The organism is Mesorhizobium sp. LSJC285A00 (genome assembly GCF_000503155.1).
In the GTDB taxonomy this organism is placed as follows: domain Bacteria; phylum Pseudomonadota; class Alphaproteobacteria; order Rhizobiales; family Rhizobiaceae; genus Mesorhizobium.
Window position 1 is genome coordinate 1 of sequence record NZ_AYVK01000052.1, and the last position, 56,839, is coordinate 56,839.

The following is a 56,839-nucleotide window of genomic DNA, read 5'->3' on the forward strand; positions in this document are numbered from 1 at the left end:
ATGGTCGGCGGGCAGACGCTCGATCTCGAAGCCGAGCGCAACAGGCCGGACGAGGCCGGCATCGTCCGGCTGCAGGCGATGAAAACCGGCGCGCTGATCCGCTACGCCTGCGAAGCCGGCGCGATCATTGCCGGCGCTGCACCGCAGGACCGCGACCGGCTGGCCGAATTCGGCTCGGCGGTCGGGCTTGCCTTCCAGCTTGCCGACGACCTGCTCGACCTGACCGCCGATGCCAGCCAGATGGGCAAGGCGACCGGCAAGGACGCAGCCGCCGGCAAGGCGACGCTGGTCGCGCTGCATGGCGCGAACTGGGCGCGCAGCCAGCTCCATGGGCTGGTCAAGCAGGCCCATGAATTGCTTGAGCCTTACGGTGAACAGGCAGCCTTGCTGAAGGCAGCGGCAAGCTTCGTGGCAATCCGCAACAACTGAGGTTTGGGCAATCGGATGCCGAACCGTTTTCGGAATTTGTCGGCCTTGCGCTGCCTTGCTTGGTGTCTCTCAAATGCCCCAAAGCAACTGGGCGCGCTATCTGACCTTGACGACGACCTTGCCCTTGGCGCGTCCTGTTTCGACGTAAGCCAGCGCCTCATTGGTCGCTTCAAAAGGAAAGACCCTGTCGACGACCGGGCGAATCGCCCCATCTTCGATGAGGGACGTGATTTTGCTCAGTTGCTCACCTTGCGCCGACATGAACAGGAACGAAAATCCCACGCCCCGGCGCTTGGCTTTGGTCCTGATACCACGGCTCAGCAGCCGCAGCAGCAGCCTTAGCACCACGTTCAGTCCCTGTTTCCAGGCAAATTCGGGATCCGGAGGACCGGAAATCGAGATGAGCTTCCCACCCGGTTTCAGCACAGTCAGGGATTTCTCAAGCGTCTTGGCGTCCTGGCTGTTCAGGACGACGTCGTAGCCCGACAGGATTTTCTCGAAGTCGTCCTTCCTGTAGTCGACGACGACATCGGCGCCGAGATCCCTGACCAGATCGTTGCTTGCCGCGCCCGCTGTTGTCGCAACGATCGCGCCGAGGTGCTTTGCCAACTGGATGGCGAATGTCCCCACGCCGCCGGAGCCAGCCTGGATGAAGATCTTCTGGCCTGTCTTCAGACCCGCCCTCTCGATGAGAGCCTGCCAGGCGGTCAGACCGACCAGCGGGACCGAGGCCGCCTCTTCCATGCTGAGGTTCGCCGGCTTCAGCGCCACGTCGGCTTCATCGATTGCGATGAATTCGGCGAATGTCCCGATCCGGCCGTCGCGCGGCCGCGCATAGACGGCGTCGCCGGGTTTGAATTTGCGGACTTTCGAGCCCACCCTGACAACCCTCCCGGCAACGTCGTGACCGAGGATGAAGGGCCGGCGATAGGGAAGGACGAGTTTGAATTCGCCGGTTCTGATTTTGGAATCCAGCAGGTTCACCCCGGCGGCATGGACCTCGACCAGGACGTCATTGTCCAGCAGCTCCGGCTCCGGCATCTCGGCCAGCCGCAAAATGCCTTTCTTGCTATATTTATCGACAACGAATGCCTTCATGGCAGTGACTTTCTGAAAGTGTCTGTTGGCCTGCTGTCTGTGCGTGAAATTCTCCGTCCCGCCGTTGTTCAGACCGGCAAGCGGAACTGCTTGCGCAAGGTCTTGTCGAACATCTCCGCGGGGGCGAAGCGGCGCAGCAGGCTGACCTGGCGCGCTGCCTTCCCTGCGGTATAGCGCCGTCGCGGACGGGCGTCGGTCGCTGCCTTGACGACCACATCCGCCACCACTTCCGGCCGATCGGCTTTGGGCATCACATCGGCAAGCAGCGCCTTGAGACCGGCGCGCGCCTGATCGTAGTCCTTCAACAGGGAATCCGGCTCGATGCCGTTCTGGTCGAAGACGGTGCGCACGAATGCCGGCTCGATGACCGAGACGCGAATGTTGAAGGCGCGAACCTCATGATCGAGCGATTCCGAATAGCCCTCCAGCGCGTGCTTGACCGCCGAGTAGTGCGCTGAGTATGGCGCGGGCACCAATCCTAGAATCGAGCCGATGTTGACGATGCGCCCTTGGCCGCGGCGCCGCATCGACGGCAACACCGCATTGGTCATGCGCATGACGCCGAACAGATTGACGTCGAACAGAGCCTGCACCTGTGCGACCGAAGATTCCTCGGCGCCGCCAAGCAGGCCGACACCGGCATTGTTCACCAGCAGATCGATACGACCGGTCTGGGCCAGCACGGTTGCAACGAGGGCGCTGACGGACTCCCCGTCGGTCACGTCGCAGGTCAGCATGGACACCTTAGCCGGGCCGTTGCCGGCCTTGCTGCGGCTTGTCCCGAAGACGGTATACCCCGCCCGCGCCAAGGCCTCGGCACTGGCGCGGCCGATGCCCGAAGAGGCTCCGGTCACGACTGCGGTTCTTTCTGAAAGGGTACTCATTTGATACTCCACAGACATGAGGGCTAGCTTTTTGCCGTTGATTGAATTATGATCGTAATATCACATTACACCCATAATGCAATAGCAGAAAGGAAGAGCGCCATGCGCTACGAAAAGGGCCGAAAGGACGCCTCCCGCGATCGCATCGTCGAGGTCGCAGCCCAGCGTTTTCGCGGTGACGGCATCGCCGCGTCCGGCCTGGCAGCCATCATGGGCGACGCCGGGCTGACGAACGGAGCCTTCTATCCGCATTTCCAATCCAAGGCGGAGCTTGTGCGTGAAAGCCTTGTAGCGGCACTGGAGAGCCAGTCGCAGCAACTGCAGGAGGTATTGGCAGCCGGTGGTCCGGAGATGGGCATAGCGGCGTATCTGTCAGCTGAGCACCGGGACAATCCGGGAGCCGGCTGCGCGTCGGCCGCCCTGTTGCCGGAACTCGCGCGTCAGCCGCCCGAAACGCGCCAAGTCTATACCGAACGCTTGCTGGTTCTGGTGCGCCAGTTGTCTGCAGCGCTTCCGCAGGCCAGGGATCCGGAAGGCGTTGCCATGGGCGTCTTTGCGACCCTCATCGGCGCGCTTCAACTGGCCCGCGCGGTGGCAGGGACCGAATTGTCGGATCGCTTCCTTGCGGCAGGAGCAGATGCCGCGCGCAGGCTGATCCAGACATCTGAGGGTGAGAAGGCATCCTAGGTTGGGGGCGGCAACCGCAAAAGGCCCCCTGACATCGTCATGCGGGTCGCACACAGGAAAGGCCGGCCTTTGGAGGCAGGCCGAACCGCTATTTCGCCCGATTCAATCTCAGGTCTAGTGCAGATGCCTGAGCTTGTCGGGATTGCGCATGACATAGACGGCCGCGATCTTGCCGTCCTCGATGTCAAGCGCGGTGGTCTGCAATTCGCCATCGGCCTCCCGCGTGACGAACCCCGGCAGTCCATTGACGAAGCCGATGCGCACCAGCGTCGAGCGATTGTCGCGCAGCCAGGCCGCGACTTGCGCGTATTGCTTCATGACGGCGTCGAAGCCCAGCACCGGCGCCAAAGCCGCCGGACGCTTGCCGCCGCCATCGGCATGAGCGCTGACATCTTCCGTCAGCAGCGCGCCGAGCGCCTGCATGTCGCCGCTGCGCGATGCCGCGAAAAAGGCTTCGGCGATCTCCAGGCCACGCTGCTTCTCCACCTTGAAGCGGGGCCGCGCCTCGCGGACATGGCCCCGTGCGCGAGCGGCAAGCTGGCGGCAGGCGGCTGAATCGCGCTCGATGGCGGTCGCGACCTCCTCGAATTCCAGCCCGAACACATCGTGCAGCAGAAAGGCCGCCCGCTCGAGCGGCGAAAGCCGCTCCAGCGCCAACATCAGCGGCAAGGTGACATCTTCAAGATCGTCCTCTTCGACGATGGGCTCGGGCAGCCAAGGGCCGATATAGGTCTCGCGCTGGCGCCGCGTGGATTTGAGCTGGTCAAGGCAAAGCCGCGTCACCGTGCGGCGCAGGAACGCTTCTGGCTCGCGAACCTGCGAGCGGTCGGTCCCCATCCAGCGGATGAAGGCATCCTGCACGACATCCTCGGCGTCGCTCACCGAGCCCAGCATGCGATAGGCGACCCGCATCAGCTTCGGACGCAGCGGGCCGAAGCCCGCTGCCGCGTCGTCGGGTGCCGTCGCCGTCATCAGGCCGCCTTGGCGCTGGCGCGTATCGTTGCTGCGTCGGTGTAGAGCCCGAAGCCAACGGCGATGCGGTTCCAGCCATTGATGATGTTGATCAAAACGGTGAGCTTCACCTGCTCCTCCTCGGTGAAATGCGCCTTAAGATCATCATAGGCGCTTTCGCGGTCCTGTCCTTCCGAGAGGCGCGTCAGCGCATCGGTCCAGCCGAGCGCGGCACGCTCGCGGTCGCTGTAGCAGGGCGCTTCGCGCCAGGCCGGCAGCAGATAGATGCGCTGCTCGGTCTCGCCATTCTCGCGCGCTTCGGTGGCATGCAGATTGATGCAGTTGGCGCAGCCATTGATCTGCGACGCCCGAAGCTTCACCAGCTCGTTGAGGCTGTGCTCGAGCCCGGCGGCGACAGAGAGTTCGGTCGATGCGCGCTGCCACTGCTTGATCAGCGCAGGGGCGGCGGCGAAGAGGTCGATTTTGGCGGTCATGATTGCAGTCCTTGTGTTGGGTACGCCATCATGACGAGACAAGACCGGCCGGTGTGACATTCAGGCTGGATTTTTTCGAAGGTGCTTTCCCGGCGCGTTCAATCGTCTTTGATCAGCACGATCTTCGCCGGATCGAAATCGATCCCGACCATCGTCCCTTCCGCCACGGCGGGTGTGACATCAGGCGATGTCGCGAACAGTTCGACCGCCGGATCGCTGATCGCGATGCGGTATTCCATGTGGTCGCCGAGATACGAGCTCTTGACCACCCGGCCCTTCATGGTGCCCGCTGGCTGGCCGGGCAAGATGCGCACGGCATTCGGGCGCACAGCGAGCATCGCCGGCCCCGGAGCGTTACCGCGACCCGACATGTCGAGCAGCAAGGGTCCGACCTTGACCCTTGCACTGGTCGCATTGCTGGAAAGCACCTCGACGTCGAGCAGATTGGCGTCGCCCATGAAGTCGGCGATGAAGCGGTTGGTCGGCTCGTTGTAGAGGTCGCGCGGCGTGCCGTCCTGGGCGACGCGAGCGGCGTTCATGACGATGATGCGGTCGGAGACGGCGAGCGCCTCTTCCTGGTCATGCGTGACATAGACCATGGTCAGCGCCAGATCTTGCTGGAGACCCCGGATTTCGTCGCGCACGCGCCGGCGCAGCTTGGCGTCGAGATTGGACAGCGGCTCGTCGAACAGCAGCACCTTCGGCTCCAGTACGATGGCGCGCGCCACCGCGACGCGCTGCTGCTGGCCGCCGGACAATTCGCTCGGCTGGCGCTTCTCGTAGCCGGACAGGCCGACAAGCGACAGCTTTTCGGCGGCGCGCTCGGCTGCCTGCGCCTTGCCAAGCCCCGTAGCCCGCAAGCCGTAGCTGACATTCTCCATCACGTTCATGTGCGGGAACAGCGCATAGGACTGGAACACCATGGAGACATCTCGCTCGGCGGCGGACAGCAAGGTGACGTCCTTGTCGTCGATCAGGATGCGCCCGGTGCTGGTCTGTTCCAGTCCGGCGATCAGCCTGAGCGTCGTCGTCTTGCCGCAACCCGAGGGCCCGAGCAGCGTCACCAGGCTGGCCGGCGCGATGTCGAAGCTGACATTGTCGACGGCGATCACCGCGCCGTATTTCTTGGTGACGCCCTCGAACCGCACCGCCGGCCTGTCCGTGACAACCGGGGCAGCATTCTTCGCCGTCTGATCCACGCCGCTTCTCCCCATCAGATTGCCGCCACGACGGCTTCCGGACCCGCACGGCGCCGGCCGAGCCGGCGTTCGCCGACCAGCAGCTGGATGCCGATGAGGATGACCATCATGACGACGATCATCACCGCCGAATAGACAATCGCGATGCCGTACTCGCCGACATCTGCGCGCCCGACAATGTAGACCGTGGCAAGGTTGAACCGGCCGCTCGCCAGGAAGATGACGGCGCTGACCGCCGTCACCGCGCGCACGAAACTGTAGATCATCGCGGTCACGATCGCCGGCTTCAGGATCGGCAGGATCACCCGCCGCAAGGTGGCGAAGGATCGCGCCCCAAGCGTCAGCGATGCCTCGTCCAGGCTCTTGTCGATCTGTCCGAGATTGGCGAGCCCGGCACGGATCGCCACCGGCATGTTGCGGAAGATGAAGGAGATCACGATGATCAGCCCGGTGCCGGTCAACTGCACCGGCGGCACGTTGAAGGCAAGGATATAGCTGACGCCGATCACCGTGCCGGGAATCGCAAAGCTCATCATGGCCAGGAACTCGAACATGGTGCGCCCGGCGAAACGCTGCCGGTCGAGCAGATAGGCCGTCAGGATGCCGAGCGCCGCGGTGAACGGCATCGCCACCAGCGCCAGGCCGATGGTCATCAGCAGCGACGGCCAGGCCGAGCCGCTGAAAAACCAGCCATTGACGCCTTTCTCGATCGAAAAGGCGGTGAGGAAATATTCGAGCGTCGGCGTGTTGTCGCGCCCGATCGATTGCACGAAACCGCCGCCCAGGATGATGCCGTAGACCACGATGGTCAGAACCAGCCACGGAACGACGGCGGCGTAGCAGCCGATCCGCAAGGCCTTGGGCAGCGTCGCCGGTACACCGCCATCGCCCTTGCCTGCGACGGTGACGTAGCTGCGGCTGCCGATCCAGCGGCGCTGGATGACGAAGGCTGCCAGCGTGAACATCAACAGCACGATCGCCAGCACCGCCGCGCGGCCCTGGTCGTGCGCCGCGCCAACCACCGCGAAGAATATATCGGTCGACAGCACGTTGAAATTGCCTCCCAGCACCAGCGGATTGGCGAAATCGGCCATGCTCTCGATGAACGAAATCAGGAAGGCGCTGGCCAGCCCCGGCCGGATCAACGGCCAGGTGACGGTGCGAAACGTGCGCCAGCGGCTGGCGCGCAGGGTTTGTGATGCTTCCTCCATGCTTGGGCTGACCCCTTGCAGCACGCCGACCAGAACCAGGAAGGCGATCGGCGTGAAGGCCAGCACCTGCGCGATGGTGATGCCGGCCATGCCGTAGATCCAGCGGCTGCGCGGAATGCCGAGATGCACCGACATGAGGTTGGTGACGATGCCGGCGCGGCCGAACAGCAGGATCAGCGCCAGGCCGATGACGAAGGGCGGCGTGATGATCGGCAGGATGGACAGGCCGCGCAGCAGCCATTTGGCCGGCAGCTTGGTGCGAAGCGCAATCAGCGCCAGAGCCAGCCCAAGCGCCGTGCAGAAAAAGCCGACGAGGACTGCGATCGCCACCGTGTTCCACGCCACGCCGCAGGAGCCCTCGCCATAGAGGCAGCGCAGGCTCCATATGTTGGCGCTGAAGATCTTTTCGACGAACAGCGCCGGCACGACATTGCCGTCATTGTCCTTGATGGCCGAGGTGAGGATCGACAGCAGCGGATAGGCGACGAACAGGATCAGCGAAGCAATCACGATTGAGAGCGAGCCGACGACGAAGCGGTCGCCCTTGCACCAGCCGCGCGCGGCGAGCGCCTCGGCGATGAACATCAGCATCGCCACGGCATAGAGCGCCGCACCCCAGCCGAGCCCCGGCTGTATCGGTCCCGGCGTGCCGGCGATCTGGGTAAGTAAGCCAAATCCCCAGCCCGAATGGATGATGGAAAAGCCTTCGATGGCCAGCCACAGCAGGCCCGCCGCGCCTGCAACCGCCAGTCTCTTGGGGTTATTGCGCGCCACCAGCCAGCTCGCCAGCAGAAGCGGCAGGATAAGCGGCAACAGCCAGGGCCGGCCACCGAGCGCCAGCAAGATGGCCGGCGTCGCATCCGCCGGCTGTGCCAGCCAGTCGAACGACAAGAAGCCGCCTTCGACCTTGTACCAAGGCAAGAGCACGAAGCTCGCCCACGCGGCCATCACCCAGGCGAGCGCGCTGCGTCCAGGAGCGGAACTGACCATGGAACCGACCGCGGCCATTCAATGTCTTTCTGTTGCCAAAGGATGGTGCGCCAGCTGCCGCGAAGGGCAGCCGGCGATCAGATGCTAGAGTGAGCGCGAAAGAACGCGCTCAACCGCCATTGCGGACCTCGTCGGTGAACTTCTTCAACAGCCGCTTGCGTTCGGCCGACGAGCCGTATTTGGCGAAGTCGTAGTCGATCAGCTTGATCTTCGAGAGGTCCGGCGCCTCGGGCGGCACCGGCGTGGCGGTGTTCGACGGGATCTGGAAGCTGCCGTTCGGCGCCGCGAGCTTCTGCGCGTCCGGGCTCAGCGCCCAGTCGTAGAATTTCTGCGCCTCTTCGGCATGCTTGGCGCCCGTCACGATGCTCATCGAACCGATCTCGAAGCCGGTGCCTTCGCAAGGCGACACCACCTTCACGGCAGGGTTCTGTTTCGCGGCATTGATCACGTCGTGCTGGAAGGAGATGCCGATCAGCGTCTCGCCCTTGCCGACGGCGAGCGCCGGCGCGGCCCCTGCCTTGGTGTATTCGGCGATGTTCTTGTTGAGCTGCTTGAGATAGTCGAATGCCTTGTCCTCGCCCATCAGCTGGACGATGGTGGCAAGCATAGTCCAGGCCGTGCCCGATGAATTCGGGTCGGCCATCTCGATCTCGCCCTGGAATTCCGGCTTGACCAGATCGGCCCAGCACGCCGGAGCGGTCAGCCCGCGCTGCTTCAGATCTTCCTCATTATAGCCGTAGCCGAGCGCACCGAGATAAATGCCGACCGTGCGGTTCTTCGACCTGTCGGCCTGCTTAAGCGCCCAGTCGCGCAAGTTTGCCAGTTGCGGCGACTTGTATTCCTGGGTGAGGCCCTCTTCCGCCGCCTGCAGATGCGGGTCGCCGGTGCCGCCCCACCAGATATCGGCTTGCGGATTGTCCTTCTCGGCCCGGAGGCGGGCGTAGATTTCGCCAGCGCTCATGCGGGTCATGTCGACGCTGACGCCCGTCTCCTTCTGGTAGGTGGTCGCCATCGCCCGGCACCAGGCCTCGTCGACGGCGCAATACATTGTGAGGCTGCGGTCGGCCGCCTGGGCGGCACTCGCCAATCCGAACATGGCCAGCGCCGCGCCAAGGCCAAGCCAGGCGGCGCGCAAGCCTTGCTTACTGTCAAATGTCTTCATCGATATTCCTCCCTGTCTTCTCACTGGAAACGATCTACCCGTCGTCGAGCGGCACTCCGATCACCTGGGACAATGTCGCCGCGACACCGGGTGCTGCCGCAAGCACGGGATTGCCCTTCGCCATGCCGTCGCCGTCGAGGAACCGGTTCACCCGGCCGCCGGCCTCCTCCACCAGCAGCAATCCGGCCAGGCAGTCCCACGAATTGATGTGCAGCTCGGCATAGGCATCCGAGCGGCCGTCGGCCACATAGGCCAGCCCAAGCGCTCCGGAGCCGGAGCGCCGCACATTGGCGCCGAGTGCCCAGACAAGGCTCACCTTGTCCAGATAGTCGCGATTGGGAATCCTCGGCGACCAGCCGAACTCGACAAAGGCGCGGTCGAACGCTTGCGTCGGCGACACATGGATCGGCGCGCCATTGCGCGTCGCGCCTTGCCCGCGACGGGCAAAGTACGTTTCGCCGACGGCCGGATTGGCAATGCCGCCGATCTCGCTGCGGCCGTCCTCGACGAAAGCTATCGAAATGCAGAAATGCGGAATACCGCGCATGAAATTGGCGGTGCCGTCGATCGGGTCGACGACCCACATGCGGGCAGAGCCGATGCCGCCGCCTTCCTCGCCCAAAAACCCGTCCTGCGGAAAAGCCTCTGCCAGCGTGGCGCGGATGTGCTCCTCGACCTTACCGTCGGTTTCAGTGAGAAAATCCTGCGGGCCTTTCATCGCCACCGGCTGGACGGCGCCCTGCCGGGCATAGCCTTCCATCGCCAGTTGCCCGGCCGTGACAAGCAGTTTCCGGCAGACCTCGGCACGCCTGTCCATCTCGGCCTTGGACAGCCGGTCCGCCTTCGGATGCGCCGCCGCCCTGCTCATGCAGCCGGTCCGGACAATCGCGCCCTCAATGCCGTCTTCGGCGAAATGGACAGGGTATTCCTCCGATGCCACTCTTGAGCCGGCTTGTATTGCACGGCTGTGCAAAGCTGTTGCATTCGGCCATGCCTGTCAAGTGCGGTGGGTGGCAATGGCAGAAGAGTTGCATTACATTGCACGGGCGTGCAAAGAATCACGAAAACAGCAGCGAGAGCGTTGGCTTGACGGTTCCGAGAATCCGCACCGGTTTTTCCAGCGCCCAGCAGGTTGCCGACCTCGCCGGGGTTTCACGTTCGGCGGTGTCACGTACCTTCACGCCCGGCGCTTCCGTTTCCGGGGAAACCCGCGAGCGAGTGATGCTGGCGGCCGAGCAACTCGGCTATCACGTCAACCATCTGGCTCGCGGCCTGGTGCGGGCCTCGACCGGCATTGTCTGCCTCATCGTTGCCGATGGCGACACGCCCTATCATGCCCGCCTGCAGAAGGCGCTGACCCAACATCTGCGGGACGCCGGCAAAATGGCCATGGTGTTCAACACCTCCGGCCCCAGCCACCATGTCGACCAGGCGCTGCGCAACACGCTGAACTATCGCGCCGATGCGAGCATCGTTCTGTCCGGCTCGCCGCCGCAGTTGCTGATCCGCACCTGTCTTGAGAACGGCCAGCGGCTGGTGCTGATCAATCGCGATGACCGCTTCGACGGCCCGCACAATATCGGTGTCGACAACGCTGCAGCCGCAGAGGCAGCGCTGCATGCCTTCATCCGGGCCGGCTGTACCCGCCCCGCTTTGGTGACCTCGGCTGCCGGCACGCCCAGCCTGCTCTCCCGCGAAACCGCCTTCCTTACCGCGGCGCAGGAGGAAGGGCTGGAGGTGACCGTGTGGCGCGAGGGCCGCACCGGCTATGCCACCGGAGCCGATGGCGCCAGGCGGCTCTTTTCCGGCCGGCAGCGGCCGGATGCGGCGTTCTGCGTGACCGACCTGATTGCGTGCGGCTTTCTCGATGCGGCCCGCCACGAGTTCGGCATCAACGTACCCCGCGATCTCTGCGTCATCGGCTTTGACGACATTGAACAGGCCGACTGGGCCTCTTACCGGCTGACGACGTTCTCGCCGCCGATCGAGGAGATCGCCAGGCGCGCCGTGCGGCTCGCGACCGGCGCGCGGGAGGAGGCTGGCAGCCGCCTGATCTGCCATGCGCCCATGGTCTGGCGCAGCACGGTGAGACCGGGCCAGGGCTGATGCGAAACATGTGTCGGTCAAGACGGGAAACGAACTGATGTCCAAGAAAAAGGCCAGGAAGACCCGCCAGGCGGCAAGACCGGTGGAGATAGCTGTAGGCCCCGAAATCCGGAGCATGATGCGCAAGTTTGGCCTGACCGAGGAAGAAGCACTGCGCATGATGCGCGAATGCGATGCCACCCTCTATGGCGCCAACTCCGGGCACGTGCAGCGAGGATCTTGACGGCCCGCCAGGCGCGAACGGAATTTTAATGTAAATCAAGCGTAATCCCGACCGTTAAAATGATGCGTATGTGTTGGGGTTGCGCATGCCGGAATATTCTTTCTTCATCCGCTCGATCCGGATTCGCTACATCTCGGGATTGCTCATCTTTGCGCTGGCTTCCACCGCGGTGATGTTTGCGCTCAATCGCGTCAATTCCTTCCGCCACGACATCGACGCGCTGAGCAGCAATCTCGTCGTCTTCACCCGCGACCTGCGCAACGCCTCCAGCTTTGCCGAAACCGCCAGCACGACCTGGCGCACCGAAACCCGTGACGGCCTTGCCGCCGCCGCGCGCGGCCATTCGCAACGCCTGACCAGCGAGATCGAAACACTGTCCGCGGAGTTGGCCGCGATCAAGCCGAGCCTATCGGCCAAAACGCTGGACGAACTCTCGTCGGCCGCCGTTAACGGCGACCTGTTCTGGTCGTCGCGCGACATCGTGCGCAACTTCAACCTGATGTCGGCGGCGCAACAGACCGACGAATGGAGCTCGCGCGAAATCCTCAACCAGAACGACCTGTTCGTCCAGCCGATGCTGATGCGTGTGCGGACCGCCATGGATGGCGAACGCCATCTGGCCGACGCCTCCAGCGACAGGCTGCTGTTGTGGGCAAGCGGCCTTCTGTTCGCGGTTCTTGCCATCGTTGCCCTCTGGATCTTCCGGCCGATGGAAAAGGCGATCCGCCGCGCCTTCACCGAATCCGCCGTATCCTTGTTCAAGGCCGAAGCGGCCGACCGCGCCAAATCGGAATTCCTGGCCAATATGAGCCATGAGATCCGCACGCCGATGAATGGCGTGCTGGGCATGGCCGAACTGCTCGCCAAGACCGAGCTTAACGCGCGGCAGAAGACCTTCACCGATGTTATCGTCAAATCGGGCAATGCGCTGCTCACCATCATCAACGACATCCTTGATTTCTCCAAGATCAATGCCGGTCAGCTGACGCTCGATCCTGCACCCTTCCGGCTTGCCGAAGCGGTCGAGGACGTGGCCACACTGGTGTCGGCGCGCGTCGCCGAAAAGAACCTCGAGCTGATCGTGCGCGTCGACCCGCGCCTGCCTGCCCATGTCGTCGGCGATGCCGGACGGTTCCGTCAGATCGTCACCAATCTGCTCGGCAATGCGGTGAAGTTCACCGAGAAGGGCCATGTGCTGATCGATGTCGGCGGCGAGGTGGTCGACGGCATGGTCCAGCTCAAGGTCCGCGTCGAGGACACAGGCATCGGCATTCCTGCCGAGAAGCTCGAGAACGTGTTCGAGAAATTCGCGCAGGTCGACGGCTCGTCGACGCGCCGCCATGAAGGCACCGGCCTCGGCCTTGCCATCGCCGCCCGCCTCATCGACCTGATGGGCGGCAAGATCGGCGTCGAAAGCGAGATCGGCCGCGGCTCGGTGTTCTGGTTCGCCGTGCCGCTGCCGGCGCATCAGCAGGACACGCGCAACGAGATCGTGCCGGTCGACGTCACCGGCGCCCGCGTGCTGGTCATCGACGACAACCCGGTCAACCGCGAGATCTTGCTGGAGCAGCTCAGAAGCTGGAGCTTCGACTGCGCGGCCGCCGAAAGCGGCGCCGTCGGCCTCGCCTTCCTAGACCGGGCCAGCCAACTCGCTGCTGCGGTCGACTGCATCATCCTCGACTACCAAATGCCCGGCATGAACGGCGCCGATGTCGCCAAGGCGATTTCCGCCGACAGCCGTCTCTCCGCCATCCCGGTGGTGCTGCTGACCTCGGTCGATCAGGTCGATTTCGGCAAGATGGTCATCGATTTCGGCATCGCCGCGCATCTGACCAAGCCGGCGCGCTCGGCCATCCTGCTCGGCACCGTCATCTCGGCCATCCAGAAAGCGCGGGCCCAGATCGGCAAGGCCCAGTTCGTTCGCGAGCCTGTCGTTCCGCAGGCGGCACCCGTGACGCCACCCGCCTTCACCGTCATTCGCGGCCCGGCAATTCCGGCGGCCACAGTGCCTGAATCGATCGCCACGCCAAACGGCCCGATCGATATTCTGATCGCCGAGGACAATGACGTGAACCAGCTGGTGTTCGGCCAGATCCTCAATGGGCTTGGCCTCAGCTACCGCATCGCCAGCAATGGCCGCACGGCCGTCGAGATGTACCGGGCGCTGCGGCCGAAGCTGATCCTCATGGACGTCTCCATGCCGGAGATGAACGGCTACGAGGCGACCCGCGCCATCCGGGCGGCGGAGGCAGCGAGTGGCAATCACACACCAATCATCGGCGTCACCGCGCACGCACTGAAGGGCGACCGCGACAAATGTATCGAGTCCGGAATGGATGACTATCTGCCCAAGCCGGTGTCGCCCGACCGCCTCGGCAGCAAGATCGGCACATGGCTCAGCGAAACGGTCGCGGTAAAGAGGGCTTGATCAAATCGCCGCGTCCAGACGATAGCGGCGCATCCAGTCCAGACTAATCTCGTCCGAGAGCTTGGCGACGCCCGGCTTTACGTCGGCGGCATTCGGCGCCGGAACGCCCAGGGCCTTGCAGATGGATGCCAATGCCGCTGCCGGATCGCCTGACAGGCGCTCATAGCCGATGCGCAGCGGGACGATCCCCTGCTCCGCGAACCAGACGTTCCAGCCCGCGTCATAGGCTTCGAGTTCGGCAAGCTCGCGCTGGATCCGCTTGAAATCGTAGCGGGGTTCCTGCGGCGGTGCGACTCGTTCGATCTCGGTTCCGTCGGGCGCGATGTGCCAAAGCCCGGTCTGCTCGGCCTTGATCAGCGACACCGCCTGCGCCAGCTTGTTTTCGCGCGAAAGATGGATGTAGAGGACCCGCCCGAAGGCCTTTTCAAAGCGTGCTTTGTCCGATGGCAGGTCTGGGTAGATCCGGTCGAGGATGGCCGAGAGTTCACCCAGGTTCTCCCGCATCAGGCGCAAGCCGAAGACGGCTGTTCCGCCCTTTCCCGCGCTGATTGCCGCCTTGAGGTAGGCGACATCGAAGTCATGCGCGCTCATCGTATCGGGATGCGGCAATTTCCACTCTTCTGCCCATTCCGCCTTGTCCTGCCGCCGGTAGAACGAGTGCGGATCGCCGGCTGTTTTCATCGATGCCAGCAGACCGCACAGCAATGTGCTTCCGGTTCTCGGCGTGCCGCAGATTATGTAGCCGTCACGCATCTGGGGGCTCTGTCGCTTGTCATGGATTGGGCTACCTCGCCAGGCGCGGTGACACGCGCGCTTCGCTAATGGATCCAGTCTAGCCGCGCCGGAAGGGATAGAGGAATTGCTGCCAGTATCCGTTCGGAACGGGATGTCCGTGAATGCCGTAGCCGTTCGGCCAGCGTCCTTCAGGCATATGGTGGGTACCGAACAGCCGGTCGAGCAGCGGGAAATGGATGGCGAAGTTTACGTCGATCGCTTCTTTCTCGAGGCCGTGATGCCAGTGGTGGTAACGCGGCGACACCAGCACCTTTTCGACTGGACCGAAACTGGTTCCGATGTTGGAATGGATGAAAGACGAATAGACGTAGACGATCAATATATACGTCTGGATAGCCGATTCATCGAACCCCAGCACGAACATCGGGGTGGCCGTCAGGCTGCGCAGCACGATGATTTCCAGGAAATGCATGCGCGCACCGGCAATCCAGTCCATCGACTTGGCGGAATGGTGCACGGCATGGAACTTCCACAGCCAGGGAATGCGATGGAAGGCCCGATGCACCCAATACTGGGCAAGGTCGGTCAGGAACATCACCGCCAGCAACTGCACCAGCCACGGCAAGTCGTGGACCCAGGCGCGCACCGAACCAAGGGCGCCCTGTGCATTGACGAAGTTGGACGGCGCCAAGGTCAGGTAGGTCAAAATCTGCACCAGCAGCGATGAGACCAGATAGTAGAACAGGTCCTCGCGCCATTCGTCGCGGAACACGGTCTGATCCTTGTTGCGCGCGAAAAGACGTTCGAGCGGTACGAACAGCACACCCATGAACAGAGCGTTCAGGATGAAGAAATCAAGCCCGAAGAACACCCCTTCGATGTGCAGTTGATGGCGCACCGGAAGCATGCCGACCAGCGACGCCAGCAGCACAGTGAACATCGCTGCCGCGCCGAGCGTCTTTTGCCTGCGCAGCGTCATGCTGAGGATCGCCAGGATATAGCCGGAGATGAGGACGAAATAGAGCACCGGCTTGAAGAACAGCATCTGGTGGATGGGGGCCAGATCCGGCATCGATGTAAGCGACGGGTAGCGCAGCACGATGACCATCAGCAGGGCGGTGACCCCGGCAAGCAAGCCAATCGAGCCGGACAGCCAGCCAGAACCGAACGGCCGTTTGGCGCGCGGCGTTTCAAGTTCGCCGACAACGCGTCTAAGGAAATTTGCCACTGCCATGATGCTCCCCCGTTAACGGCCCCCAAAAGGTCTCGCCAGAAATTTCGACCGGTCTTACTATAGCAGGGCTCATAAATATTTAATCGACACGACTTTGCAGGCCAGAGACGGCTATCGGCTTTTTGGGCAATTGGTAAAAACTGCAATCGTGTCAAAGACACCGGCCACTATAGTCGGAATCTTTCCTGGATGCGACGGGCGCATTCAAGCGGCGTCAGCCGGCTGGTGTCGACTTCGAGGTCGTAGTCCATGCCGTTGTGGACGCGTCCATATTGCCAGCGCGCCAGGCCAGGCAGCCTGTCGGCGCGCGGCCTCGCGCGCTTCCAGCACCTCCAGCGGCGCCATGACGCCGACCAGATGCAGATCGAAACCCGACAGCAGCATGCGGTACTCCGCTATCTCGTCATTGAAGACGTCGTCGACAATGAGATTGTTGCCTTGCCCGGCCATGGCGGCGATGGCATGGCGCATGCCGCGCATGGCTCGCGCGCCGACCGGCCCGCTCCTGATCACCACCGACGGCTTGCCGTCTTCCAGCACGGTCTCAAAGGAAAACCCGTCGGCATGATCCTGCAGCGCCGGCGGCAGCATGTCGATGAAAGCATCCATCTGGACATGCAGGAAGGGCTCGGTGGCGATCGTTTGCAGCGCCCTGGCGATCGAGCTTTTGCCGGCGCTGCCGACGCCATTAAGCAGGACGATTTTGGCCGTCATGTCGCCCCCTCGGCCTATCGGTTGCGCACGACGATACAGGCGCCCCCGACGCTTTGCAGTTTCTGGCAGATGACGTTGGCGGCGGCACGGTCGTCGACGCCGATCCTGACGGCGTAGATGCCGCGTCGGCCGATCGGCGTGCGCACCCGGCTGACCACCGGGTCACGACCGGAAAGCAGCGCCGGAAACCGGCTCCTGACCCGCAGCCACTGATTGATCGCAGCTCCCCTGCGGAAATTGCCGGCCACCTGGACGCCCCATGGCTTCACAGTGATCGAGGCCATCGCCACGGTTCTGGACATGATCACCGGCAGCTTGCGGCAGGCGACGGCAAAGCTGGTTTTCGCGTCGAGCGGCTCGACCGTCCCGGCGTAAGCGCTGTCGGAAAACTTGTCGGCCGGTTCGCCCATGATGTCGAAGACGTAGCTCTCGGTCTCCATCGGCAGGAAACCGCCGGAATCCAGCCAGCGCGAAACGCGGCTCTCGCCGGCATTGTAGGCAGCCGCCGCCAGGCCGAGATTGCCGAAGCCGGTCTTCATTTCGGCGAGATATTTCGCCGAAGCCGGGATCGCCTGGTCGATGTCGAAAGGATCGGCCAGCCCGCGCATCTTGGCGGTGCCCGGCATGAACTGGGCGATGCCTTCGGCACCGACCGGGCTCACCGCATTGGGGTCGAAGCGGCTTTCCTTCCAGATCAGCCGGGCGAAGTAATCCTTCGGCAGGCCGTTCCGCTCGGCATGCGTCTCGATCAGGTCACAGACACGGCCGATCAATCGTTTCGCCGCCGAGCGCGATTGCGGTGGATCGGCAAGTGCCTGTCCGGCACTCAGCCCGCAGAGCAGGATCACACCGGCTTTGAGCAGCCCCCGCATGGCTCATTCGGCCGCGGCTTTGCCGTGCTGGCCAAACCGCCGCTCGATATAGTCGGCAACCATTTTTTCGAAATCGGCGGCGATCGACGGACCGCGCAGCGTCGCCGACTTCTTGCCGTCGACGAAGACGGGTGCGGTCGGCGTCTCGCCGGTGCCGGGCAGCGATATGCCGATATCGGCGTGCTTGGATTCGCCGGGGCCGTTGACGATGCAGCCCATCACCGCGACCTTGAGGTTCTCGACGCCGGGATATTTCTCCCGCCAGACCGGCATGTTCTTGCGCAAATCGGCCTGGATGTTCTGGGCGAGCTCCTGGAACACGGTGGATGTCGTGCGGCCGCAGCCGGGGCAAGCGGCGACGATCGGCACGAACTGACGGAAGCCCATGGTCTGCAGCAGTTCCTGCGAGACCTGCACCTCGCGTGTGCGATCGCCATTCGGCTCCGGCGTCAGCGAGATGCGGATGGTGTCGCCAATGCCTTGCTGCAAGAGGATGCCCATGGCAGCCGACGAGGCGACGATGCCCTTGGATCCCATGCCGGCTTCGGTGAGGCCAAGATGCAGCGCATGGTTGGAACGCGTGGCAAGCTCGGCATAGACGGCGATCAAATCCTGCACGCCGCTGACCTTGGCCGACAGGATGATCTTTTCGCGGGCGAGGCCTATCTCTTCGGCCATTTCGGCCGACAGGATGGCCGACTGCACGATCGCCTCGCGGGTTACTTCCTGCGCCGTCAGCGGGAAGCCTTGGCTCTGGTTCTCGTCCATCAGCCGGGTGAGCAGCTCCTGATCGAGCGACCCCCAATTGACGCCGATGCGCACCGGCTTGTCATGCCTGATCGCCATTTCGACGATCGCGGCGAACTGGCGGTCCTTCTTGTCCTTGAAGCCGACATTGCCAGGATTGATGCGGTATTTGGCCAGTGCCTCGGCACAGGCCGGATGATCGGCCAGCAGCTTGTGGCCGATATAGTGGAAGTCGCCGACCAGCGGCACATTGATGCCGAGCCGCTCGAGCCGTTCGCGGATGCGCGGCACGGCGGCGGCGCTCTCGTCACGATCGACGGTGATGCGCACGATCTCGGAGCCAGCGCGATGCAAAGCCGCAACCTGCGCGACGGTCTGGTCGATATCGGCCGTGTCGGTGTTGGTCATCGACTGCACGACGACCGGCGCGCCGCCGCCGACGACCACGCCGCCGACATCGACGCCGACCGATGTCCGGCGCGCAAAGGGGGAGGAAAAATACCCGGTCATGCCGGCAGCCTCTTGATCACCCGAGCGACATACGTCCACGTCGACGCACGCTCGATCAGCTATCAGCGCAGAGCGCTGAGGTTCGGGCATGAGGTGGAGGAGCAAAGATGGCTTGTCAATGGCGACAGACAAGCAGAGCCGCCAAATCGCAATAGCGCGGCGACCCCACAGACGGGTTTCGCCGGCCAACAGTATCGGAATCACTAGCAAAAACAGGCCTCCGGCGGCATGTCGCCACCGGAGCGATAGTCACGCGCCAAGGCGGCGCGTCTAATCCTGGAAGGGCGTCAGTGTCTCGTCGGTTTCGCCTTCAGTTTTTCAATCTCGTCCTTGAGTGCCAGCTTGCGTCGCTTCAGATTCACGATTTCGAGGTCGTCGACCGATGGATGGTTCATCGCATCGTCGATCTCGCGTTCGATATCACCGTGTTTCCGCTGCAACTCATCAAGATGGGATGCAAGAGACATGATTGGTTCTCCCTTTCATGGTTTCCTCGATTGCAGCCGTCAAAGGCACGTCCACCGCAGGTCGCATCTGTGACGGCACCATGACAGTCTGCCACCATCCGGCTGCGATGTCGAATGCTGCGTGGTAGCATTCCACGACAATGTGATATGTGATATTGGCTGCGCGCCGGCGGCAATTGATGCCGCCCCCGCCCAATCATGCCCATTGCCGGGCGCCGCAGACATGCAGACGGTAGAGAATGTCCGACCAGGAAAAGGCCGATGTCCGCCTCGAATTTTCCCGCCTGAAGCAGGAGCATGCCGATTTCGACGCGGCCATCAATGCGATGATCGCCATGGGCTGCGACCCCTTGCAGATCCAGCGCATGAAGAAGAAGAAGCTTTTCCTCAAGGACCGGCTGATGGCGCTGGAAGACAAGATCATTCCGGACATCATCGCTTAGCCGACGGCCTCGGGGCCTAACTGCTCACCCCGCTATCGACAGCCGCGCCGCGCGATGGCGCAGCAACGTCAGCAATTCGTCGGTCTTCTCCGCTGAAGTGTCGATCGGCACCACCAGGCACATCGTCGCCTCGACCTTGCCGGCGGCCGCGAAGACAGGGGCGGCCAGGCATTTGGTGTAGGCGTCGACCAGCCCCGAAGTGATGCAATAGCCGGTCGTTCTGGCCGTCGCGATATCGGCAATGAAGTCGTCGAACTGCAGCCTGCGGCCGTCGGGCAGCAAAAGGTCGTCTTCCGAGACCATGTCCTGGATGGCGGCCCTTTCCAATCCGGCCAGAAGCAGCCGCCCCGATGCCGTCCATGGCAGCGGGATCTGCAGGCCAGTGGCCGAGCTGATGCGGAACGGCCTGGTGCCGGGGCTGGAATGGACGATGGTATAGCGCCCGCTTTGCAGCATGCACAATTCGGAGGTCTCGCCGGTCTCGCGCGACAGATTGTCGACCTCCTGCCGGCCCCGCCTAAGCAGGTCGTTGCCCCTGACATAGTCCATCCCATAGAGGTAGAGCTTCTTGCCGAAATAGACCCGGTTGCCGTCGCCCTCCATCTCCAGGAGACCCGCATCGACCAGCGAACGCACCAGCGTATAGGTGGTGGAGCGCGGCGCATTCACCCCCTTGGCGAGATCGCCAATGCCGATGGCGCGCTGCGTGACATGCAGGAATTCCAGGATCTCCAGCACCCGGTTGAGGCCCTTCTCGCGCGAGCCGGAGGTCTTGTCGGGCGTCGGGCTCTCGGCTGGACCAAGCTCCGCCCGATCCGTGAGTCCATTGCTGTCTTGCATAACTGATTCCTGATGTTAGTATCTGTCTTGTATAGGATACATGTGTCTATTGTAAGAGACAATTCAGGTCGGCGACACGTGTGTCTGTAAGGGGAACTCAAACAACAGGAGGTCGCAGTGAACGACGCATCCAAGCGAGATTTTCTGAAACTGGGCATGGCCGGGCTTGCAACGGCGGGCGTGATGACCGCTGTCAGCGCCGAAAAGGCGGCGGCACAAGCCGCATCCGACAGCGTTCTGCGCACCGCGCTTGACCGCGGCAAGCTGATCGTCGGCACCGGCAGCACCAACGCGCCATGGCATTTCGAAAACGATGCCGGCGAGCTGGTCGGCATGGACATCACCATGGGCCGCATCCTGGCCAAGGGTCTGTTCGACGATCCGAGCAAGGTCGAGTTCGTCATGCAAGATCCGGCGCAGCGCATCCCCAATGTCACCACCAACAAGGTCGACATTACCATCCAGTTCATGACCATGACCGCGCAGCGCTCGCAGCTGATCCACTTCTCCAGGCCATACTATGTCGAGGGCGTCGCCCTGCTGACGCTGCCGACGGCGGAAAACAAGACCTTCGACAAGCTGCTCGCCGGCGGTTCGGCGACGCGCATCTCGATCCTGCAGAATGTCGACGCCGAAAGCTCGGTCCATTACGCCCTGCCGGAGGCGCAGGTGCTGCAGATCGACACCCAGGCCAATGTGCTGCAGGCACTGGAATCGAAACGCGCCGATGCCGCCGCTGTCGATCTTTCAACCGTGCGCTGGCTGGCCTCGCGCAACCCCGACAAATATTTCGATGCCGGCAAGAGCTGGTACTCGATGCTCTACGGCGCGGCGGTCAGGCAGGGCGACCTGGACTGGCTGACCTTCGTCAACCAGACCTTCACCATCGCCATGTTCGGCCATGAGACCGCACTCTACGACGCCGCCTTCAAGGACTATTTCGGCCAAGAGCCGCCGGCCCGCCATCCGGGTTTCCCGGTTGTCTGACAAGCGCTGGCGGAAGGGTTAGCCCTTCCGCCTTCTAGTTCGCATCCCCTTGGTTATTGCGGGAGACGCATGGGCTATACGCTCAACTTCAACCTGATCTGGCGGCATTTCGACAAGCTGTGGGGCGGCCTTCTGCTCAGCCTCGAGCTTGCCGTGATTTCGATTGCCATCGGCGTCGTCATCGGCCTGATGCTGGCGGTCTGGTATGTCTCGGCCGGACGCGTGGTGCGCGCCATCATTGCGGCTTACGTCGAATTCATCCGCAACGTGCCGCTGATCCTGCTCGTCTATCTCGTCTTCTACGGCCTGCCGACGGTGATCGACGTCGCCTACGACGCGCCGACCTCGTTCGTGCTGACGCTGTCGGTCTATAGCGGCGCCTATCTGGTCGAGGTGTTCCGCTCCGGCCTGGAAGCCGTGCCGCGCGGCCAGCTCGATGCCGGCAAAGCCATCGGCCTGACGCCCTGGCAGCGGCTGGTTCATGTGCGCCTGCCGACCATGCTGCGCATCACGCTGCCGGCGCTGTCCAACACCTTCATCTCGCTGTTCAAGGACACGTCGATCGCCTCGGTGATCTCGGTGCCCGAGCTCACCTTCGGCGCCCAGTGGATCAACTTCAACACCTTCCGCATCGTCGAGGTCTATCTGGTGACGACGGCGATGTATCTGGTGACCGGTTACACCCTGCTGTTCGGACTGCGGCTGGTCGAACGCCGGTTCAGGGCTGCGCGCTGACATGCTGAGCCAGATCCTCTACGCCGTACCGTTCCTCGCCCAGGGCTTCGCCATCACTTTGTGGGTGTCGCTGCTGGTCGTGGTGCTGTCGCTGATTGCCGGCGTCGCGCTCGGCGTCAGCCTGGTCTACGGCCCGGCGCCGCTGCGCTGGGCCGTGCGCATCTTCTCCGACACCATCCGCGGCATCCCGATCCTGGTGCTGATGTTCTTCGTCTATTACGGCCTGCCGGCCATCGGCCTGCATCTGCAATCCTTCTCGGCGGCGGTGCTGGCGCTGACCTTGTTCAAGACGGCGCAGGTCATTGAGTATCTCCGGGGCGCCGTCGGCTCTATTCCCAAGGGCCAGTCAGAAGCGGCGATGGCCATTGGGCTGACTTTTCGCCAGCGGCTCACCTACGTCATCTTTCCGCAGGCCTTCCGGCGCTTCCTGCCGCCCTGGATCAACGGCGTCACCGATGCGGTCAAGGGCAGCGCCCTGGTCTCGCTGCTCGGCATCACCGACCTGATGCAGGCGATCAACCAGGTCATCGGCCGCACCTATGAGGCGATGCCGCTCTACATCCTCGGCGCCTTGATCTATTTCGCCGTCAACTATGCGCTTTCCTACGCCAGCCGGCGGCTGGAACGGCGCTTTGCCTTCATCCGGGACTAGCACGATGGCCACAAGCTCGAACGACAATGCTGCCCTTCTCGACATTGCCGGGGTCTCGAAAGCCTTTGGTTCGGTCGAGGTGCTTCGCTCGGTCAGCCTCAAGGTGGACAGGGGCGAGGTGGTCACCGTCATCGGCCCTTCCGGCAGTGGCAAGACCACCCTGCTGCGCTGCGTCAACTTTCTCGAAAGCTACGACTCAGGCTCGATCCGCATCGACGGCAAGGAGGTCGGTTTTCGTGAGGCCGGCGCGCGCCAGCGGCGCAGCGAGCGCGACCTTGCCAATATGCGCGCCGAAACCGGCATGGTGTTCCAGAGCTTCAACCTGTTTCCGCACCTCACCGCCGCCGGCAACATCATGCTCGGCCTCACCAAGGTGCGCGGCAAGAGCAAGGCCGAGGCGCGCCAGATCGCCGAGCATTGGCTGAGCCGCGTCGGCCTCGCCCACAAGGCCGACAGCCTGCCGGCGGAACTCTCCGGGGGCCAGCAGCAGCGCGTCGGCATAGCGCGGGCAGTCGCCATGGAGCCGAAGATCCTGCTGCTCGACGAGATCACCTCCGCGCTCGATCCCGAATTGGTCGGCGAGGTGCTGGCCGTTGTGCGCAGTCTGGCCGAAGACGGCATGACAATGGTGATGGTCACGCACGAGATGGCCTTTGCCCGCGACGCTTCGAGCCGCATTGTCTTCATGGCCGATGGCGGTGTCAGCGCTGTTGGCCCGCCGAAGGAGATCCTTGCCGAAGAGACCACCAATGAGCGCCTGCGCTCTTTCCTGGCGCGGTTCCGCGCCTCGCATTTCTGACATGGGCGGCCCAAAGCAATTCCAGGAAAAGTGTAAGCGGTTTTCCCGGGAAAAGCGCGAAGCGCTTTCCCTTGGGAATTGCGTAAAACAACAGGCCGGCCCAAGGAGAATTCTTCCATGACGCCTTACATCCGGCTCGCCGAGCTCGGCCTGACGCTGCCCGAGCCGCCGACGCCGATCGCCAATTTCGTCACCCATGCGGAAAGCGGCCGGCTGATCTTTCTTTCGGGTCAAGGGCCGCTGCGCGCCGACGGCACGCTGTGCACCGGCAAGGTCGGCGAGGACGTCACCGTCGAGCAGGCCTATGAGCATGCCCGCCTCACCGGCCTCAACCTGCTCGCCGTCATGCACGCCGCCGCCGGCGATCTCGGCCGCATCGTGCGCGTCGTCAAATTGCTCGGCTTCGTCAATGCGACGCCGACCTTCAGCGACCACCCGAAAGTGGTCAATGGCTGCTCGGACCTGTTCGCCAGCGTCTTCGACAAGATCGGCGGCCATGCCCGCTCGGCGATCGGGGTCGGCTCGCTGCCTGGAAACATCACCGTCGAAATCGAAGCGGTCGTCGAGATCGCCGCCTGACCGTCAAGGGATTGCTGAACATGAAAACCTATTCCGACACCGGCTCCAACACCACGATCCGTGAACGGCTGGGACTGCGGCCGATCATCAACGTCTCCGGCACGATGACGACGCTCGGCGCCTCGATCATCGTTCCCGAGGCGATCAGCGCCATGGCCGAGATCGCCTCGCAATGGGTGGAGATGGACGATCTGCAGCGCGCCGCAAGCGTGATCACCGCCCGCCTCACCGGCGGCGAGGCCGGCTTCATCACCGCCTGCTGCGCCTCAGGCATCACAATGGCGATCGCCGGGGCGATGACCGGCACCAATTTGCTGGCGATCGAACGGCTGCCCGACGATACCGAAGGGCTGAAGTCCGAAGTCGTCATCCAGCTCGGCCATATCGTCAATTACGGCGCACCGATCGACCAGTCGATCCGCGTCGCCGGCGCCAAGGTCATTCCGGCCGGCACGGTCAGCGTCACGCAGGATTATCATGTGCGCGAGGCTATCAACGAGCGCACGGCGGCGGCGCTCTACGTCGTGGCGCACCACACCGTGCAATACGGCATGCTTTCCCTCGAGGAATTCTGCGATATCTGCCACGCCAGGGGCGTGCCGGTGATCGTCGATGCGGCTTCCGAATATGACCTGCGCAGCTTCCTGGCGCGCGGCGCCGACATCGTCGTCTACAGCGGCCACAAATTCCTTTCGGGGCCGACCAGCGGCATCGTCGCCGGCCGCAAGGATCTCGTCCGCGCCGCCTATCTGCAAAACCGTGGCGTCGCCCGCGCCATGAAGGTCGGCAAGGAAAGCATCGCCGGCACGATGGCGGCGCTCGAAGCCTGGGAAAAGCGCGACCATGCCGGCATCCGCCGACGCGAGGAAGCGGCGCTCCATCTGTGGAGGGATTCGCTGCAGGGAATACCCGGCATCGTCGCAAACATCATTCCCGACCCGACCGCCAATCCGCTCGACCGGCTGCAGATCTTCGTCTCCCCCGAAAGCCGCTTCAGTGCCGCCGGCCTCGCCTCGGCATTGGCGGCCGGATCGCCGCCCATCATCGTGCGCAACCACGAAGTCGAGCGTGGCCATTTCTTCCTCGACCCGTGCAACCTGCACCCAGGCGAGGCCGAGATCGTCGCCGAACGCCTCCGCGCCGTGCTCACCGCGGCCGACAGGCCGGCGGATGCGATGAGACAGCCGCGAAAGGATTCATCCGGCGCCCTGCGCTGGCCGGACTAGGCTGCGGCGGCCGCCATCCTTGCGGGCCAGCCCGAATTCCGCTAAGGCGCGCCTTTACCGCCGGGAGCATGCGCTTGACCGACCACCGCGCCGACGTCGCCATCATCATGGGCAGCCAGTCCGACTGGGCGACGATGCGCCACGCCGCCGAAACGCTGGAGGCGCTGGGCATTCCGCACAAGCGGCTGATCGTCTCCGCCCACCGCACCCCGGACCGCCTCTATGATTTCGCCAAAGGCGCCAAGGCGGCCGGCTACAAGGTGATCATCGCCGGCGCCGGCGGCGCCGCCCACCTGCCCGGCATGACGGCGGCGATGACGCCGCTGCCGGTGTTCGGCGTGCCGGTCGAATCGAAGGCGCTGTCCGGCCAGGATTCGCTGCTCTCCATCGTCCAGATGCCGGCCGGCATTCCGGTCGGCACGCTTGCCATCGGCAAGGCGGGTGCGGCCAACGCCGCCCTTCTGGCGGCCGCCGTGCTGGCGCTGCACGACGAAAAACTTGCCGCCCGCCTGGATGCCTNCGCCGTGCTGGCGCTGCACGACGAAAAACTTGCCGCCCGCCTGGATGCCTGGCGCACCGCCCAAACCGCCAGGGTCGCCACCGAACCGACGGACGCGCCGTGAGCCTGCCCGCGGGATCGAGCATCGGCATCATCGGCGGCGGCCAGCTCGGCCGCATGCTGGCTGTTGCCGCAGCGCGCCTCGGCTACCGCACAATTATCCTCGAACCGCAGGCCGATTGCCCGGCGGCTCAGGTCGCCAACCGCCAGATCACCGCCGCCTATGACGATGCGGACGCCCTTGCCGAACTGGCGGCAGTCAGCGCCGTCGTCACCTACGAATTCGAGAATGTGCCGGTAGCGGCTGCCGGCGCGCTCGCCGCCAAGGTCCCGGTCTATCCGCCGCCCAGGGCGCTGGAAGTCGCCCAGGACCGGGTGGCGGAGAAGCTATTCCTGAACGGCATCGGCATCAGGACAGCGGATTTCCGCTCCGTCGACAATGACGACGAGCTGACGGCGGCGCTGAGAGAGTTCGGTGGCAGCGGCATCTTGAAAACCCGCCGCATGGGCTATGACGGCAAGGGCCAGCGCGTCTTCCGCAACATGGAGACGGGCGGCTTTGCCGGCACATGCGAGACCATGGGCAATGTGCCGCTGATCCTCGAATCCTTCGTCGCTTTCGAGCGCGAAATCTCGGTCATCGCCGCGCGCGGGTTGGACGGCGCGGTCGCCGCCTACGATCCGGCTGAGAACGTCCACCGCGACGGCATCCTGCATACCTCGACCCTGCCGGCCCAGATCAGGCTGGAGACGGCGGCGACGGCACAGGGGTCGGCAGCGAAAATCCTGGCGGCCCTCGACTATGTCGGCGTCATCGGCGTCGAGTTCTTCGTTCTTGCCGATGGCACGCTGCTGGCCAACGAAATGGCGCCGCGCGTGCACAATTCCGGCCACTGGACGGAAGCCGCCTGCATCCTTTCGCAATTCGAGCAGCATATCCGCGCAATTGCCGGCCTGCCGCTGGGCAACCCTGGCCGGCATTCAAACTGCATCATGGAAAACCTGATCGGCGACGATGTGCTGCGCGTACCCGCTTTGCTCGCCGAGCCCGATCTGATGCTGCATCTCTACGGCAAGGCGGAAGCGCGCCCAGGCCGCAAGATGGGCCATTTCACGCGCATCAGCCGCCGTAGCTAAGCCATTCCGGCACTTTGCGCGAGGGCGTGGCTCGAGCCCTATTGCAGCTCGTCGTTCAGATCCCCGTCTTCGTCGGGGCTGGCGCAACTCGCATCGCCTTCCCTACAATTGGCGCCCGCGGTGAGCTGTTTGATGCGCTGGTCCGTCAGTTCGGTCAGGCATTGTGAAACCTCCATCGGATGGATGGAGCCGCCCTCGCTGTCTGTCGTCGCATAGGCGCATTCGGCGTCGCGGAAGGCGATCCAGGCGCGTTGCGCGACCTGCAGCAGCTTCCTGCCCTTGTCGTCGTTGCGACCGACGAGATCCTTGTAGGCCTGGTTGAGCTTGGCATCGGCCGCCTGATAGTCCTCGCCGGCGCAGATGTTCATCATCTGCTGGCTGTCGTCGTTGCGGTCGCATTCCTGCGCCTGCGCGGTGGATGCCGCTGCCACAACGGCAAGGCAGGCGGACACAAACAACAGGCGCATGGAGGTCTCCAAATCGGCTTGCGGGTGCCGCACCATTCCAGCCCGTCTTCGGCTGCGCAATGGCGTGGAGCCGAGATGGCGGATATTTGATGGCCAAAGCCATTCTCGGCCTCTATCCAGCACGCTTGCGGTTGACACGGGCAAGGCTCCTCGTTTATGAGCCACCGCAAGTTCAAGGCGCGCTTTTCAGGCGCGCCTTAATAATTCGGCCCGGATAGGGCCCAGACTGACGGGCAAGACCATGAAGATCAAGAATTCGCTCAAGGCGCTGAAGGCGCGTCACCGCGACAACCAGCTGGTTCGCCGCAAGGGCCGCGTCTACATCATCAACAAGACCGCTCCACGCTACAAGGCGCGCCAGGGCTGAGTGTTCGGCCGGAGGCTCGTTGTCTCCGTCCATACGATGGTAATTGCCTGGTTCCAGGCACTTTCACGCTAATTTCAGTTTGACGATCCGCCGTCCGGGGTTAGATTCCGGTGATGCGGATTCTTTTTGCATTTTTGGCGACCCTGTTTCTTTTCGGCGTCGCTCCGGCGTCGGCGGACGATCCGCCGGCAAAGCCGCCGGTTGCCCTGACCAGGGAAGCCAGGCTCGACCAACTGTTTGCCGAGCTGAAGCGCGAGCGCAACGAAAAGGCGGCCGAGCGCATCGCCGGGCGCATCTGGGGCGAATGGTTCCAGTCCGGCAGCGCCTCGATCGACCTGATGATGCAATGGTCGCAAAAGGCGATGGACGACCAGAAGTTCGACGTCGCCCTCGACTTCCTCGACCAGGTCGTCATCCTGCAGCCAAAATATGCCGAAGGCTGGAACCGGCGCGCCACCGTGCACTACATGATGAAGAATTTCGGGAAATCGATGTCCGACATCGACCAGACGCTGCAGCTGGAACCGCGCCATTTCGGCGCGCTTTCCGGCCTGGCCCAGATCATGGCCGCCACCGGCCACAAGCAATCGGCGCTCGAAGCCTGGCAGAAGGTGCTTACCATCTATCCGATGATGCGCAGCGCCCAGGACCAGGTCGCGGCAATTTCGGAAGAGCTTGCCGGCGAAGGAATTTGATTAGGCAGTAGGAATTAGGGATTAGCGAGTAGTCAGTAGAGAAGATTGGTCGAGACGCCACCTCCCTACTCCCTACTCCCTACTCCCTACTCCCTACTCCCTACTCCCTACTCCCTACTCCCTACTCCCTACTCCCTACTCCCTACTCCCTACTTCCTACTCCCTACTCACTACTCCCTACTCACTACTCCCTGCCCTAGAACTTATCCCTCTCCACCGCCGTATCTCCGCGCATGAACCTCATCTACGCCGCCTGTGCCTTCCTCCTCGCGCTCGTCTTTGCCCTGGCCGGTGTCACCCGCGCCGGCGCGTGGCTGATCGAGTGGCGCAACCCGCCGGCCGGCGAATTTGCCGACATCGACGGCACCCGCATCCACTATGTCCACGTGCCGGCTCCGCAAAATGCAGAGCTGCCGGCCATCGTCTTCATCCACGGCGCCAGCGCCAACCTCAGGGATCAGATGCTGCCGATCAGGCCTTTGCTCGAAGGCCGCGCGGAGATGGTCTTCCTCGACCGGCCGGGCTTTGGCTGGTCGGCACGCGGCCCCGGCAATGAGAGCCCGTCGGCGCAGGCCGACACCATCGCCAGGCTGATGGACCGTCTCGGCATCCACAATGCGATCATGGTCGGCCATTCCTTTGGCGGCGTGATCACCGCCGCCTTTGGCCGCGAACACCCGGAGAAGACGCTCGGGCTGGTCTTTCTGTCGCCGGTCAGCCACCCCTGGCCGGGCGGCGCGACCGCCTGGTACTACAAGCTGACCGCCACCCCCATCATCGGCTGGCTGTTCTCGGAGACATTGACCTATCCGGCAGGCACGCTGCAGATGGACAGCGCCACGGCCTGCGTGTTTTCTCCCAACAAGGTGCCGGAAGGCTATGTCGGCAATGCCTCGATTCCGCTGGTGCTGCGTCCCGGCGCTTTCCGCGCCAACGCCATCGATGTCGCCGGCCTCTACGACTATACGCTGAAGGCCGCGCCGCATTACCGCGACATCACAGCGCCGACGATTGTCATCTCGGGCGACCGCGACAAGGTGGTCTATGCCTCGATCCATTCGGTCGGCCTGGTCAGGGACATCCCCGGCGCCGAACTGATCTGGGTCCACAATCTCGGCCACAAGCCGGATTGGATCGCCTCCGACCTCGTCGTCGGCGCGATCAAGAAAGTCGCCGGCAAGGTCGTCGACCTGCAGGCAATGGCAAAAACCGTGGAAGCACGCATCGCCGGCGACGCCTACAATGAGGGGCGATGCCCCGACATCACCGTGCCCGACGCGGAACTGGCCCCGACCTGATCGCAATGTATGTCCTGAAACACGGCATCAAAGAAACCCGGAGAAGCGATGGGCGTTGCCGGACCGCATCTTCTTCGGCTATGGCGCGTGCGCCATTCTTGCCGGCGCCTTTCTCGAGCGTCCTCCTCTGGACGGCTTTTACGGCGAACGGATCATTCCTGGCGAGGGCTTTTCCGGGAACCATATTTACGCGACGAACGGCGTGATCGCGTTCGACTACCACGGCTATTCAGCCCGCGAGCGGCTTTTGGAACACCACAAGAGGGGCTGGGCGTCGCGCAATCCCGGGTGGCACTGCACGATCGCCACGGTCGATTTCGATCTGCTCGACACAGTCGAACTCAACCGGCGAAAGATGCTGGGTCCGGACCAGTACCTGCACGACCCCGTTCCTCGCGCACACCGCTTCCTTCAGCGTATCGATCACGCCGAAGGTGCGGCAAGAGCGCTGCGAACTGTGATGAGTTGAAGCCTCTGTCAACCTATGTTGCGGGTGGCCTGCACGTCCGACCCGACATAGGCGATGCGCAGCATGTTGGTCGAACCCGGCGTCCTCAGCGGCACGCCCGCCGTGATGATGACGCGGTCGCCCGGCTGACCGAACCCCTCTTCGAAAGCGATGCGGCAGGCGCGGTCGACCATGTCGTCGAGGTCGCTGGCGTCGGGCGAGACGACGCAATGCGTGCCCCACAAGAGCGACAGCCGCCGCGCCGTGTTGAGGATCGGCGACAGCGCGATGATCGGCACTTGCGGCCGCTCGCGCGCGGCGCGCAGGCCCGTGGTGCCCGACGCCGTATAGGTGATGATCGCCGACAGTTTCAGCGTCTCCGCAATCTCGCGGGCGGCGAGCGAAATGGCGTCGGCGCCGGTTGCTTCCGGTTCCGAGCGCTGCGCGTTGATGATGCCGGCATAGGTCGGGTCGGTTTCGACCTTGGTGGCGATGCGGTTCATCATCGCCACCGCCTCGACCGGATAGGCGCCGGCAGCGGATTCGGCTGAAAGCATGATTGCGTCGGCGCCCTCGAACACGGCGATCGACACGTCGGACACCTCGGCGCGGGTCGGCACCGGCGCGGTGATCATCGATTCCAGCATCTGCGTGGCGACCACCACCGGCTTGCCGGCGCGGCGCGCGGCGCGCGTGATCTGCTTCTGGATGCCGGGCACCGCTTCCAGCGGCATTTCCACACCGAGATCGCCGCGGGCGACCATCAGCGCGTCGGAGAGTTCGATGATTTCGGCCAGCCGGGCGACGGCCTGCGGCTTTTCAATCTTGGCCATGATCAGTGCCCGGCCGCGCGCGATCTTGCGGGCTTCCGCCAAATCCTCCGGCCGCTGCACGAAGGACAGCGCCACCCAGTCGACGCTTTCCGCCAGCACCGCATCGAGGTCCTTGCGGTCCTTTTCGGTCAGCGCACCGACCGGCAGGTCGGTGTCGGGCAGGCTGACGCCCTTCTTGTCGGAAATGGTGGTGCCGGCGACGACGGTGCAGGTGATAGACTTGCCGTCGCTCTTCACCGCCCTGAGCTCCAGCTTGCCGTCATCGATCAACAGACGGTGGCCGGCCTCGACCGAGCTCAGGATTTCGGGATGCGGCAGGTAGACCCGGGTCGACGTGCCGGGCTCGGGATTGTTGTCGAGGGTGAAGGTCTGGCCCGGCGTCAGAACCTCCTTGCCGTTGGCGAACTTGCCGACGCGCAGCTTCGGTCCCTGCAAATCGGCCAGGATGCCGATCGGACGGCCGACCTTTTCCTCGACCGCGCGGATGCGGCCGACCAGCGTGCGCATCAGCTCGTGATCGGTGTGGCTCATATTGATGCGGAAGACATCGGCGCCGGCTTCGAACAGCTTCTGCAGCATCTCCTCGGACGAGGAGGCAGGACCGATGGTGGCGAGGATCTTGACCTTGCGGCTACGTCTCATTGACTGTTTGTTCCCGGGGCGGCTGGAGCGCCTCCCGTTGTGGACTCATCGGTCAGCTGGACCATCCAGCTTGCCTGCTCGCCCGTGTCATATTCCTGGAATCCGGCGCGCTGGAAGCCCCGGGCGACGCAATCGGTAACGCCTGCGATCTTGAACTCTTTTTCAGCCACGCACATGTTGATCGGGCCATCCCAGCGCCCGCCGCGCTCGGCGTCTTCTGCATAAAGATAGTAAAACCTCGATGACAGCGGACCTTCGATCAGCGTCTTGCAGCTCGATCCTTCGATGTGCCACCACCCCTCGGTGATCCAGCCTGCCTTGGCGCGGTAGCCGATGCCAACGCCGACCAGGTTCTGCGTGGCGTTGCAGACGCGGAAATCGGCGCGGGCAGGCGAAGCCGCGACCAGCGCGGTGAGCCCTAGCGTCAGGGTCAGGAGCGGCACGGCAAAGGCGGTGCGCGCACGCGGCCTGCCGGCGGAACCCATCCCGAAACCCCTCAATAACGTCATCTGCATCTCTCAACGCCCCTTTTCGGAAAAGTCCGGGCGCATGTCAACGCGCCGTTCTGTCCAATTCCAATCGATTTAGAAAGGCCCCCGACACGCGATCTGCCGCGCGTCACAGGATTTTCGCAGAAACCGTGGCCAAACAACGGCATTGCGCAACAGTCCTCTTCGTGGGAATGACGATACCACCCTCCCCGGAAGCCAGCGAACAGACCTTTCCAGCCAATGACCCGATCCACAGTTTTCGCGCCTTTCGATATCGTCGAAGGCGACCGCAAGCGAGGCATCGTGCTTGTCGCCGACCATGCCCGCCGCGACCTGCCGGAGGAGTATGGCAGTCTAGGCCTGCCGGCGGCGGAACTCGATCGCCATATCGCCTACGACATCGGTGTCGAGACGGTGACGCGCGAACTGGCCGCAGCGCTCGACGTGCCGGCGGTGATCGCCAATTTTTCGCGGCTGCTGATCGATCCCAATCGCGGCGAGGACGACCCGACGCTGATCCGCCAGCTCTATGACGGCACTGTCGTGCCGGGAAACTACCCTATGGCGCCGCAAGAACGCGAAAGGCGGCTCGACGGCTTCTACCGGCCTTATCAGGACGCGGTCGGCGCCATGATCGCGTCGGTGGCGCACGCCTCAGGCAAAGCGCCGTTCATCTTCTCCGTACACTCCTTCACCCCTGTCATGCAGGGCTTCATCCGCCCTTGGCATGTCGGCATATTGTGGGACCTCGACGACCGCGTGGCGCGGCCGCTGATCGACATGCTGGCGCAGGATAAAAACCTCGTCGTTGGCGACAATGAACCCTATGACGGCGCGTTGCGCGGCGACACCATGTTCAAGCACGCCATCGTCAACGGCTTTGCCCATGCGCTGATCGAGATCCGCCAGGACCTGATATCAGACCGCAAGGGGGCGCTGGCCTGGGCGGAACGGCTGGCGCCGATCGTTGACGCCATCGACCGCCGTCCCGATATACATCAGGTGAAGATGTTCGGCTCGCGCACCGGGCCGCTGTGAGGATCCAAGGCAATGACCGAACTCAGCGATGACCAGAAACGCGATTTCGAGGCCGCGGCCTTCCGCCGGCTGGTCGATCATCTGCGCGAGCGCAGCGATGTGCAAAACATCGACCTGATGAACCTCGCCGGCTTCTGCCGCAACTGCCTGTCGAACTGGTATCGCGAAGCGGCCGAGGCTGAGGGCGTCGATCTCGGCAAGGATCAGTCGCGCGAAATCGTCTACGGCATGCCCTATGCGCAATGGCAGGCGCTGAACCAGACCGAGGCTTCGGACGCCAAGAAAGCGGAGTTCGAGGCAAGACGGCCGAGGGATCACTGAAGTAGCGCGCGGTTCACAGGATTGACGTCGGCGGGACAGCGCCTAACGGTTTCCCCTTAGATGTGGCCCACAAGCTTTTCGCAGCCAAGCGCTTGACGAGAAATTGAATCGATCTAATTTGCCGCGCAAAGCCATTCCTTGACCGGATTCGGGCCATGAACGCGCAAGACACCATGCAGAGCGCCCTTCAGGGGCGATGGGCCGTAGCCGCGATCTTCCTCGCCAACGGCTTCCTGACCGGCAGCTGGGCGCCGCAGATTCCGGTGTTCCTGACCCGGCTCGACATCTCGAAATTCACCCTCGGTCTGCTGATCCTGCTGTTCGGCGTCGGCGCGGTCGCGGCCATGAGCTGGTGCGGCCATCTGATCTCCAGGCATGGCTCGCGCACCGTGTTGCGCTGGTTCGGCCTTTGCGGCAGCCTCGGCCTGCTGATCGTGGCGCTGGCGCCCAACGTGCCGCTGGCGGCGATCGCCATGATCATCTTCGGCGGCTCGATCGGCGGCATGGATGTCGCCATGAACGCCAATGCGGTGGTGGTCGAGCGCCGGCTCTCCCGCGCCATCATGTCGTCGTCGCACGGCTTCTGGAGCCTCGGCGGTTTCGCCGGCGGCGGTCTGGGCGGTTACGCCATCCAGACCTACGGCCACCTCGCCCATGCGGCTGTCGTCACGATCATTGCTTTTGCCGTCATTGCCGTGGCGGTCGGCTACCTCATCGCCGAGGACAAGCCGCAGGCCGCCGAGCATCATAAATTAACGCTGCCGGCCAACCCGCTGGTCTATCTTGTCGGGCTGATGGCGCTGCTGACGATGATTTCCGAGGGCGCCGTGCTCGACTGGGCAGCGCTTTATCTCCGGCAGGAGCTCGGCGCCGATCTCGCCATCGCCGGCCTTGCCTACGCCGCCTTCTCCGGCGTCATGGCTGTCATGCGCTTTTTCGGCGACGGCGTGCGCAACCGCTTCGGCGCGGTGGCGACGCTGCGCGGCTCGGCGGTGGTCGCCGCCGCCGGCATGCTGGTCGCCGGCCTGTCGCCTTCGCCCTGGATCGCCATCGCGGCTTTTGCTCTCTGCGGCTTCGGCATCGCCAATATGGTGCCGATCATCTTCTCGGCCGGCGGCAACCAGGAAGGCATGTCGTCGGGCACCGGCATGAGCGTCGTCACCACCATGGGCTATTCCGGCATATTGGTAGCGCCGTCGGCGATCGGCTTCGTCGCCGAGCATTCCAGCTTCGGGCCGATCTTCGTCGCCATGTCGGGGCTGTTGATCGTCGTGCTTTTGATGGCCGGGCTCGCTCACCGCGCCGAATTCGCGGCCGCCCCCGCCGAATAGCGCTTCAGCTCCTCATAGAGAAAATCCGCGACGCGGCGGATGCGCACGCTGGTGCGCACGTCGCGATGCATGGCCAGCCACACCGGTAGGCTGGGCAGCGGCAGGCCGGGCAGCAGTTTCTCCAGCGACGGGTCGCTGTCGGCCAGCGGCTCCTGGCCGAGACCGATGCCGTTTCCCGCCCGCAGCGCTTCCCACAAAACGATCTGGTTGTCGGTCCTGAAGCGGAAGCTGCTGCGGGTGACGGGGATGCCGGCCTGGGTAAAGCCCCGGATCATCTCGTCGCTGCGGTCGAAGCCGATCAGCGGATGGTCGAGAAGATCGGCGGGCTTGAGCGGGCGGCCGTGCCTGCCGAGATAGGATTTCGCCGCGCAGCAGCAGAGCTTGATATCGCAGACCTTGCGCGCCGTCAGCTCGTTCTGCGCCGGCTTGACCATGCGGATGGCGATATCGGCATCCCTTCGCAGCAGGTTCTCGACCTGGTTCGAGGCGACGATCTCGACCTCGATGCCGGGTTCCTCGATGCCGAGCCGCGCCGTCATCCTCGGCAGCACATAGGCCGCCACCACCTCGCTGGCGGCAATACGCACCGTGCCTTCGATCGCCTCGACCGAGCCCAATGCCAATAGCGAAAACGCGCTCGCCTGCTCGCTCACCGCTCTGCCGCGTTCGAACAGCGTGGCGCCTGCTTCCGTCAGAGCATAGCCGCGCCGCCCGCGCCGGAACAGCGTGACGCCGAGCGCCTGTTCGAGCTCACCGATGTGACGCCCGAGCGTCGGTTGGCTGGCCGACAGTTTGCGCGCCGCGGCCGACAGGCTGCCGGTCTCCGCCACGGTGACGAAACTCTTGATCAGGTTCCAGTCGATATCTTCCATTCATTTATGAATAACAAATCTGCATTCATAGTCAATTTTCATTCGCGTATGAACGCATCATATTCGCCGTGCAAACACAGACACGGAGAAGAAAAATGACCAAGATCGCTATTCTAGGCGCCAATGGCCGGCTCGGCCGCGTGGTTGGCAAGGCCTTCATCGACGCCGGTTTCGACGTCCGCGCCTTCACCCGCAGCGGCAAGGTCCCAGCCGAACTCAAGGGCGCCACCGCCGTCGCCGGCGATGCGCTCGACCGCGAGGCGCTGATCCGCGCCACGCAGGGTGTCGACATCATCTTCAACGGTCTCAACCCGATCTACACCGATTGGAGCAAATGCCTGCCGATGGCGGAGAACGTCATGGCCGCCTGCCATGCCAATGGCGCGCTGCATCTCTTCCCCGGCACTGTCTACAATTACGGCTCGCCGATGCCTCAACTCGTCACCGAAGACACGCCGTTCCGCCCGACGACCGAGAAGGGCCGCATCCGCTGCGCCATGGAAGCGCTGTTTCGCCGCGAGGCCGATGCCAGCCGCGTCCGCACCATCATCCTGCGCGCCGGCGATTTCTTCGGCGGCACCGGCAGCGGATCATGGTTCGACCTCGTCGTCGCCGCCAAGATGAGCAAGGGCGTCTACACCGCGCCTGGCCCTGCCAACCTCGTGCACGAATGGGCCTATTTGCCGGACTTCGCCATCGGCTTCGTCGGCCTGGCGCGCAATCAGGGCAAGCTCGGCTTCTTTGAGGCGCTCAACTTCCCCGGCCACGCCGTCACCGACATGGACATCAAGGCCGCGGCCGAGAAGGCGCTGGGCCGTCCGCTGAAACTGACCTTCATGCCCTGGTGGGTGCTGCGCGCCGGCAGCCCGTTCGTGGCGATGTGGCGCGAGATCGTCTCGATGTCCTATCTGCGCTTCGAACCGCACCGGCTCGTGTCCGACCGGCTGGAAGGCATCATCGGCGAAGTCCCGCACACCCCGCTGGACGAGGCCGTGGCCGAGGCATTGAAGGACATCGGCATCAGCCTCGACAATGCAAAAGACGCCGCTTAAATGCATGTCGCCCAGAAGTGTGCGCGGTTCTGGGACAACGACATGCATCAAAACAAAGACTTTAGACAAAAATCTCTCTCGCGGTGCTGGCCCAATCGCTGGAAATCAGCAACCGGATGGTCATTATGAGGAGACTGTTTATAACGGTCGGCGAGATCACCATCACCAAGGGGAGACGATGCGTTACATACGTCCGCTTTCAATCGAAGACGCCGTTGGCCTGCTGGCCGACGCTTCCGGCACATCAGCCATTCTCGCTGGAGGCAGTGACCTCCTCGTTCGGATGAAGGGCGGGTTTGTCGATCCCGACCTGATCGTCGATATCAAGGCGATCGAGGGCTTGAGCGAGATCAGGCAGACGGCCGACGGCTTCAGCATCGGCGCCACCGTCCCCTGCGCCGTCCTGGGCGAGAGCGCGGTTCTGAAGAAGGCCTGGCCCGGTGTCGTCGAAGCGTCGAAGCTGATCGGCTCTAAACAGGTCCAGGGCCGCTGCACCATCGTTGGCAATCTGTGCAACGCCTCGCCGGCCGCCGACAGCGTCCCGGCCTTGGTGGCCGCCGCCGCAAAGGCCGTGGTTGCCGGTCCCTCGGGCAAGCGCACCATTCCGGTCGAGGCTGTGCCGATCGGGCCTGGCAAGACCTCGCTCACCAAGGGTGAGATCGTCGAGGCGATCCTGCTCGACAAGCGCGCGCCGCGTTCGGGCGACGCCTATCTCAGATTCATTCCGCGCACCGAGATGGACATCGCCGTGGTCAGCGCCGGCGTGAACCTGACGCTCGACGAGCATGGCGTCATAACAGCCGCCCGCGTCGCGCTGGGCGCCGCGGCCCCGACCGTGCTTCTGGTGGAAGAAGCAGCCGAGGCTCTCATCGGCAGGAAGCTGGATGAGGCGGCACTTGAGCGGCTCGCCAAGATCTGCGCCGGGGCCTGCCGCCCCATCGACGACAAGCGCGGTACCATCGAGTTCAGACGAAAAGTTGCGGGCGTGCTGGCCGGACGGGCCGCGACGACCGCCTACGCACGCGCAGGAGGCAAATGATGGCCGGTGTAGCAGTTTCAACGACAATCAACGGCGATCACGTCGAATACCTTTGCCAGCCCGACGAGACGTTGCTCGACGTCCTGCGCGACCGGCTCGGGCTGACCGGCGCCAAGGAAGGCTGCGGCACGGGCGACTGCGGCGCCTGCTCGATCATTCTCGACAATCGGCTGGTCTGCTCCTGCCTTGTGCTTGGCGCTGAAGCCGAAGGCCGGCATATCGAGACCGTCGAAGGCATGGCGCATGGCGATCAGTTGCATCCGCTGCAGCAGAAATTCCTCGAGCATGCAGCCTTGCAATGCGGCATCTGCACGCCGGGCTTCCTGATCGCGGCGAAGGACCTTTTGGCCAAGAACCCCGATCCGACCGAGGAAGAAATCCGCTTCGGCCTCGCCGGCAACCTCTGCCGCTGCACCGGCTACGACAAGATCGTGCGCGCGGTGCAGGACGCGGCCAATGTGATGAAGGGAACGCACGCATGAATTTCGATCCACGCTTTTCGGGCCGCAAATTCTCCTCCGTCGGCACGCGGCCCATCCGTCCCGACGGCGTCGACAAGGTGACCGGACGCGCCCGCTACGGCGCCGACTTCAACATGGCGGGACAGCTGGTCGGGCGTGTCCTGCGCAGCCCGCATGCGCATGCCAGGATCCTCAAGATCGACACTTCGAAAGCGGAAAAGCTCGCCGGCGTGAAAGCGGTGATCACCGCCGCCGACCTGCCCGATCTCACCGATGGCGATGCCGCCATGTACGACGTCCTCGACAATTGCATGGCGCGCGGCAAGGCGCTCTATGACGGCCACGCCGTGGCCGCGGTCGCCGCCGTCGATGCCCGCACGGCCAGGCAGGCGCTGAAGCTTATCGAGGTCGAGTACGAGCTGTTGCCGCATGTCACCGATGTCGACGAGGCGATGAAGCACACCGCGCCGTTGATCAACGACACGATCTTCACCGAGGGTCTCGAGGAAAAGCCGGTCAAGCCGTCCAACGTCACCAAGCGCAGCCAGTTCGGCCATGGCGATGTCCATCAGGGTTTCGGCCACGCCGATGTCATCGTCGAGCGATCCTTCAAGACCGAGCAGACGCATCAGGGCTATATCGAGCCGCATGCCTGCGTGGCGAGCGTCTCGTCCGACGGCACCGCCGACCTCTGGGTCTGCACGCAGGGCCATTTCGTCTACCGCCAGCATTGCGCGCAACTGCTCGGGCTGGAAGCCTCGAAGCTGCGCGTCACCTCGTCGGAGATCGGCGGCGGTTTCGGCGGCAAGACCCATGTCTGGGCCGAGCCGGTGGCGCTGGCTTTGTCGCGCAAGGCGGGACGGCCGGTGAAGCTGGTGATGACCCGCGACGAGGTGTTCCGCGCCTCGGGTCCGACCAGCGCGACCTCGATCGACGTCAAGATCGGCGCCCGCAAGGACGGCACCATCACCGCCGCCGAGGCGACGCTGCGCTACACCAGCGGGCCCTATGCCGGGACCTGGGCCGAGATCGGCGCCATGACGGCCTTCGCCTGCTACAAGCTCGATAACGTCCAGACCGTCGGCTTCGAAGTGCTGGTCAACCGGCCGAAGACCGCGGCCTATCGCGCACCCTCCGCACCGATGGCGGCGTTCGCGGTGGAAAGCGCTGTGGATGAGCTGGCCAAGGAACTCGGCATGGACCCGGTCGAGTTCCGCATCAAGAACGCCGCGCAGGAAGGCACCCGCTCTTCCTATGGCCCCGTCTACGGCCCGATCGGCATCGGCCCGACGCTGGAGGCGGCCAAGCACCATCCGCACATGAAGGCGCCGCTGGGCAAGAACCAGGGCCGCGGCATGGCTTGCGGCTTCTGGTTCAATTTCGGTGGCCAGACCTGCGTGGACCTGAACATCGGCATGGACGGCTCGGTGTCGCTGGCTGTCGGCACGGTGGACGTCGGCGGTTCTCGCGCCTCGCTGTCGCTGGTGGCGGCGGAGGAGCTCGGCATCGACTATGCCCAGCTCAAGGCGGTGGTCGCCGACACGTCCTCGCTTGGCTACAACGACATGACCGACGGTAGCCGCGGCACCTTCTCGTCGTCGATGGCGACCATCTCGGCCGCCCGCAACGCCATCAAGATCCTGCGTGAGCGCGCCGCCCAGACGTGGGACATCCCCGTCGACGACGTGGTCTGGGAAAACGGCCACGCCATCGCCAAGGGCGAGAAATACGGCAATCTTGCAGCACTCTCGCTGAAGGAGATCGCCGCCGCGTCCGGCAAGACCGGCGGGCCGATCGCCGGCCACAGCGAGCTCGTCGCCGACGGCGCCGGCGTCTCCTTCGCCACCCATATATGCGACATCGAGGTCGACCCCGATACCGGCTCGACCAGGGTGATCCGCTACACGGTGATCCAGGATGCCGGCAAGGCGGTGCACCCGACCTATGTCGAGGGCCAGTACCAGGGCGGCGCCGCGCAAGGCATCGGCTGGGCGCTCAACGAGGAGTACATCTACGGAAAGGATGGGCGTCTCCAGAACGCCGGCTTCCTCGACTACCGCATCCCGGTCTGCTCGGACCTGCCGATGATCGACACGCAGATCCTCGAGATACCCAATCCCAACCACCCCTATGGCGTGCGCGGCGTCGGCGAAACCTCGATCGTGCCGCCGCTGGCGGCGATCGCCAATGCCGTCTCCAACGCAGCCGGCGTGCGCATGACCCACATCCCGATGTCGCCGCCACGGGTTCTCGCCGCGATCGAGGCGGAACGGGGAGGCTAGGGCAAAAATGAGGTTCTTGCCCTAATGGTCGAAGTCACCCTCTGGGGCGCACTCGGCCAGCTCGCCGGCGGCCAGAGCAAGATCGAGGTCGAGGCCAAGGATATCAGGGAGCTGTTCAGAAAATTGGCTGAACAGTATCCCGGCATCGAGCCCTGGATCGAGAAGGGCATCGCGGTGGCCATCGACGGGACGATCTATCGCGATACGTGGTCGAAGGAACTGCCGCCGGGGGCGGAGATTTTTCTGCTGCCGCGGCTGGCTGGGGGGTGAAGTGGGGTGTCGCCCTACGTCCCAGAGCGGACCGGCATCCTCGGTCTGCGAACTTCAAGTGCAATGTCGGTCCTCGCCTAGATGCCAGTTTTGCTGACCGCGTCTTATCGGCGGCGGGTTGGCCAACAATCCAGAGAACCTGATCCGCTGGATTACTATCGGCAAGGGACATCAGTCCGCACACGGCTCTGAAGTCGAGCGGGTCACCGTTTGACGGACAACACCGGCCCCTTTCTGGAGAGGCCGGCTATCGTTGATCCAGGATCATCAAGCTAGGTTTGGCGCTGAGACGTATCGGAAATTCGTTCGCGCACGGCATGCTCGGTCTTGTCTGCTGTGGACTTCACGATCTCGCCGAGCTGATCGGCTATCGTGTCTGCTTCCATATCTTGCCGGCCAGCTTCCTGCTTGATGGTCTCATAGGCNGAGCAAAGTTTCGGCGGAATCGCGAAGCTTGTCGCCATAGGCGCCTAGTTGCTCGTCCTCCGTTGCGGTATGGGGCAGAATTGCACCTATAGCGGCGCCGATGGCGAGACCGACGGCCGCAACGGCCAAGGGTTGATCCTCCAACAGATCTTGCGCGGAGCGGCTGGCTTTCGCCGCCATGTCCCCAGTCGTCGAGCTTGCATTGGCAGCGCTTCCCGTCAGACCCGCCGCAGCGGCTCTTGCGGTGCTCGATATGGTGTCGCCGACGCTGGTAGCGCTCGAGGAGAGCGNCCGTCAGACCCGCCGCAGCGGCTCTTGCGGTGCTCGATATGGTGTCGCCGACGCTGGTAGCGCTCGAGGAGAGCGATTCCGCGGCGTCGGAGAGCGTGCCGCCCAAACCGCCGCGCTCCCCTGCTACATCATGTCGTCCCGGCGCTGAAGGCAATGGATAGCCAGCCGAACGGTGGGCGGTGTTTGAGGCACCGCTGCCGAACATCAGCCAGGCCAGACCTGCGCCCACCATGGTGACCGGCAAAGGATTGTCTCGGACCTNCCCGTCAGACCCGCCGCAGCGGCTCTTGCGGTGCTCGATATGGTGTCGCCGACGCTGGTAGCGCTCGAGGAGATCGATTCCGCGGCATCGGAGAGCGTGCCGCCCAAGCCGCCGCGCTCCCCTACTGCATCATGTCGTCCCGGCGCTGAAGGCAATGGATAGCCAGCCGAACGGTGGGCGGCGTTTGAGGTACCGCTGCCGAACATCAGCCAGGCCAGACCTGCGCCCACCATGGTGACCGGCAAAGGATTGTCTCGGACCTGCGTTCTGAGATTGCTGAGCATGGCCGCGCTCTCCCCTCCCGAGAACAGCCCGGTGAACTCATCCAGCAATTGTCCGNGTTCTGAGATTGCTGAGCATGGCCGCGCTCTCCCCTCCCGAGAACAGCCCGGTGAACTCATCCAGCAATTGTCCCGGCGTCATCTTGCCTCGAATGGATTCGGCGGTCTCCATCACCCGGGCGCGAGCCGCCTCGGCCTCGCGTTCAAGTTCGGCTGCGGATTTCTCTTTCATCTCACCTGTTCCTTAATCGCGCTCGCGTCGCGCTTGAGCTGTCCCTGGGTCCGGTCGGGGGTAAGTTCCGAAGGCGCCATGCTGGCCGTCCCCGTCCGCAGCAGGATGACGCCGAGGACCGCCACGACGACACCGACCAGCAGGGAAGACCACCCCGCGCCAAGCCCTGCCCGCGTCAGTGCGATAATGAGCGCCTGCAGCAACACCANTTCTGAGATTGCTGAGCATGGCCGCGCTCTCCCCTCCCGAGAACAGCCCGGTGAACTCATCCAGCAATTGTCCGGGCGTCATCTTGCCTCGAATGGATTCGGCGGTCTCCATCACCCGAGCGCGAGCCGCCTCGGCCTCGCGTTCAAGTTCGGCTGCGGATTTCTCGTTCATCTCACCTGCTCCTTAATCGCGCTCGCGTCGCGCTTGAGCTGTCCCTGGGTCCGGTCGGGGGTAAGTTCCGAAGGCGCCATGCTGGCCGTCCCGGTCCGCAGCAGGATGACGCCGAGGACCGCCACGACCACACCGACCAGCAGGGAAGACCACCCCGCGCCAAGCCCTGCCCGCGTCAGTGCGATAATGAGCGCCTGCAGCAANACACCGACCAGCAGGGAAGACCACCCCGCGCCAAGCCCTGCCCGCGTCAGTGCGATAATGAGCGCCTGCAGCAACACCAAGAGCGCGGCGAGCAGGCAAATCGCGCCGCCCAGCACTTCCGCGGCACCTGCTCCGGCTTTGGTAAGCTTTTCAGAGAGCTCGGCCCGAAACAGCCTCGCCTCGGTTTGCACCAGAGTGGTGACATTCTGGGCCAAATCGGTGACTAGCCCGGCAAGGCTGGGATTGTCCTGGGTGTTCATCTGTCCTGCTCCGCGTTCTGCGTGGCCCCGTCATCACCGACGAGGCCAAAATCCTGCGAACGATCAGCGGACCAACCCTGGGCCTGATCGGTGTGTGATCCGAGGTCTCCCGGAGCAGCCTGAGATTCGCGCCTTGCCGGTGGAGAAGCCTTGATGAACCGCCCGAGAGCCAATCCGGCTAACACCGATCCCGCAAGCAGGACACCGGGATTTTGGCGGCCGAAGGACTGCACGTCATCAAGGACTTGGCTAAAGGGCTTCTGTTTCAAGGACGATGAAAGCCGCTCAAGGCCACTGGCAGCATCCAAAGCGAANATAATGAGCGCCTGCAGCAACACCAAGAGCGCGGCGAGCAGGCAAATCGCGCCGCCCAGCACTTCCGCGGCACCTCCTCCGGCTTTGGTAAGCTTTTCAGAGAGCTCGGCCCGAAACAGCCTCGCCTCGGTTTGCACCAGAGTGGTTACATTCTGGGCCAAATCGGTGACTAGCCCGGCAAGGCTGGGATTGTCCTGGTTGTTCATCTGTCCTGCTCCGCGATCTGCGTGGCGCCATCATCGCCGACCACGCCAAAATCTTGTGGACGATCAGCGGACCAACCCTGTGGCTGATCGGTGTGTGATCTGAGGCCTCCCGGAGCGGCCTCAGAATCGGGCGTTGCCGGCGGAGAAGCCTTGATGAACCGCCCGAGAGCCAATCCGGCCAACACCGATCCCGCAAGCAGGACACCGGGATTTTGCCGGCCGAAGGACTGCACGTCATCAAGGACTTGGCTAAAGGGCTTCTGTTTCAAGGACGATGAAAGCCGCTCAAGGCCACTGGCAGCATCCAAAGCGAANACACTGTTCATGTGCACGTCCTCCGTAGCTTTCCAACTTCGACGAACCTGCGATGTTCCGTAAGTGAGAGCATTTATCTCAGCCGAAACGAAGAGCTTCGTCAGGCACGCACCCAGTCACCAGTGAGTTGCCCTGTCCCTCGTGCGGAGCGCCAGTTGCTCCGTACGAACGGGTGCGCCCGACATGGTTGACGCGATCCCAAAGAAAACCGGAAGAGCGGACTTGGATCGCTTGACCTGGGCAAATATGATCCTGACGCCTTGCAGAGGGACTGGATGGAAATCGGTCGGGTCGAGCGCAAGCTCTCGGCGATCCTTGCGGCTGACCTCGCCGGGTACAGTCAACTGATGGGCGCTGACGAAGAAGGTGCCCTCGAGCGCTTGAACAGCCATCAACGTGACCACCTCGATCCCTGTATTGCCGTCGGCGACATCATCGAACAGGACGGTCACGTCTTGGGCGCGGGGGTCAACATCGCCGCGCGTCTGGAGAGGATCGCCGAGCCTGGCAGGATCTGCGTTTCCGAACGCGTGCAGGAACATGCAGCGGGAAAGATCGGCCTGCGCATCGAGGACTCGTGACGTCCGGCGGAGTGCCCAGAATTTTGCCTGGTATCGTCGCGCCTCATCCATTCGGCCCAGCTGAGCATTTGCCGCGAACATAACAGCCTGAGGGCTGGCCGTTTGGCGACGCCCGCTTTTGGTGAATGGACTGAACCGGGGAACCGACTGTCATGAGGCGCGAAGCCGCCGTTCGCGTCGTGAAAGACATACCTCCACATCGGTGAGATTGTGGAATAGCGGTGACCAACCTGGACTAAGATCTAGGGTCAAAGGGGGCGCTCACGAGCCGCCTAATCGATAGACCGGGATGCCGAGCTTGCGGGCCTTGTCGGCGAGGTTCTCCTGAATGCCGGTGCCGGGAAAGATGATGACGCCGATCGGCATGACCGCCAACATCTGGTCGTTGCGCTTAAAGGGAGCGGCCTTGGCGTGTCTGCTCCAGTCGGGCTTGAAGGCGACCTGCGGCACCTTGCGATGATCGGCCCAGCCGGCGGCGATCTTTTCGGCGCCTTTGCGTGATCCGCCGTGCATCAACACCATGTCGGGGTGCTTGGCACGGATTTGGTCGAGCTTTGCCCAGATCAGCTCGTGATCGGCGGTATCGCCGCCGGAGAAGGCGATCTTGGAGCCAGCGGGCAACATGACGTCGGCTTCCGCGCGCCGCCTGGCCGCGAGGAAGTCGCGGCTATCGATCATTGCGGCGGTGAGATGGTGGTGGTTTACCATCGACCCCGTGCGCGGTCGCCAGGCAGAACCGGTGTACTGATCGTAGTGTTCGGCGGCCTGGTCACGCATCAACTCGAAGGCGTCGCGCCGTTCGATCATGGTCTGGCCCTGGGCGGTGAGTGTCTCGAGTTCAACCGCCTTGATCTCGCTTCCGTCCTGCTCGCGCTGCAGGCGGCGCTGGGCCTGCTCATTGTCGTCCAGTTGCCGCTCGATCCGTTGTACAGCTCGGTGGAAGACATTGGTGACGGACCAGAGCAGGTCATCAAGGTCGGGTTCGAGGCGCGTGTCGGCGAGGGTGCCGATGAGGGCGTCAAAGATGTCGGCCACGGCTCCGGCCACTTGGTCGCCACCGGGGAGCGGTCGCGGATCGGGCTCGTCCGCAAATGGTCGCCAGCCATAGAGCTGGAGTTCGGTGAGGATGTGATCGGTCGCAGAAGCGGCGTGGTGCGGTTCAATGTCGTCGTGCTCGCTCATGGGGATGCTCCCGTCGGTTTGACCGCGACCCTCGCGGCCTTCATGGCGACGAGAGCCCACGGGCGGGTTGGCCCGACACCCCAAGCGAAGCGGAGGGCCGGAGCGCAGCGGAGGATGGCGGCGGCCGGCTATTTTGCATCGCGATGGAAAGGCGTCGCGCCCGATCCCTGCCATTCGCGAGTGGTCGTGCGTCGCCGGAAAATAGTCGGCCGCCGCCATTGCCTGGCCGGCCAGTTCGTGGCCCGATCGCCCTCTCGAAGGCCGGGTCGCGGTTCTCTGCCGGCGGGCTACGCATCCATTGCGCCGCACCGGCACCGTGCGCCGCGCGCTTCCCCTCACGGCTCATGCCGCCTGTGTCAGGTAGCGGATACGATCTTTGCGCATGAGCTGATCCGCAATCGAGGACCGGAAGTCGACAAGTCCGAAATGGCGGAGGTCTTCGTTGAAGTCCTCCGTCACCGGCGACAGCACGATTGCCTCGATTCCGGCGTCCGTAGCGCGCTCTAGCAGGTTGTCTCGGGCACCGTCACCGGCCGGATCGTTGTCGCGGATGACATAGAGCCGGCGCAGGGTCGGCGGGAACAGGATGGCGGCAAGATGGGCTGCTGAGAGTGCCGCAGCCATCGCCATATCGGGCAAGGCGCATCTGAGCGATAGCGTCGTCTCGATGCCTTCGCCTGCCGCCATGACGCTGCCGGGTACGCCGAAGCGGACGGCGTTACCGAGAAGGTCACCCATTGCCCGACGCGGCGTGTCGACCGGTGCCTTGCCGGTGCCATCCGGTGCGAGCCAGGTGCGGTGCGCGCCGGTCAGATGTCCATCCAAGTTGGTAACGGCGGCAATCATTGCCGGCAAGGTCTCGGTCGGTCCATGACCGCCGGGCCGGTAGTAGCAGCGCGGATGGAACCGCAGCGATCCGGTGCCGGACAAAGTCGCAATGCCACGTCCACGCAAATAGGTTTCCACGAGGGTGCCGATAATGGGCTTCGACATGGCGACCAGTCGGCGAGCCGCTTCCGGAGATCCAATGGGGACCTGCGTGATCGGCGCGGCCGGTCGGGGTGGCATGGCATCTGGCATAGCGAGAAACAGGCGCGCCTCATCGGCGACGTCCCGGAAGTTGACCAGTCCGAGGGATTCGCGGATGACGTCGAGCAGGTCGCCATGCTCGCCGGTAGCGGCGTCGGTCCATTTGCCTGGCGGTCCCTTCGGGGATGGCTGCAGACGCACGAACATCGAGCGGCCCGGCGCATTGCGGACGTCGCCGACGCTCCAATAGTTGCCCTGGCGACGGCCATTGGAGAGGTAGTGGCGGCACACCGCCTCGGCATGTTCGGCGAGGCGGTGTGCGAGGTCGGATGCAGCGTGACGCGGAATCATGCAGCCTCCCGCTCACTGACCCGCTCGATTGGGAAGCGGTCGAGCACGCGCTCCAGCACGGCGAGCCCGTTGGCGTCGATCGGCACGAACATCCTGAGCTTCCACGAAATGATCTCGTGGAAGAGACCGTAGGCGGTGAGGCGCTCCCGCATCGTGTCGGTGAAGCCCGACAGTTCGATGCGCCACGCGCCCATGACGCGGCTGCGGCGAAGCTGGAGACCCTCGGCGAGATCAAGGATCGTCCGCCCGTCGATCAGCGCCGCGAGCGCCTGCTCGGGCGATAGCGATGCGACGCCTGTCGCCGTGGCGTTGGCGGCCCAGGCCGGCGTGACAAGGCGACCAATTATGCGCTCGCCCTCGTCGGTCTGAAGTCGAAAAACGCGGGTCGACTCGTTTGGCAGACGCTTCCAGATCGGCAACAACAGGCCCGTCACCATGTGCAGCACGGCATCGGCAAACTCGGGAGTCTCGGCGACCTCCGCATTCCATCCTGCAGCGAAAGCTTCACGGTGGGCCTCGACCCAGCGGGTTTCGCCCATAGCCTTGAGCGGCATGTTCTGGCCTTCCATTGGCCGGATCAGGCGGACCCGCCGCTCGATCTCGCCGTCGTCGAGCATGATGCTGGTGGTTGGGATCTGCACGGCGGCGCGGCCAGATTGCTCGTTGATCAGTAGGATGGCGCGCAAATCGCGAAGGTGATGGAGCGCCGCATCGAGCATGACGGGCCGATTGCGCTTGCGCTGGGTGATCGTCAGCAGCCGCGTTTCGGCGCCGGTGCGCGGATGGGCGTAGATGACCTGCCGGTCGGTGATGACGAAGCTCTCGGCCCGCAGGGTCTCCAGCCCGGTGTCATAGGTGCCCGAGGCGATGGCGCCACCGATCCGAGCGGCCAGAAGCTGCTCGAAGGCGCCGAACAGCACGCCCTGCACTTCGATGGTCAGCGCCAACAGGCGATTGAGGAAGGTGGTGATCGGCGGCAACTCGTCCTTGATGCCGTTGTTGTCCATCAGCTTGAGACCGGTCGCCGCCTCGAAACGCTGGAGTGTGCAGCCCTCGACCTTGCCGCGTACGATCAGGAGATAGAGCTGCCGCAAGGCATCGCCGGCATAGTGGCTTTCAAGATTGTCCTCTGGCCGGAACAGCCCTTGGCCACCGGTCTGGCGCTGGCCGCGCGTGATTGCGCCCAACGTGTCGAGACGGCGGGCGATCGTCGAGAGGAAGCGCTTTTCCGCCTTCACATTGGTCGAGATCGGCCGGAACAGCGGCGGCTGCGCCTGATTGGTCCGATGCGTGCGGCCCAGGCCCTGGATGGCGGTGTCGGCCTTCCACCCGGCTTCGAGCAGATAATGCACACGCAGCCGCGTGTTCCGTGCCAAGAGTTCGGCATGGTAGGAACGACCCGTCCCGCCGGCGTCGGAAAACACCAGAACGCGCTTCTGATCGTCCATGAAGGACTGCGCCTCGGCCAGATTTGCCGACCCTGCTCGGTGCTCGACGACCAGGCGGTCGCGCTTGCGCACGATGCGGCGCGAGCGGCCAGTGACTTCGGCGACGAGGTCCGCGCCGAAATGTTGGACGATCTGGTCGAGCGCACCGGGGACAGGCGTCAAGCTGGCGAGTTTCGCGATCAGCTCGTCGCGCCGGGCGACCGCCTCGCGGCTCTCGACCGGCTGGCCATCGCGGTAGACCGGGCGCGACGACAGATTGCCCTCCGAATCCGTGAAGGGCTCGTAGAGCTGCACCGGGAAGGAATGAGCGAGGTAGTCGAGGACGTATTCGCGCGGCGTGATGTCGACGCGAACATCGTTCCATTCCTCGGTCGGCAACTCGGCCAGCCGCCGCTCCATGAGCGCCTCACCCGTCGAGACGATCTGGACAACGGCCGCATGGCCCTCCTCCAGATCGCCGGTGATGGATTTGATCAGGGTCGGTGTCTTCATGCTGGTCAACAAATGGCCGAAGAAGCGCTGCTTGGCGCTTTCAAAGGCGCTGCGCGCGGTCGACTTGGCCTGGGCATTGAGCGTGCCGGTGCTGCCGGTGATGTTGGCCGCCTGCATCGCAGCATCGAGATTGTTGTGGATGACGCCGAAGGCCCCAGCGTACGCGTCATAGATGCGGACCTGTTCGGGCGTCAGCTCATGCTCGAGCAGTTCGTATTCGACACCGTTGAAAGAGAGCGAGCGGGCGGTATAGAGGCCAAGTGCCCTGAGGTCGCGTGCCAGTACTTCCATCGCCGCCACGCCGCCAGCCTCGATCGCCTCGACGAACTCGGCGCGGGTCGAGAATGGAAAATGCTCGCCGCCCCAGAGGCCGAGCCGCTGGGCATAGGCGAGATTGTGCACGGTGGTGGCGCCAGTCGCCGACACATAGACGATGCGGGCATTCGGCAGGGCGTGCTGTAGCCTCAGGCCGGCACGGCCTTGCTGGGAGGGAGCGGCGTCGCCGCGTTCGCTCTTGCCGCCACCGGCATTTTGCATGGCGTGCGCCTCGTCGAAGATGATGACCCCATCGAAATCCGGACCCAACCATTCGACGATCTGCTTGACCCGCGAAAGCCTCTCGCCGCGATCGTCGGACCGCAGCGTGGCATAGGTGGTGAACAGGATGCCGTCGGCCAGCGTGATCGGCCTGCCCTGCGGGAAGCGGGAGAGCGGGGTGACCAGCAAGCGCTCCATGCCGAGCGCGGACCAGTCGCGCTGCGCATCCTCGATGAGCTTGTCTGACTTGGAGATCCAGACGGCCTTGCGACGGCCCTGCATCCAATTGTCTAGGATTACGGCGGCGGACTCGCGGCCCTTGCCTACACCGGTACCGTCGCCGATCATGAAGCCTTGCCGGAAGCGCACGGCCCGCGCCGCGTCATCTGCCGCCGCGCTAATTACGTCAAAGGTATCGTCGAGCGTCCAGGCGCCGGCGAGATACTCGGCGTGAGCATCGCCCGCATAGATGACGGTCTCGAGCTGCGCGTCCGAGAGCAGGTCAAGGACGTTCTTCGGCAGGCGCGGCCGATAACTCGGCTTCGGCGGCGCGACCGAGGCCATGGCCGCCGATTGCACGAGTTGGGTGGGGTGCGGCTGCGCGCCGGGAATGCGGATCGCCTGAAGCGCGTAGTCCTCGTAGATGGCGTCGCTGATGTGGCCGCCCTCGGCGGCCTTCCAGTCGAGCACCTCATAGGCGAGCTCAACGGCATCGGGATCAGTGAGCGGTGGCCGCGGTGTTATTCTTGCCGTGGGACCAAGATAGCCGCGCACTGTGCGGGGTGCGGCCGACGACGATGTGGGAGTTGCACCTGCGGGTATGGTGACCGGCAGCCGTGCCGGCACATGCTCGCCGACCCATGCGATCAGCGTCGCGGCATCCGGGGCAACGCCCTGATCTGCCGGGAACACGTCCGGATCGTCCGCCGGCACCCGGTCGATGACGGTGAGGCGTGTCGGAAAGGTCGTGCCATGCTTGGCATAGGCCGAGCCGTCGATGGCGGCGGAGAAGACGATGCGGCCACGTTCCTGCAGGCGAGTAAAGGCGGCGGTCCAGGCCGGGTGGTCGGGCGCGAAGTTCGCACCGGTAATCGTCACCAGCCGCCCGCCGGGCGCAAGGCGCGCCAGGGCCGAGGCGATGTGCCGCCAGGCCGCGTCGCCCATGCGGCCCTCGACGTTGGCCATGACCGAAAAGGGCGGGTTCATCAGCACCACGCTCGGCACGGCGCCGGGATAGAGATGGTCGTCGATCTGGGCGGCGTCGAAGCGGCTGGCGCAGACGGCCGGAAAGAGGCCGGAGAGAAGTGCCGCGCGGGTTTCGGCAAGCTCGTTGAGAATGAGCGAGGCGCCGGCTATCTCGGCCAGGATGGCGAGCAGCCCGGTGCCGGCGGAAGGCTCCAGCACACGGTCGGCCGGCGTGATGGCAGCGGCCGTTGCGGCGACCATGCCGAGCGGAATCGGCGTCGAGAACTGCTGGAAGGTCTGTGCTTCTTCGGATCGGCGGGTATGCGTCGGCATGAGCCGGGCGATCTTCGACAATGCTGACAGCCGGAGAGCCGGAGACGCGGCCTTGCGGAACAACGCCTTTCCGTACTTGCGCAGGAAAAGGACCGTCGCAGCCTCGCAGGCATCGTAGGCCTGCTTCCAGTCCCAGGCGCCGGCGGCGTCGGAGGCGCCGAATGCGGCTTCCATCGCCGCGCGCAGCTTTGGCGCGTCGATGCTGTCGCCGCGCTCGAGATGGGGAAGCAGAAGGCCGGCGGCGGCGAAGATAGCGCCGGCTGCACCGGTTTGAGAGAGCGGGAGCGGCGCGGCTGCGGGAACTGCCACAGCGGGCGAGATCATGTACATGGTGTGAACCTCGGGAGAGCGGGGACAGGATCGAGCCGCGCGGCGCTCTCTCTGGACCGTGCGGATTCAAAACCATCCCGGCTCGCCTCTCCCTCTCTGGCCTCCACCGAAGCCAAAATGAAACAAGCGCCCCGCCATGAGGTGGAGCGCTTGCCGGTATCAACCGATCTCGATCATATTCCGCCGTCAGGCCCCGACTTCTGTAGGAAACCATTGGCGCTGTCGGGATCGGGCGGCAGGTAGGCATCATAGGGATTGCCGTCGGCAAGATGAGCGAACGGCGTGAACTCGTAGTGAAGAAGAAAGGGCCGAGCGACCCGCGCCACTCCGCCGACGGTGCTATCCGGCGGCGACCGCGTGTGCGGCAGTCTCATGGGTGGCCGAGCCGGCCTCGTCATCACCGGCCAGGAATTCGGGGAGGTCAGCTTCCTCGCCCACATTCGGCCAGGCGGCGTCATTGCCGCGAAGGCGGAGCGGTTCGGGTAGCCAGCCACTATCGGCCAGGAGGCGCTCGGCCTCTTTGGCCATGTCGGCCTTCTTGAGATGGTCGATAAGCTGGGCGGCCTGGTCGCCGGCGCCTTGGCGCACGGCTTCGAGAATGCGGGACTTGGTGACGCGACCGAGATAGTTATCCACCGTCGGCCGCCAGCCGGCATCTACCATGTCAAGCCCGGTGGCACGGGACAACCGATCGGCTTCACGCCGGCGCTGATCGAGTCCATGCTGGGAAACGCCGCTGCCGTAGGGATTGGGTCGTTCGAACAAGGCGTTGATCCCATAGCTGACGCAATGCGCCAGCAGCGTCTGCCGGCTTGCTTCATCGAGTCCGTCGAGCCACGCCCATAGGGCCTCGTCGTCATCCAGTGGAATGTCGCTCTTCCATGCCTCATGGCGCTCATGGACGGCCTTGGCCGCAGGGCTGTCCTTGAGACCGACGTCCTGCCACGGCAAGTGGACATGTCGGACGAAGGCCTCGACGCAGCCGATGGCGGAACGCTGACCGAAGGTGTCGAGGACGAGCCGGTGCAAGAGCGCCGTGATGGCCACATGCTGGTTCTCGGCCACTGCATTGCGCAGCGCCAACGTGCGATGGGCAGTAAGTTCGATGACCAGGCGCTCGGGTAGCGGCTTGATGGTGTCGCCGTCATCCTCCTCAGGCTCGGACGCCTGCGCGCCGATGGTGATAATGGCGCGGGCCGAAGGATTGTGTCTGCTGTCTTCGTTCTCGGTGGCGCAACCTGGCTCGGCCGAGTGGCCGTCGACCGCCTGCATCGCTTCGTCCTCGGGGCGCACATGGCCCCGATCGACGACGAGATCGCCATCACGATCGATGCTGATGAACACACCGGCGCGGGCGATCTCGGCCCCATCGTAGTGCATCGGCCGGCTCTCGAAGGCCTCAAGCGCGGTCTCGATGTGACCGAGGCGCTGATCGACATCGTCGGGGAGTTCGTCGGATTCGCCATACTCGGCTTCCAGCCGGTCGTACTCCGCCCGCAGGGCTTCGCGTTCCGCCCGCTCCGCGTCGGTCAGACCGACGGGGGTGCCAGCGATTGCCCGCAGACCGTGATTGTACCCGTAGGGCAGATCGGCATCGACCACGATCCACTTCCAGCCCTCCGCCGCGATCTCGTCGGCGATCGACTTCAGCCTATCGCCGACCAAGCGGTCGAGCAGAGCGGGGTCCTGCAGCCAGCCGCCATTGTCGGCCTCGAACAGGTCGCGCAGCACCACGCCGCCGGCAGCGACATACGCGTCGACACCGACGAACAGCGCCCGGCGATCGCTTGCCCGCACAGTGGTCTCCGTCAGCAGGCGCCGGATCTGCTGCGGCTCCTTCGACCAGGAGTTTTCGAGCGCCTCCCAGACCTGCTCCTGACGGGCGTGATCGTCGGTCACGGTGAACGCCATGAGCTGCTCGAGCTTCATGCCATCCTGCTCGTAAATCTCCTGCAGCTTGGCCGAAACCCTGGCCAGCCTGAGGCGCTGCTGCACGAATGTTGCGGAGACGAAGAAGCGTGCGGCAATCTCCTCATGGCTCGCGCCCTGGTCATGAAGTGTCTGGAAGGCGCGAAACATGTCGAGCGGATGTAAATCTTCGCGCTGAAAATTCTCGGCCAGCGAGTCCTCCTCGATCGGGACCGCGCTGTGGGCGTCGCTTATGACGCAGGGAACTGGCTCGGTCTTGATCATGCGCTTGTGCTTGACCAGCAGTTCCAGCGCGCGATAGCGGCGCCCGCCAGCCGGCACCTCGAACATGCCGGTCTCGTTGCCCTCGCCGTCCAATACTGGCCGGACGTTGAGGCTCTGGAGCAGGCCGCGCCGTGCGATAGACGCGGCGAGGTCCTCTATGGTTTCCCCGCGCTTGATGCGCCGGACATTGGACTGACTCAGCATCAGCTTGTCGAAGGGGATGTCACGTGAAGCGTTGAGGGTGATCTTCTGCTTGGGCGTAGTCATGAGATTATCTCCGCGACGGGGCGACCGAGACTCTCTCGACCTCCAAACCCGTCAAAAAAGACGGGCGCAGCCCTCTCACTCTGAGGACTGAGCCGCACCGAAGATCCAGAGGTGGGACAGGGCCGCAGACACGACTGCGCATCTGCGGCTTGCGGATTACAAGCTAGATCTCACTCGCCGTCTCGGCCAGATTGGCCGGCATGGTCGAGTTGCGTTCGGCGTCGCGAAGGCTCCGCCCCGGCGGACGGCCTCTGCCCAGACGGAAATCGGCAGGTCGGTGCCAAAGAGCATGTCCCGCTCGATGCCGATGCCGAAAGGTAGCCGGATCGACGTCATCTCGAGCGCGGTTCCGAGCCAAATTCCTTCGCCGAGTTGATTTGAAGAGCTTCACCACCGGTACGTGTTCGGCGTCGCGATCGCGGCTATTGGCGAGCAGGCACGCGCAGTTCCTCGGTGAGAACGATCATGCCGCCCTCTTCTCGATTTCGACCTCATCGACGTTGCCGGGTCCTGCCCTGGTTCCGTTGTCAGGTTGCGGAAGGAAGGCGAGCAACCAGTCGGCTGCCCTGCTGGCCTGGGAGGCGGCACGCACGATGGCGCGGTTGTCTTCGCGCAGGACATCGAGCCAGGAGCCCAGGTAATCGGCGTGGCGCACGGTCGGCACAATACCTAGCGAGGCGCAGCAGAAGGCTGCGTTCATTTCGGCGACCAGTTCCTCAAAAGCATATCGCTTTGTGCCGAAGGCGCCGCCGAGGTCACGGCCGACGCGGGAGGGATGGCCGGTCGCATGGCCAAGCTCGTGCAGGGCGGTGCGGTGCCAGTCAATGGTCTCGAAATACGCCTGCGGAGGCGGCACCTGCACGTAGTCGTGCGCCGGCACATAATAGGCGCTATTGCCGCCGATGCGGAAATCGATCCCTGTCGCCTTGATTAGTGCCTCTACGGCCGGTTCGATCAGTCCGGGCTCTGGTGCGGGCGGAAACATCGCCAGATCGTCGGGCAGATTTTCGCATTGCGCGACGTTGAAGACGGTGAAGCGCTTCAGAAACTGTATGGCCCGTGCTGCCTCGCCGGTCTCCCGCGCGCGTTTCTTCTCGTCGTCAGGGATGAAGCGGTCAGAATAGACGACGGTGGTCCCGTGTTCGCCCTTGCGGACATGGCCGCCCAGCGATAGCGCCTGGCGGAAAGTCAGCCAGCCCTGGACGGGAAAGCCATGCTCGACGACCGCACCCCACAGGATCAGCACGTTGATCCCCGAATAGGCACGGCCAGAGGCGGCATTGGCCGGCATGGCGAGGGGTGCTTGCGCCGCCGCCGTGCCCCAGGGCACCCAGGGAAAGCGCCCAGCCTCCAGCTCGGCGATGATCTTGTTGGTGATATCATCATAGAGGCTTGTCCGGTCGGCGCCGGCGCGAGCGTAATGTCTGGACATCGGGTTTCTCCGCGACGGGCGCCGGAGGCCTCTCCTCCAGCTCTCAACCCGTCACGGCAAACCGGTCCGTACTCTCACTCTAGAGGCATAGCCCAGGCCTCGAAGGGGACGCTCCTGAACTCGGGGCAAAGGCGGTCCGCGCCAATCAGTAGTGTCGCTGACCTATGGTTATTGCTGCCGGACTGCGTGCCGAATGCGGTCGGTAAGCGTTTGTGCGACGTCGAAATAACCTTCCCAGGCTTCGCGCAACTGAGCCCGCGCGGCGGCGGCGAAGACATCGAAGCCGTTGGCGTTTTTCGCAGGTGGGCAACTCATCCCAGCTGACAGGCACCGCGCACAACGCCCCCGTGCGTGCCCGAGTCGACAGGGGCAGATTGCAGTGGAGCCCTGGCCGTTGCGCAGGTAATCGAGAAACATTCGGCCCTTGCGCTTGTTGAGAGTGCCGTCTACTCGGACATGAGGAACTCGGATACATGTCAATACGCTGCCTGGGATTCGGTTCCATGCCCAAGCACCGCGCCGGCGACCGTCGGCGCTCAAGAAAGAACGGCGCATAAGCCGCAGTCCTGCGCGCGGCCGCAACAGCGGACAATTGTCACGCGCAGGACGGAGGAAATTCGCCCCCCGCCGCGGGCGGTGAGCAGGACAGCCGTAGGAGCGTCAGCATAGCGCCGGCCGCAGGACGGGACGCGGGACCGACTGTCCCCGTCCGCGGTGGTCCGCATGTTTTGGTTCGAAGCCCACCGGCTGAGATCGCGCAGTTCAGTTCTCGACAGTCCGACCGCTGATCCGCGATGATGCAAACAGGATTGAACCACACCAGAGCCGAGTTTGGCTGCAAGAAATCGATCTGGTCTTGCACCCTTTCGGCTTCTTCCTCAATTGCGTTGCAGCTTGTGAATTCCAAGCCTGACAGGCCCTCCCCTGTCACAACTCGTGCAGAAAAGCGCTCGCTCGACCGAACTGACAATGCGGCTTTTCCATAGCGCTCGATGAGGCGTTTTGCCGTTGCATGGTGCGAACATGATCTGCAACAAGCTCGCAACACATGCCACTCGCGAAATGTCGAGCGCCCATACAGGCCACCGTGAACGCTGCCAGGCGCTCCCAAGCGTCAACGCCGGTTGCTGTTTAGCTGGCGACGTCCCTTGGCACGCTTTCGGTCGGAGAAAAGCGAATATCCGCCGTCCTCCCGAAATCTGCAGCGACGCATGAGCCCCGGGCTTGACCCATTGCGTCGCCGAGATTTACTCCCTTGGGCGCCGGCATGGCGTGCCCCAGGAACCTCTTCCACAGTCGCT

54 protein-coding genes and 3 pseudogenes are annotated in these 56,839 nt (G+C 64.0%); 27 read left to right on the forward strand and 30 right to left on the reverse strand.

Annotated features, from left to right (window positions below; genetic code table 11):
- Positions 1-429 (forward strand): polyprenyl synthetase family protein (locus tag X726_RS140810; protein ID WP_023673084.1); only part of this gene is annotated, 429 nt, incomplete at its 5' end.
- Positions 430-525: 96 nt separating this feature from the next.
- Here X726_RS140810 and X726_RS140805 read toward each other — a convergent pair.
- Together X726_RS140805 and X726_RS140800 are read right to left on the reverse strand one after the other, a co-directional pair.
- Positions 526-1,527: an NADP-dependent oxidoreductase gene (locus X726_RS140805; protein ID WP_023673085.1), complete on the reverse strand. Its 1,002-nt coding sequence runs from the start codon at positions 1,525-1,527 to the stop codon at positions 526-528.
- Between the two features lie 68 nt (positions 1,528-1,595).
- A complete protein-coding gene (locus X726_RS140800; protein WP_031215491.1) occupies positions 1,596-2,411 on the reverse strand; it encodes an oxidoreductase in 816 nt (271 codons plus the stop codon).
- Between the two features lie 102 nt (positions 2,412-2,513).
- On the opposite strand from X726_RS140800, the gene X726_RS140795 reads away from it, so the two are divergent.
- Entirely contained in the window at positions 2,514-3,098 is a 585-nt protein-coding gene (locus X726_RS140795; RefSeq protein ID WP_023673087.1) for a TetR/AcrR family transcriptional regulator, read from the forward strand.
- Positions 3,099-3,212: 114 nt separating this feature from the next.
- Here X726_RS140795 and X726_RS140790 read toward each other — a convergent pair whose 3' ends face one another.
- From X726_RS140790 to X726_RS140765, 6 genes are all read right to left on the reverse strand, one after another.
- Positions 3,213-4,070 (reverse strand): sigma-70 family RNA polymerase sigma factor, encoded by an 858-nt coding sequence (locus tag X726_RS140790; protein WP_023673088.1) that lies wholly within the window; start codon positions 4,068-4,070, stop codon positions 3,213-3,215.
- On the reverse strand, positions 4,070-4,543 hold the full coding sequence (locus X726_RS140785; protein ID WP_023673089.1) for a carboxymuconolactone decarboxylase family protein: 474 nt from the start codon (positions 4,541-4,543) through the stop codon (positions 4,070-4,072). The genes X726_RS140790 and X726_RS140785 overlap by 1 nt, the downstream gene beginning before the upstream one ends.
- A 98-nt stretch (positions 4,544-4,641) precedes the next feature.
- Positions 4,642-5,742, reverse strand: coding sequence for an ABC transporter ATP-binding protein (locus tag X726_RS140780; RefSeq protein ID WP_050588584.1), 1,101 nt, complete (start codon positions 5,740-5,742; stop codon positions 4,642-4,644).
- A 14-nt stretch (positions 5,743-5,756) separates the two neighbouring features.
- Positions 5,757-7,961, reverse strand: coding sequence for an iron ABC transporter permease (locus X726_RS140775; protein WP_023673091.1), 2,205 nt, complete (start codon positions 7,959-7,961; stop codon positions 5,757-5,759).
- A 91-nt stretch (positions 7,962-8,052) separates the two neighbouring features.
- Positions 8,053-9,105: an ABC transporter substrate-binding protein gene (locus tag X726_RS140770; RefSeq protein WP_023673092.1), complete on the reverse strand. Its 1,053-nt coding sequence runs from the start codon at positions 9,103-9,105 to the stop codon at positions 8,053-8,055.
- A 34-nt stretch (positions 9,106-9,139) separates the two neighbouring features.
- The gene (locus X726_RS140765) at positions 9,140-9,973 is read right to left on the reverse strand and encodes an inositol monophosphatase (protein ID WP_050588586.1); all 834 of its coding nucleotides are present in this window, start codon (positions 9,971-9,973) and stop codon (positions 9,140-9,142) included.
- Between the two features lie 218 nt (positions 9,974-10,191).
- Here X726_RS140765 and X726_RS140760 point away from each other — a divergent pair, with 218 nt between their 5' ends.
- From X726_RS140760 to X726_RS140750, 3 genes are all read left to right on the forward strand, one after another.
- Entirely contained in the window at positions 10,192-11,211 is a 1,020-nt protein-coding gene (locus tag X726_RS140760) for a LacI family DNA-binding transcriptional regulator (protein WP_084630947.1), read from the forward strand.
- A gap of 37 nt (positions 11,212-11,248) precedes the next feature.
- Positions 11,249-11,434: a hypothetical protein gene (locus tag X726_RS140755; RefSeq protein WP_031215495.1), complete on the forward strand. Its 186-nt coding sequence runs from the start codon at positions 11,249-11,251 to the stop codon at positions 11,432-11,434.
- 85 nt (positions 11,435-11,519) lie between these two features.
- The gene (locus X726_RS140750; RefSeq protein ID WP_023673096.1) at positions 11,520-13,862 is read left to right on the forward strand and encodes a response regulator; all 2,343 of its coding nucleotides are present in this window, start codon (positions 11,520-11,522) and stop codon (positions 13,860-13,862) included.
- Here the strand turns inward: X726_RS140750 and X726_RS140745 are convergent, their stop codons facing one another.
- From X726_RS140745 to X726_RS140725, 7 genes and pseudogenes are all read right to left on the reverse strand, one after another.
- Positions 13,863-14,615, reverse strand: a complete 753-nt coding sequence (locus X726_RS140745) for a Stf0 family sulfotransferase (protein ID WP_031215496.1) — start codon at positions 14,613-14,615, stop codon at positions 13,863-13,865.
- A 79-nt stretch (positions 14,616-14,694) separates the two neighbouring features.
- Complete coding sequence (locus X726_RS140740; protein WP_023673098.1) at positions 14,695-15,831, reverse strand: sterol desaturase family protein; 1,137 nt, start codon at positions 15,829-15,831, stop codon at positions 14,695-14,697.
- 167 nt (positions 15,832-15,998) lie between these two features.
- Complete coding sequence (locus X726_RS1000000172500) at positions 15,999-16,196, reverse strand: hypothetical protein (RefSeq protein WP_348529832.1); 198 nt, start codon at positions 16,194-16,196, stop codon at positions 15,999-16,001.
- Positions 16,192-16,545: pseudogene (locus X726_RS03635) on the reverse strand (chloramphenicol phosphotransferase); the annotation flags it as partial. The pseudogene X726_RS03635 and the gene X726_RS1000000172500, both read right to left, overlap by 5 nt.
- Positions 16,546-16,559: 14 nt before the next feature.
- A complete protein-coding gene (locus tag X726_RS140735; RefSeq protein WP_023673100.1) occupies positions 16,560-17,417 on the reverse strand; it encodes a lytic transglycosylase domain-containing protein in 858 nt (285 codons plus the stop codon).
- A 3-nt stretch (positions 17,418-17,420) separates the two neighbouring features.
- A complete protein-coding gene (gene ispG, locus X726_RS140730) occupies positions 17,421-18,674 on the reverse strand; it encodes a flavodoxin-dependent (E)-4-hydroxy-3-methylbut-2-enyl-diphosphate synthase (protein ID WP_023673101.1) in 1,254 nt (417 codons plus the stop codon).
- Positions 18,675-18,961: 287 nt separating this feature from the next.
- Positions 18,962-19,141: a YdcH family protein gene (locus X726_RS140725; RefSeq protein WP_023684024.1), complete on the reverse strand. Its 180-nt coding sequence runs from the start codon at positions 19,139-19,141 to the stop codon at positions 18,962-18,964.
- Between the two features lie 239 nt (positions 19,142-19,380).
- Here X726_RS140725 and X726_RS140720 point away from each other — a divergent pair, with 239 nt between their 5' ends.
- A complete protein-coding gene (locus tag X726_RS140720) occupies positions 19,381-19,584 on the forward strand; it encodes a YdcH family protein (RefSeq protein ID WP_023673103.1) in 204 nt (67 codons plus the stop codon).
- Positions 19,585-19,608: 24 nt separating this feature from the next.
- On the opposite strand, the gene X726_RS140715 is transcribed toward X726_RS140720, so the two are convergent.
- Complete coding sequence (locus tag X726_RS140715; protein WP_023673104.1) at positions 19,609-20,424, reverse strand: IclR family transcriptional regulator; 816 nt, start codon at positions 20,422-20,424, stop codon at positions 19,609-19,611.
- 156 nt (positions 20,425-20,580) lie between these two features.
- Between X726_RS140715 and X726_RS140710 the strand changes: the two genes are divergently transcribed.
- From X726_RS140710 to X726_RS140675, 8 genes are all read left to right on the forward strand, one after another.
- Positions 20,581-21,411, forward strand: a complete 831-nt coding sequence (locus tag X726_RS140710; protein WP_023673105.1) for a transporter substrate-binding domain-containing protein — start codon at positions 20,581-20,583, stop codon at positions 21,409-21,411.
- Positions 21,412-21,480: 69 nt separating this feature from the next.
- A complete protein-coding gene (locus X726_RS140705; protein WP_023673106.1) occupies positions 21,481-22,146 on the forward strand; it encodes an amino acid ABC transporter permease in 666 nt (221 codons plus the stop codon).
- 1 nt (position 22,147) lies between these two features.
- Positions 22,148-22,798 carry an amino acid ABC transporter permease gene (locus X726_RS140700; protein ID WP_023673107.1) on the forward strand — a complete coding sequence of 217 codons (651 nt, stop codon included), beginning with the start codon at positions 22,148-22,150 and terminating at the stop codon, positions 22,796-22,798.
- A gap of 4 nt (positions 22,799-22,802) precedes the next feature.
- Positions 22,803-23,597, forward strand: a complete 795-nt coding sequence (locus X726_RS140695) for an amino acid ABC transporter ATP-binding protein (RefSeq protein ID WP_023673108.1) — start codon at positions 22,803-22,805, stop codon at positions 23,595-23,597.
- Positions 23,598-23,714: 117 nt separating this feature from the next.
- Complete coding sequence (locus X726_RS140690; protein ID WP_023673109.1) at positions 23,715-24,176, forward strand: RidA family protein; 462 nt, start codon at positions 23,715-23,717, stop codon at positions 24,174-24,176.
- Between the two features lie 20 nt (positions 24,177-24,196).
- Positions 24,197-25,402 (forward strand): aminotransferase class V-fold PLP-dependent enzyme, encoded by a 1,206-nt coding sequence (locus X726_RS140685; RefSeq protein WP_023673110.1) that lies wholly within the window; start codon positions 24,197-24,199, stop codon positions 25,400-25,402.
- A 74-nt stretch (positions 25,403-25,476) separates the two neighbouring features.
- Complete coding sequence (gene purE, locus X726_RS140680; RefSeq protein WP_031215497.1) at positions 25,477-26,025, forward strand: 5-(carboxyamino)imidazole ribonucleotide mutase; 549 nt, start codon at positions 25,477-25,479, stop codon at positions 26,023-26,025.
- Complete coding sequence (locus tag X726_RS140675; protein WP_023673112.1) at positions 26,022-27,098, forward strand: 5-(carboxyamino)imidazole ribonucleotide synthase; 1,077 nt, start codon at positions 26,022-26,024, stop codon at positions 27,096-27,098. The genes purE and X726_RS140675 overlap by 4 nt, the downstream gene beginning before the upstream one ends.
- A 38-nt stretch (positions 27,099-27,136) precedes the next feature.
- On the opposite strand, the gene X726_RS140670 is transcribed toward X726_RS140675, so the two are convergent.
- On the reverse strand, positions 27,137-27,565 hold the full coding sequence (locus X726_RS140670) for a lysozyme inhibitor LprI family protein (RefSeq protein ID WP_031215498.1): 429 nt from the start codon (positions 27,563-27,565) through the stop codon (positions 27,137-27,139).
- A gap of 241 nt (positions 27,566-27,806) precedes the next feature.
- On the opposite strand from X726_RS140670, the gene ykgO reads away from it, so the two are divergent.
- The 4 genes and pseudogenes from ykgO to X726_RS03545 all read left to right on the forward strand — a co-directional run bounded on the left by ykgO (position 27,807) and on the right by X726_RS03545 (position 30,394).
- Entirely contained in the window at positions 27,807-27,932 is a 126-nt protein-coding gene (gene ykgO, locus X726_RS140665) for a type B 50S ribosomal protein L36 (RefSeq protein WP_006327841.1), read from the forward strand.
- A 113-nt stretch (positions 27,933-28,045) separates the two neighbouring features.
- On the forward strand, positions 28,046-28,627 hold the full coding sequence (locus X726_RS140660) for a hypothetical protein (RefSeq protein WP_023684032.1): 582 nt from the start codon (positions 28,046-28,048) through the stop codon (positions 28,625-28,627).
- 233 nt (positions 28,628-28,860) lie between these two features.
- Complete coding sequence (locus X726_RS140655) at positions 28,861-29,925, forward strand: alpha/beta hydrolase (RefSeq protein WP_023673115.1); 1,065 nt, start codon at positions 28,861-28,863, stop codon at positions 29,923-29,925.
- Positions 29,926-29,930: 5 nt separating this feature from the next.
- Positions 29,931-30,394 (forward strand): annotated as a pseudogene (locus X726_RS03545) (hypothetical protein).
- 8 nt (positions 30,395-30,402) lie between these two features.
- Here X726_RS03545 and pyk read toward each other — a convergent pair.
- Positions 30,403-31,848, reverse strand: coding sequence for a pyruvate kinase (gene pyk / locus X726_RS140650; protein ID WP_023673117.1), 1,446 nt, complete (start codon positions 31,846-31,848; stop codon positions 30,403-30,405).
- Positions 31,845-32,333, reverse strand: coding sequence for a DUF1036 domain-containing protein (locus X726_RS140645; RefSeq protein WP_023673118.1), 489 nt, complete (start codon positions 32,331-32,333; stop codon positions 31,845-31,847). Before X726_RS140645 ends, pyk begins: the two co-directional genes overlap by 4 nt.
- A gap of 246 nt (positions 32,334-32,579) precedes the next feature.
- Here X726_RS140645 and X726_RS140640 point away from each other — a divergent pair, with 246 nt between their 5' ends.
- From X726_RS140640 to X726_RS140630, 3 genes are all read left to right on the forward strand, one after another.
- The gene (locus X726_RS140640; protein WP_023673119.1) at positions 32,580-33,377 is read left to right on the forward strand and encodes an N-formylglutamate amidohydrolase; all 798 of its coding nucleotides are present in this window, start codon (positions 32,580-32,582) and stop codon (positions 33,375-33,377) included.
- Between the two features lie 12 nt (positions 33,378-33,389).
- A complete protein-coding gene (locus X726_RS140635) occupies positions 33,390-33,698 on the forward strand; it encodes a DUF1244 domain-containing protein (RefSeq protein WP_023673120.1) in 309 nt (102 codons plus the stop codon).
- A 155-nt stretch (positions 33,699-33,853) separates the two neighbouring features.
- Entirely contained in the window at positions 33,854-35,029 is a 1,176-nt protein-coding gene (locus X726_RS140630; protein WP_023673121.1) for an MFS transporter, read from the forward strand.
- Here X726_RS140630 and X726_RS140625 read toward each other — a convergent pair.
- Positions 34,993-35,901: a LysR family transcriptional regulator gene (locus X726_RS140625; protein WP_023673122.1), complete on the reverse strand. Its 909-nt coding sequence runs from the start codon at positions 35,899-35,901 to the stop codon at positions 34,993-34,995. The two genes, X726_RS140630 and X726_RS140625, sit on opposite strands and share 37 nt — an antisense overlap.
- A 95-nt stretch (positions 35,902-35,996) precedes the next feature.
- Between X726_RS140625 and X726_RS140620 the strand changes: the two genes are divergently transcribed.
- From X726_RS140620 to X726_RS140600, 5 genes are all read left to right on the forward strand, one after another.
- Positions 35,997-36,953: an SDR family oxidoreductase gene (locus tag X726_RS140620; RefSeq protein ID WP_023673123.1), complete on the forward strand. Its 957-nt coding sequence runs from the start codon at positions 35,997-35,999 to the stop codon at positions 36,951-36,953.
- Between the two features lie 178 nt (positions 36,954-37,131).
- Positions 37,132-37,992, forward strand: a complete 861-nt coding sequence (locus tag X726_RS140615; protein WP_023825029.1) for a xanthine dehydrogenase family protein subunit M — start codon at positions 37,132-37,134, stop codon at positions 37,990-37,992.
- Positions 37,992-38,474 carry a (2Fe-2S)-binding protein gene (locus X726_RS140610; RefSeq protein ID WP_031215499.1) on the forward strand — a complete coding sequence of 161 codons (483 nt, stop codon included), beginning with the start codon at positions 37,992-37,994 and terminating at the stop codon, positions 38,472-38,474. Before X726_RS140615 ends, X726_RS140610 begins: the two co-directional genes overlap by 1 nt.
- Positions 38,471-40,735 (forward strand): xanthine dehydrogenase family protein molybdopterin-binding subunit, encoded by a 2,265-nt coding sequence (locus X726_RS140605; RefSeq protein ID WP_023673127.1) that lies wholly within the window; start codon positions 38,471-38,473, stop codon positions 40,733-40,735. Before X726_RS140610 ends, X726_RS140605 begins: the two co-directional genes overlap by 4 nt.
- Before the next feature lie 24 nt (positions 40,736-40,759).
- Positions 40,760-41,005, forward strand: a complete 246-nt coding sequence (locus X726_RS140600; protein WP_023673128.1) for a MoaD/ThiS family protein — start codon at positions 40,760-40,762, stop codon at positions 41,003-41,005.
- A 1,488-nt stretch (positions 41,006-42,493) separates the two neighbouring features.
- On the opposite strand, the gene X726_RS140590 is transcribed toward X726_RS140600, so the two are convergent.
- The 3 genes from X726_RS140590 to X726_RS0136535 all read right to left on the reverse strand — a co-directional run bounded on the left by X726_RS140590 (position 42,494) and on the right by X726_RS0136535 (position 43,863).
- Positions 42,494-42,700 (reverse strand): phage holin family protein, encoded by a 207-nt coding sequence (locus tag X726_RS140590; protein ID WP_245272172.1) that lies wholly within the window; start codon positions 42,698-42,700, stop codon positions 42,494-42,496.
- A gap of 174 nt (positions 42,701-42,874) precedes the next feature.
- Positions 42,875-43,342, reverse strand: a complete 468-nt coding sequence (locus X726_RS140585; protein ID WP_023673133.1) for a phage holin family protein — start codon at positions 43,340-43,342, stop codon at positions 42,875-42,877.
- Complete coding sequence (locus X726_RS0136535) at positions 43,339-43,863, reverse strand: phage holin family protein (RefSeq protein ID WP_023673134.1); 525 nt, start codon at positions 43,861-43,863, stop codon at positions 43,339-43,341. Before X726_RS0136535 ends, X726_RS140585 begins: the two co-directional genes overlap by 4 nt.
- Positions 43,864-44,453: 590 nt before the next feature.
- On the opposite strand from X726_RS0136535, the gene X726_RS1000000170825 reads away from it, so the two are divergent.
- A complete protein-coding gene (locus X726_RS1000000170825) occupies positions 44,454-44,759 on the forward strand; it encodes a hypothetical protein (RefSeq protein ID WP_031214161.1) in 306 nt (101 codons plus the stop codon).
- Positions 44,760-45,020: 261 nt separating this feature from the next.
- On the opposite strand, the gene X726_RS140575 is transcribed toward X726_RS1000000170825, so the two are convergent.
- From X726_RS140575 to X726_RS140555, 7 genes and pseudogenes are all read right to left on the reverse strand, one after another.
- Positions 45,021-45,941, reverse strand: a complete 921-nt coding sequence (locus tag X726_RS140575; RefSeq protein WP_023673137.1) for a DUF2493 domain-containing protein — start codon at positions 45,939-45,941, stop codon at positions 45,021-45,023.
- Positions 45,942-46,283: 342 nt separating this feature from the next.
- Positions 46,284-47,321 carry a toprim domain-containing protein gene (locus X726_RS140570; protein ID WP_023673138.1) on the reverse strand — a complete coding sequence of 346 codons (1,038 nt, stop codon included), beginning with the start codon at positions 47,319-47,321 and terminating at the stop codon, positions 46,284-46,286.
- Complete coding sequence (locus X726_RS140565; RefSeq protein ID WP_023673139.1) at positions 47,318-51,646, reverse strand: strawberry notch family protein; 4,329 nt, start codon at positions 51,644-51,646, stop codon at positions 47,318-47,320. The genes X726_RS140570 and X726_RS140565 overlap by 4 nt, the downstream gene beginning before the upstream one ends.
- Positions 51,647-51,819: 173 nt before the next feature.
- The gene (locus X726_RS03445) at positions 51,820-52,020 is read right to left on the reverse strand and encodes a DUF6117 family protein (RefSeq protein ID WP_023673140.1); all 201 of its coding nucleotides are present in this window, start codon (positions 52,018-52,020) and stop codon (positions 51,820-51,822) included.
- Positions 51,986-54,106: a ParB/RepB/Spo0J family partition protein gene (locus tag X726_RS140560; protein ID WP_023673141.1), complete on the reverse strand. Its 2,121-nt coding sequence runs from the start codon at positions 54,104-54,106 to the stop codon at positions 51,986-51,988. Before X726_RS140560 ends, X726_RS03445 begins: the two co-directional genes overlap by 35 nt.
- 156 nt (positions 54,107-54,262) lie before the next feature.
- Positions 54,263-54,573 (reverse strand): annotated as a pseudogene (locus X726_RS1000000169900) (DUF2958 domain-containing protein).
- Positions 54,570-55,538: a zincin-like metallopeptidase domain-containing protein gene (locus X726_RS140555; RefSeq protein WP_023673142.1), complete on the reverse strand. Its 969-nt coding sequence runs from the start codon at positions 55,536-55,538 to the stop codon at positions 54,570-54,572. Before X726_RS140555 ends, X726_RS1000000169900 begins: the two are co-directional and overlap by 4 nt.
- Positions 55,539-56,839 lie beyond the last annotated feature (1,301 nt).

Bases quoted from the DNA above. Each gene is read 5' to 3' on its own strand.
- X726_RS140805 (WP_023673085.1), bottom strand. From the start codon at position 1,527: ATGAAGGCATTCGTTGTCGATAAATATAGCAAGAAAGGCATTTTGCGG.
- X726_RS140800 (WP_031215491.1), bottom strand. From the start codon at position 2,411: ATGAGTACCCTTTCAGAAAGAACCGCAGTCGTGACCGGAGCCTCTTCG.
- X726_RS140795 (WP_023673087.1), top strand. From the start codon at position 2,514: ATGCGCTACGAAAAGGGCCGAAAGGACGCCTCCCGCGATCGCATCGTC.
- X726_RS140790 (WP_023673088.1), bottom strand. From the start codon at position 4,070: ATGACGGCGACGGCACCCGACGACGCGGCAGCGGGCTTCGGCCCGCTG.
- X726_RS140785 (WP_023673089.1), bottom strand. From the start codon at position 4,543: ATGACCGCCAAAATCGACCTCTTCGCCGCCGCCCCTGCGCTGATCAAG.
- X726_RS140775 (WP_023673091.1), bottom strand. From the start codon at position 7,961: ATGGCCGCGGTCGGTTCCATGGTCAGTTCCGCTCCTGGACGCAGCGCG.
- X726_RS140770 (WP_023673092.1), bottom strand. From the start codon at position 9,105: ATGAAGACATTTGACAGTAAGCAAGGCTTGCGCGCCGCCTGGCTTGGC.
- X726_RS140765 (WP_050588586.1), bottom strand. From the start codon at position 9,973: ATGAGCAGGGCGGCGGCGCATCCGAAGGCGGACCGGCTGTCCAAGGCC.
- X726_RS140755 (WP_031215495.1), top strand. From the start codon at position 11,249: ATGTCCAAGAAAAAGGCCAGGAAGACCCGCCAGGCGGCAAGACCGGTG.
- X726_RS140750 (WP_023673096.1), top strand. From the start codon at position 11,520: ATGCCGGAATATTCTTTCTTCATCCGCTCGATCCGGATTCGCTACATC.
- X726_RS140745 (WP_031215496.1), bottom strand. From the start codon at position 14,615: ATGCGTGACGGCTACATAATCTGCGGCACGCCGAGAACCGGAAGCACA.
- X726_RS140740 (WP_023673098.1), bottom strand. From the start codon at position 15,831: ATGGCAGTGGCAAATTTCCTTAGACGCGTTGTCGGCGAACTTGAAACG.
- X726_RS140735 (WP_023673100.1), bottom strand. From the start codon at position 17,417: ATGCGGGGGCTGCTCAAAGCCGGTGTGATCCTGCTCTGCGGGCTGAGT.
- ispG (WP_023673101.1), bottom strand. From the start codon at position 18,674: ATGACCGGGTATTTTTCCTCCCCCTTTGCGCGCCGGACATCGGTCGGC.
- X726_RS140725 (WP_023684024.1), bottom strand. From the start codon at position 19,141: ATGTCTCTTGCATCCCATCTTGATGAGTTGCAGCGGAAACACGGTGAT.
- X726_RS140720 (WP_023673103.1), top strand. From the start codon at position 19,381: ATGTCCGACCAGGAAAAGGCCGATGTCCGCCTCGAATTTTCCCGCCTG.
- X726_RS140715 (WP_023673104.1), bottom strand. From the start codon at position 20,424: ATGCAAGACAGCAATGGACTCACGGATCGGGCGGAGCTTGGTCCAGCC.
- X726_RS140710 (WP_023673105.1), top strand. From the start codon at position 20,581: ATGGCCGGGCTTGCAACGGCGGGCGTGATGACCGCTGTCAGCGCCGAA.
- X726_RS140705 (WP_023673106.1), top strand. From the start codon at position 21,481: ATGGGCTATACGCTCAACTTCAACCTGATCTGGCGGCATTTCGACAAG.
- X726_RS140700 (WP_023673107.1), top strand. From the start codon at position 22,148: ATGCTGAGCCAGATCCTCTACGCCGTACCGTTCCTCGCCCAGGGCTTC.
- X726_RS140695 (WP_023673108.1), top strand. From the start codon at position 22,803: ATGGCCACAAGCTCGAACGACAATGCTGCCCTTCTCGACATTGCCGGG.
- X726_RS140690 (WP_023673109.1), top strand. From the start codon at position 23,715: ATGACGCCTTACATCCGGCTCGCCGAGCTCGGCCTGACGCTGCCCGAG.
- X726_RS140685 (WP_023673110.1), top strand. From the start codon at position 24,197: ATGAAAACCTATTCCGACACCGGCTCCAACACCACGATCCGTGAACGG.
- X726_RS140670 (WP_031215498.1), bottom strand. From the start codon at position 27,565: ATGCGCCTGTTGTTTGTGTCCGCCTGCCTTGCCGTTGTGGCAGCGGCA.
- ykgO (WP_006327841.1), top strand. From the start codon at position 27,807: ATGAAGATCAAGAATTCGCTCAAGGCGCTGAAGGCGCGTCACCGCGAC.
- X726_RS140660 (WP_023684032.1), top strand. From the start codon at position 28,046: ATGCGGATTCTTTTTGCATTTTTGGCGACCCTGTTTCTTTTCGGCGTC.
- X726_RS140655 (WP_023673115.1), top strand. From the start codon at position 28,861: ATGAACCTCATCTACGCCGCCTGTGCCTTCCTCCTCGCGCTCGTCTTT.
- pyk (WP_023673117.1), bottom strand. From the start codon at position 31,848: ATGAGACGTAGCCGCAAGGTCAAGATCCTCGCCACCATCGGTCCTGCC.
- X726_RS140645 (WP_023673118.1), bottom strand. From the start codon at position 32,333: ATGGGTTCCGCCGGCAGGCCGCGTGCGCGCACCGCCTTTGCCGTGCCG.
- X726_RS140640 (WP_023673119.1), top strand. From the start codon at position 32,580: ATGACCCGATCCACAGTTTTCGCGCCTTTCGATATCGTCGAAGGCGAC.
- X726_RS140635 (WP_023673120.1), top strand. From the start codon at position 33,390: ATGACCGAACTCAGCGATGACCAGAAACGCGATTTCGAGGCCGCGGCC.
- X726_RS140630 (WP_023673121.1), top strand. From the start codon at position 33,854: ATGAACGCGCAAGACACCATGCAGAGCGCCCTTCAGGGGCGATGGGCC.
- X726_RS140625 (WP_023673122.1), bottom strand. From the start codon at position 35,901: ATGGAAGATATCGACTGGAACCTGATCAAGAGTTTCGTCACCGTGGCG.
- X726_RS140620 (WP_023673123.1), top strand. From the start codon at position 35,997: ATGACCAAGATCGCTATTCTAGGCGCCAATGGCCGGCTCGGCCGCGTG.
- X726_RS140615 (WP_023825029.1), top strand. From the start codon at position 37,132: ATGCGTTACATACGTCCGCTTTCAATCGAAGACGCCGTTGGCCTGCTG.
- X726_RS140610 (WP_031215499.1), top strand. From the start codon at position 37,992: ATGGCCGGTGTAGCAGTTTCAACGACAATCAACGGCGATCACGTCGAA.
- X726_RS140605 (WP_023673127.1), top strand. From the start codon at position 38,471: ATGAATTTCGATCCACGCTTTTCGGGCCGCAAATTCTCCTCCGTCGGC.
- X726_RS140600 (WP_023673128.1), top strand. From the start codon at position 40,760: ATGGTCGAAGTCACCCTCTGGGGCGCACTCGGCCAGCTCGCCGGCGGC.
- X726_RS1000000170825 (WP_031214161.1), top strand. From the start codon at position 44,454: ATGGAAATCGGTCGGGTCGAGCGCAAGCTCTCGGCGATCCTTGCGGCT.
- X726_RS140575 (WP_023673137.1), bottom strand. From the start codon at position 45,941: ATGAGCGAGCACGACGACATTGAACCGCACCACGCCGCTTCTGCGACC.
- X726_RS140570 (WP_023673138.1), bottom strand. From the start codon at position 47,321: ATGATTCCGCGTCACGCTGCATCCGACCTCGCACACCGCCTCGCCGAA.
- X726_RS140565 (WP_023673139.1), bottom strand. From the start codon at position 51,646: ATGTACATGATCTCGCCCGCTGTGGCAGTTCCCGCAGCCGCGCCGCTC.
- X726_RS03445 (WP_023673140.1), bottom strand. From the start codon at position 52,020: ATGAGACTGCCGCACACGCGGTCGCCGCCGGATAGCACCGTCGGCGGA.
- X726_RS140560 (WP_023673141.1), bottom strand. From the start codon at position 54,106: ATGACTACGCCCAAGCAGAAGATCACCCTCAACGCTTCACGTGACATC.
- X726_RS140555 (WP_023673142.1), bottom strand. From the start codon at position 55,538: ATGTCCAGACATTACGCTCGCGCCGGCGCCGACCGGACAAGCCTCTAT.